The sequence below is a fragment of the Pseudomonas akapageensis genome (assembly GCF_011355085.1).
GTDB lineage: Bacteria > Pseudomonadota > Gammaproteobacteria > Pseudomonadales > Pseudomonadaceae > Aquipseudomonas > Aquipseudomonas akapageensis.
On the sequence record NZ_VXCP01000016.1, the window covers coordinates 1 to 55,635 of the forward strand.

At 59.7% G+C, this 55,635-nt stretch carries 54 protein-coding genes and 3 pseudogenes (1 of these 57 only partly in view); 25 read left to right on the forward strand and 32 right to left on the reverse strand.

The window, feature by feature from the left end; genetic code table 11:
• Positions 1 to 139 precede the first annotated feature (139 nt).
• The 3 genes from F2S13_RS11895 to F2S13_RS11905 all read right to left on the reverse strand — a co-directional run bounded on the left by F2S13_RS11895 (position 140) and on the right by F2S13_RS11905 (position 1,503).
• Positions 140 to 427: a DUF6124 family protein gene (locus F2S13_RS11895; RefSeq protein WP_166360914.1), complete on the reverse strand. Its 288-nt coding sequence runs from the start codon at positions 425 to 427 to the stop codon at positions 140 to 142.
• Positions 428 to 852: 425 nt separating this feature from the next.
• A complete protein-coding gene (locus F2S13_RS11900; RefSeq protein WP_166360916.1) occupies positions 853 to 1,056 on the reverse strand; it encodes a hypothetical protein in 204 nt (67 codons plus the stop codon).
• 84 nt (positions 1,057 to 1,140) lie between these two features.
• A complete protein-coding gene (locus F2S13_RS11905; protein WP_166360918.1) occupies positions 1,141 to 1,503 on the reverse strand; it encodes a cupin domain-containing protein in 363 nt (120 codons plus the stop codon).
• A 201-nt stretch (positions 1,504 to 1,704) separates the two neighbouring features.
• On the opposite strand from F2S13_RS11905, the gene F2S13_RS11910 reads away from it, so the two are divergent.
• Both F2S13_RS11910 and F2S13_RS11915 read left to right on the forward strand, forming a co-directional pair.
• Entirely contained in the window at positions 1,705 to 3,198 is a 1,494-nt protein-coding gene (locus F2S13_RS11910) for an aldehyde dehydrogenase (RefSeq protein WP_166360920.1), read from the forward strand.
• Between the two features lie 119 nt (positions 3,199 to 3,317).
• Complete coding sequence (locus F2S13_RS11915; protein ID WP_166360922.1) at positions 3,318 to 4,460, forward strand: MFS transporter; 1,143 nt, start codon at positions 3,318 to 3,320, stop codon at positions 4,458 to 4,460.
• On the opposite strand, the gene F2S13_RS11920 is transcribed toward F2S13_RS11915, so the two are convergent.
• The gene (locus F2S13_RS11920) at positions 4,457 to 6,019 is read right to left on the reverse strand and encodes a phospholipase D family protein (RefSeq protein ID WP_178119005.1); all 1,563 of its coding nucleotides are present in this window, start codon (positions 6,017 to 6,019) and stop codon (positions 4,457 to 4,459) included. The genes F2S13_RS11915 and F2S13_RS11920 overlap by 4 nt on opposite strands.
• 66 nt (positions 6,020 to 6,085) lie before the next feature.
• Complete coding sequence (locus F2S13_RS11925; protein ID WP_166360924.1) at positions 6,086 to 7,510, reverse strand: aminotransferase-like domain-containing protein; 1,425 nt, start codon at positions 7,508 to 7,510, stop codon at positions 6,086 to 6,088.
• Positions 7,511 to 7,685: 175 nt separating this feature from the next.
• Between F2S13_RS11925 and F2S13_RS11930 the strand changes: the two genes are divergently transcribed.
• The gene (locus F2S13_RS11930) at positions 7,686 to 7,916 is read left to right on the forward strand and encodes a DUF1127 domain-containing protein (RefSeq protein ID WP_166360926.1); all 231 of its coding nucleotides are present in this window, start codon (positions 7,686 to 7,688) and stop codon (positions 7,914 to 7,916) included.
• Here F2S13_RS11930 and F2S13_RS11935 read toward each other — a convergent pair.
• Entirely contained in the window at positions 7,913 to 9,214 is a 1,302-nt protein-coding gene (locus tag F2S13_RS11935; protein WP_166360928.1) for an NAD(P)/FAD-dependent oxidoreductase, read from the reverse strand. The genes F2S13_RS11930 and F2S13_RS11935 overlap by 4 nt on opposite strands.
• Before the next feature lie 145 nt (positions 9,215 to 9,359).
• Here F2S13_RS11935 and F2S13_RS11940 point away from each other — a divergent pair, with 145 nt between their 5' ends.
• Positions 9,360 to 9,713, forward strand: a complete 354-nt coding sequence (locus F2S13_RS11940) for a YkgJ family cysteine cluster protein (RefSeq protein ID WP_166360930.1) — start codon at positions 9,360 to 9,362, stop codon at positions 9,711 to 9,713.
• Positions 9,714 to 9,716: 3 nt separating this feature from the next.
• Here the strand turns inward: F2S13_RS11940 and dadR are convergent, their stop codons facing one another.
• Complete coding sequence (gene dadR / locus F2S13_RS11945) at positions 9,717 to 10,205, reverse strand: transcriptional regulator DadR (RefSeq protein ID WP_027980766.1); 489 nt, start codon at positions 10,203 to 10,205, stop codon at positions 9,717 to 9,719.
• Between the two features lie 155 nt (positions 10,206 to 10,360).
• Here dadR and dadA point away from each other — a divergent pair, with 155 nt between their 5' ends.
• The 6 genes from dadA (at position 10,361) to F2S13_RS11975 (ending at position 16,477) form a co-directional block, all read left to right on the forward strand.
• A complete protein-coding gene (gene dadA, locus F2S13_RS11950; protein ID WP_166360932.1) occupies positions 10,361 to 11,659 on the forward strand; it encodes a D-amino acid dehydrogenase in 1,299 nt (432 codons plus the stop codon).
• Positions 11,634 to 11,987 carry a RidA family protein gene (locus tag F2S13_RS11955; protein ID WP_166360934.1) on the forward strand — a complete coding sequence of 118 codons (354 nt, stop codon included), beginning with the start codon at positions 11,634 to 11,636 and terminating at the stop codon, positions 11,985 to 11,987. Before dadA ends, F2S13_RS11955 begins: the two co-directional genes overlap by 26 nt.
• Before the next feature lie 95 nt (positions 11,988 to 12,082).
• The gene (alr, locus tag F2S13_RS11960; RefSeq protein ID WP_166360936.1) at positions 12,083 to 13,156 is read left to right on the forward strand and encodes an alanine racemase; all 1,074 of its coding nucleotides are present in this window, start codon (positions 12,083 to 12,085) and stop codon (positions 13,154 to 13,156) included.
• A 128-nt stretch (positions 13,157 to 13,284) separates the two neighbouring features.
• Positions 13,285 to 13,833, forward strand: a complete 549-nt coding sequence (locus F2S13_RS11965) for a cupin domain-containing protein (RefSeq protein WP_166360938.1) — start codon at positions 13,285 to 13,287, stop codon at positions 13,831 to 13,833.
• A 171-nt stretch (positions 13,834 to 14,004) separates the two neighbouring features.
• Complete coding sequence (locus F2S13_RS11970; RefSeq protein ID WP_178119006.1) at positions 14,005 to 14,433, forward strand: c-type cytochrome; 429 nt, start codon at positions 14,005 to 14,007, stop codon at positions 14,431 to 14,433.
• 124 nt (positions 14,434 to 14,557) lie between these two features.
• A complete protein-coding gene (locus F2S13_RS11975) occupies positions 14,558 to 16,477 on the forward strand; it encodes an acetyl-CoA hydrolase/transferase family protein (protein ID WP_166360940.1) in 1,920 nt (639 codons plus the stop codon).
• An 81-nt stretch (positions 16,478 to 16,558) separates the two neighbouring features.
• Here F2S13_RS11975 and xpt read toward each other — a convergent pair whose 3' ends face one another.
• Both xpt and rep read right to left on the reverse strand, forming a co-directional pair.
• A complete protein-coding gene (gene xpt / locus F2S13_RS11980) occupies positions 16,559 to 17,131 on the reverse strand; it encodes a xanthine phosphoribosyltransferase (RefSeq protein WP_166360942.1) in 573 nt (190 codons plus the stop codon).
• A gap of 59 nt (positions 17,132 to 17,190) precedes the next feature.
• Positions 17,191 to 19,200 carry a DNA helicase Rep gene (gene rep / locus F2S13_RS11985; RefSeq protein WP_166360944.1) on the reverse strand — a complete coding sequence of 670 codons (2,010 nt, stop codon included), beginning with the start codon at positions 19,198 to 19,200 and terminating at the stop codon, positions 17,191 to 17,193.
• A 264-nt stretch (positions 19,201 to 19,464) separates the two neighbouring features.
• On the opposite strand from rep, the gene F2S13_RS11990 reads away from it, so the two are divergent.
• Complete coding sequence (locus tag F2S13_RS11990; RefSeq protein ID WP_166360946.1) at positions 19,465 to 21,135, forward strand: putative bifunctional diguanylate cyclase/phosphodiesterase; 1,671 nt, start codon at positions 19,465 to 19,467, stop codon at positions 21,133 to 21,135.
• A 103-nt stretch (positions 21,136 to 21,238) separates the two neighbouring features.
• On the opposite strand, the gene F2S13_RS11995 is transcribed toward F2S13_RS11990, so the two are convergent.
• Complete coding sequence (locus tag F2S13_RS11995) at positions 21,239 to 22,633, reverse strand: NorM family multidrug efflux MATE transporter (RefSeq protein ID WP_166360948.1); 1,395 nt, start codon at positions 22,631 to 22,633, stop codon at positions 21,239 to 21,241.
• 145 nt (positions 22,634 to 22,778) lie between these two features.
• On the opposite strand from F2S13_RS11995, the gene F2S13_RS12000 reads away from it, so the two are divergent.
• Positions 22,779 to 23,699 carry a LysR substrate-binding domain-containing protein gene (locus F2S13_RS12000; protein WP_166360950.1) on the forward strand — a complete coding sequence of 307 codons (921 nt, stop codon included), beginning with the start codon at positions 22,779 to 22,781 and terminating at the stop codon, positions 23,697 to 23,699.
• Positions 23,700 to 23,708: 9 nt separating this feature from the next.
• Here the strand turns inward: F2S13_RS12000 and hglS are convergent, their stop codons facing one another.
• Together hglS and F2S13_RS12010 are read right to left on the reverse strand one after the other, a co-directional pair.
• Entirely contained in the window at positions 23,709 to 25,109 is a 1,401-nt protein-coding gene (hglS, locus tag F2S13_RS12005) for a 2-oxoadipate dioxygenase/decarboxylase HglS (protein WP_166360952.1), read from the reverse strand.
• Positions 25,110 to 25,187: 78 nt separating this feature from the next.
• Positions 25,188 to 26,117 carry a LysR family transcriptional regulator gene (locus F2S13_RS12010; protein ID WP_166360954.1) on the reverse strand — a complete coding sequence of 310 codons (930 nt, stop codon included), beginning with the start codon at positions 26,115 to 26,117 and terminating at the stop codon, positions 25,188 to 25,190.
• 140 nt (positions 26,118 to 26,257) lie between these two features.
• Between F2S13_RS12010 and amaB the strand changes: the two genes are divergently transcribed.
• Both amaB and amaA read left to right on the forward strand, forming a co-directional pair.
• Positions 26,258 to 27,748: an L-piperidine-6-carboxylate dehydrogenase gene (gene amaB / locus F2S13_RS12015; RefSeq protein ID WP_166360956.1), complete on the forward strand. Its 1,491-nt coding sequence runs from the start codon at positions 26,258 to 26,260 to the stop codon at positions 27,746 to 27,748.
• Between the two features lie 83 nt (positions 27,749 to 27,831).
• A complete protein-coding gene (gene amaA / locus F2S13_RS12020) occupies positions 27,832 to 29,118 on the forward strand; it encodes an L-pipecolate oxidase (RefSeq protein WP_166360958.1) in 1,287 nt (428 codons plus the stop codon).
• Here amaA and F2S13_RS12025 read toward each other — a convergent pair.
• The 10 genes and pseudogenes from F2S13_RS12025 to F2S13_RS12070 all read right to left on the reverse strand — a co-directional run bounded on the left by F2S13_RS12025 (position 29,115) and on the right by F2S13_RS12070 (position 38,629).
• Positions 29,115 to 30,548, reverse strand: coding sequence for a mechanosensitive ion channel family protein (locus F2S13_RS12025; protein ID WP_166360960.1), 1,434 nt, complete (start codon positions 30,546 to 30,548; stop codon positions 29,115 to 29,117). The two genes, amaA and F2S13_RS12025, sit on opposite strands and share 4 nt — an antisense overlap.
• Before the next feature lie 101 nt (positions 30,549 to 30,649).
• Positions 30,650 to 31,405: a molybdate ABC transporter substrate-binding protein gene (gene modA, locus F2S13_RS12030; RefSeq protein WP_166360962.1), complete on the reverse strand. Its 756-nt coding sequence runs from the start codon at positions 31,403 to 31,405 to the stop codon at positions 30,650 to 30,652.
• 40 nt (positions 31,406 to 31,445) lie between these two features.
• Positions 31,446 to 32,807 carry an OprD family porin gene (locus F2S13_RS12035; protein WP_166360964.1) on the reverse strand — a complete coding sequence of 454 codons (1,362 nt, stop codon included), beginning with the start codon at positions 32,805 to 32,807 and terminating at the stop codon, positions 31,446 to 31,448.
• A gap of 194 nt (positions 32,808 to 33,001) precedes the next feature.
• Positions 33,002 to 34,495, reverse strand: coding sequence for a YifB family Mg chelatase-like AAA ATPase (locus tag F2S13_RS12040; RefSeq protein ID WP_166360966.1), 1,494 nt, complete (start codon positions 34,493 to 34,495; stop codon positions 33,002 to 33,004).
• Positions 34,496 to 34,602: 107 nt separating this feature from the next.
• Positions 34,603 to 34,716: pseudogene (locus F2S13_RS29405) on the reverse strand (LysR family transcriptional regulator); the annotation flags it as partial.
• Between the two features lie 105 nt (positions 34,717 to 34,821).
• Positions 34,822 to 35,775: a hypothetical protein gene (locus F2S13_RS12050; protein ID WP_166360968.1), complete on the reverse strand. Its 954-nt coding sequence runs from the start codon at positions 35,773 to 35,775 to the stop codon at positions 34,822 to 34,824.
• A gap of 177 nt (positions 35,776 to 35,952) precedes the next feature.
• Positions 35,953 to 36,306, reverse strand: a complete 354-nt coding sequence (locus F2S13_RS12055) for a hypothetical protein (RefSeq protein ID WP_218583903.1) — start codon at positions 36,304 to 36,306, stop codon at positions 35,953 to 35,955.
• A gap of 66 nt (positions 36,307 to 36,372) precedes the next feature.
• Complete coding sequence (locus tag F2S13_RS12060; RefSeq protein WP_166360971.1) at positions 36,373 to 36,816, reverse strand: TM2 domain-containing protein; 444 nt, start codon at positions 36,814 to 36,816, stop codon at positions 36,373 to 36,375.
• 550 nt (positions 36,817 to 37,366) lie between these two features.
• Entirely contained in the window at positions 37,367 to 38,278 is a 912-nt protein-coding gene (locus tag F2S13_RS12065; protein ID WP_166360973.1) for a LysR family transcriptional regulator, read from the reverse strand.
• 90 nt (positions 38,279 to 38,368) lie between these two features.
• Positions 38,369 to 38,629 carry an accessory factor UbiK family protein gene (locus F2S13_RS12070; protein ID WP_166360975.1) on the reverse strand — a complete coding sequence of 87 codons (261 nt, stop codon included), beginning with the start codon at positions 38,627 to 38,629 and terminating at the stop codon, positions 38,369 to 38,371.
• Positions 38,630 to 39,044: 415 nt separating this feature from the next.
• On the opposite strand from F2S13_RS12070, the gene glnK reads away from it, so the two are divergent.
• The 4 genes and pseudogenes from glnK to sutA all read left to right on the forward strand — a co-directional run bounded on the left by glnK (position 39,045) and on the right by sutA (position 41,547).
• Positions 39,045 to 39,383, forward strand: a complete 339-nt coding sequence (gene glnK, locus F2S13_RS12075) for a P-II family nitrogen regulator (RefSeq protein WP_002555808.1) — start codon at positions 39,045 to 39,047, stop codon at positions 39,381 to 39,383.
• 34 nt (positions 39,384 to 39,417) lie between these two features.
• Positions 39,418 to 40,752: an ammonium transporter gene (locus tag F2S13_RS12080; protein WP_166360977.1), complete on the forward strand. Its 1,335-nt coding sequence runs from the start codon at positions 39,418 to 39,420 to the stop codon at positions 40,750 to 40,752.
• 202 nt (positions 40,753 to 40,954) lie between these two features.
• Positions 40,955 to 41,146, forward strand: a pseudogene (locus tag F2S13_RS12085) (YjbQ family protein); the annotation flags it as partial.
• Between the two features lie 77 nt (positions 41,147 to 41,223).
• The gene (sutA, locus tag F2S13_RS12090; protein ID WP_166360981.1) at positions 41,224 to 41,547 is read left to right on the forward strand and encodes a transcriptional regulator SutA; all 324 of its coding nucleotides are present in this window, start codon (positions 41,224 to 41,226) and stop codon (positions 41,545 to 41,547) included.
• Between the two features lie 66 nt (positions 41,548 to 41,613).
• Here the strand turns inward: sutA and F2S13_RS12095 are convergent, their stop codons facing one another.
• From F2S13_RS12095 to lptM, 6 genes are read right to left on the reverse strand one after another with little or no spacing between them, the layout of a single operon-like run.
• Complete coding sequence (locus tag F2S13_RS12095) at positions 41,614 to 42,309, reverse strand: HAD family hydrolase (RefSeq protein WP_166360983.1); 696 nt, start codon at positions 42,307 to 42,309, stop codon at positions 41,614 to 41,616.
• Positions 42,306 to 43,205 carry a tyrosine recombinase XerC gene (xerC, locus tag F2S13_RS12100; protein WP_166360985.1) on the reverse strand — a complete coding sequence of 300 codons (900 nt, stop codon included), beginning with the start codon at positions 43,203 to 43,205 and terminating at the stop codon, positions 42,306 to 42,308. Before xerC ends, F2S13_RS12095 begins: the two co-directional genes overlap by 4 nt.
• A 2-nt stretch (positions 43,206 to 43,207) precedes the next feature.
• Positions 43,208 to 43,945, reverse strand: coding sequence for a DUF484 family protein (locus tag F2S13_RS12105; RefSeq protein WP_166360987.1), 738 nt, complete (start codon positions 43,943 to 43,945; stop codon positions 43,208 to 43,210).
• Positions 43,946 to 43,958: 13 nt separating this feature from the next.
• A complete protein-coding gene (gene dapF / locus F2S13_RS12110) occupies positions 43,959 to 44,789 on the reverse strand; it encodes a diaminopimelate epimerase (RefSeq protein ID WP_166360989.1) in 831 nt (276 codons plus the stop codon).
• A 4-nt stretch (positions 44,790 to 44,793) separates the two neighbouring features.
• The gene (lysA, locus tag F2S13_RS12115) at positions 44,794 to 46,041 is read right to left on the reverse strand and encodes a diaminopimelate decarboxylase (RefSeq protein ID WP_166360991.1); all 1,248 of its coding nucleotides are present in this window, start codon (positions 46,039 to 46,041) and stop codon (positions 44,794 to 44,796) included.
• Positions 46,042 to 46,050: 9 nt separating this feature from the next.
• Positions 46,051 to 46,197: an LPS translocon maturation chaperone LptM gene (gene lptM / locus F2S13_RS12120; RefSeq protein WP_166360993.1), complete on the reverse strand. Its 147-nt coding sequence runs from the start codon at positions 46,195 to 46,197 to the stop codon at positions 46,051 to 46,053.
• A 333-nt stretch (positions 46,198 to 46,530) separates the two neighbouring features.
• Here lptM and cyaY point away from each other — a divergent pair, with 333 nt between their 5' ends.
• From cyaY to rnk, 3 genes are all read left to right on the forward strand, one after another.
• The gene (cyaY, locus tag F2S13_RS12125; protein ID WP_166360995.1) at positions 46,531 to 46,863 is read left to right on the forward strand and encodes an iron donor protein CyaY; all 333 of its coding nucleotides are present in this window, start codon (positions 46,531 to 46,533) and stop codon (positions 46,861 to 46,863) included.
• Positions 46,860 to 47,096 (forward strand): DUF1289 domain-containing protein, encoded by a 237-nt coding sequence (locus F2S13_RS12130; RefSeq protein WP_178119007.1) that lies wholly within the window; start codon positions 46,860 to 46,862, stop codon positions 47,094 to 47,096. The genes cyaY and F2S13_RS12130 overlap by 4 nt, the downstream gene beginning before the upstream one ends.
• A gap of 144 nt (positions 47,097 to 47,240) precedes the next feature.
• The gene (rnk, locus tag F2S13_RS12135) at positions 47,241 to 47,651 is read left to right on the forward strand and encodes a nucleoside diphosphate kinase regulator (protein ID WP_166360999.1); all 411 of its coding nucleotides are present in this window, start codon (positions 47,241 to 47,243) and stop codon (positions 47,649 to 47,651) included.
• Positions 47,652 to 47,661: 10 nt separating this feature from the next.
• On the opposite strand, the gene F2S13_RS12140 is transcribed toward rnk, so the two are convergent.
• From F2S13_RS12140 to F2S13_RS12150, 3 genes are all read right to left on the reverse strand, one after another.
• A complete protein-coding gene (locus F2S13_RS12140) occupies positions 47,662 to 50,508 on the reverse strand; it encodes a class I adenylate cyclase (protein ID WP_166361001.1) in 2,847 nt (948 codons plus the stop codon).
• A gap of 171 nt (positions 50,509 to 50,679) precedes the next feature.
• The gene (locus F2S13_RS12145; RefSeq protein ID WP_166361003.1) at positions 50,680 to 50,925 is read right to left on the reverse strand and encodes a TIGR02647 family protein; all 246 of its coding nucleotides are present in this window, start codon (positions 50,923 to 50,925) and stop codon (positions 50,680 to 50,682) included.
• A 208-nt stretch (positions 50,926 to 51,133) separates the two neighbouring features.
• Entirely contained in the window at positions 51,134 to 51,418 is a 285-nt protein-coding gene (locus tag F2S13_RS12150) for a hypothetical protein (protein WP_166361005.1), read from the reverse strand.
• Positions 51,419 to 51,543: 125 nt separating this feature from the next.
• Between F2S13_RS12150 and F2S13_RS12155 the strand changes: the two genes are divergently transcribed.
• A complete protein-coding gene (locus F2S13_RS12155) occupies positions 51,544 to 52,203 on the forward strand; it encodes a glutathione S-transferase family protein (RefSeq protein WP_166361007.1) in 660 nt (219 codons plus the stop codon).
• A gap of 56 nt (positions 52,204 to 52,259) precedes the next feature.
• Here F2S13_RS12155 and argH read toward each other — a convergent pair whose 3' ends face one another.
• Positions 52,260 to 53,654 carry an argininosuccinate lyase gene (argH, locus tag F2S13_RS12160; RefSeq protein WP_166361008.1) on the reverse strand — a complete coding sequence of 465 codons (1,395 nt, stop codon included), beginning with the start codon at positions 53,652 to 53,654 and terminating at the stop codon, positions 52,260 to 52,262.
• 216 nt (positions 53,655 to 53,870) lie between these two features.
• Here argH and F2S13_RS12165 point away from each other — a divergent pair.
• From F2S13_RS12165 to hemC, 3 genes and pseudogenes are all read left to right on the forward strand, one after another.
• Positions 53,871 to 54,314 (forward strand): annotated as a pseudogene (locus F2S13_RS12165) (sensor histidine kinase); the annotation flags it as partial.
• Complete coding sequence (locus F2S13_RS12170) at positions 54,311 to 55,057, forward strand: LytR/AlgR family response regulator transcription factor (RefSeq protein ID WP_166361010.1); 747 nt, start codon at positions 54,311 to 54,313, stop codon at positions 55,055 to 55,057. The pseudogene F2S13_RS12165 and the gene F2S13_RS12170, both read left to right, overlap by 4 nt.
• A 116-nt stretch (positions 55,058 to 55,173) precedes the next feature.
• Positions 55,174 to 55,635: the beginning of a hydroxymethylbilane synthase gene (gene hemC, locus F2S13_RS12175; protein ID WP_166361012.1), read on the forward strand. Its footprint extends 480 nt past the window's final position; the window shows 462 of its 942 coding nt (coding positions 1-462); its start codon is at positions 55,174 to 55,176; its stop codon lies beyond the right edge, outside the window.

The window sequence follows — 55,635 nt, forward strand, 5'->3', positions numbered from 1 at the left end:
TACCGGACACTAGTGACGCTCCGCGTGGGAATGCAGGTCAAGACGCTCCAGCGTCGATGTGCCTGAGAGCGCGATGCGGAGCGTCGGTGGAGGCATTCCCACGCGGAGCGTGGGAACGAGGGTTAACGAGGGGCAGGGTTCAGCGCTGGTCCAGCACCGCACCAATCAACGCCTGCGCCGCATCGAGCTGTTGAATCAGTCCGAGAACCAGTGCTTTGTCATTCAGGTGCAGATGATCGACCACATCCCAGGCCGTGGCTTCGGCGCATTCGATCAGGGTCGTGGCATGGGCCAGGGCGTCTTCGACCGGAATGCCGCCGCGTACCGTGAGCATGGGCTGGCCGTTGCTGTCGACGGTGCCGAAGGGCTTTTCGGTGGTGAAACGTGAGGGAGTTGAAGCAGGCGGATCGGGGACGATTTTGATCATGGAGTAGCTCCTTCTGCTGTGGAGCTGCCACGTTCGTTTCCAGACGAGTGGGTGGCAGCTGTACGCAGGCTGGAAAACCGGGGCAAAAGGAACCCGGCAGGACCGAAGCCCTCCCGCGCACAGCCGCCATGATGCATTGCGGAACACTATGCGCCTTTTGCTATTGCTCGGATTTCCAGGCCCGGTCGTTGAATTGGCAACGACTGGGAAAGACTAGCCACCAGCAAACACAGGCGCAACAGCGTTCAAGGCGGGTTGATTATGCTTGGGAAATGTCTTTCAAGAAATAAAGAATTTGCCTACAGGCAGGCCGCCATCGCAGGCAAAAAAAGGCCCGCATTTCAGAATGCGGGCCGTTTTTGCGTATAGCTCTATCGTTTGGCAAAGGTTTCAAGGGAAGTCGATAGCCTCACTGACCTCCGCATTCAGCCGAAACTGAACGACGTTATGATGCCTTCATCATTCGCACTGATATGAATTCGATTGAGGTCCAGCTCTTTGGTCGAAATCTCATTGGGGCCAACCACGCGGGTACGGCCGGTCAATTCGGTGATGTAGGCTTTGACGCTGAATACGTAGGGGCTGCAGACCAGATGCTGGATTTTCTGGAGGACGTCTTCATTTGTCATGATAGGGATTCCTTTCATTGAGTGAAATGTCCGTTTGGACGCCCCCATGCTGCAATCTGCCAACTCGCCCCTGGCGGTAAATATTTATCGCTTCTGTTCGAACATCACGTAGATCTTGCGGCATGGCTCCAGCACTTCCCAGGTGCCCTTGAAGCCTGCCGGGATCACGAAGCGGTCGCCGGCGCGCAAGGTCTTGGCCTGGCCTTCGCTGTCGCGCAGCACCGATACGCCGTGGATGATTTCGCAGTACTCATGCTCGGTGTATTCCACCTTCCAATGGCCCTTGGTGCCTTCCCACACGCCTGCGCCAAACTGGCTGCATGGGCTTTCGTAGTGGTTGTAGAGGGTGCATTCGGGGTTACCTTCGATCAGGCGCTCCGGGGCGGGGCTGTAATGCTCGGCTTTGGTGGTGGCCAGGGCGAAGTCGACGATCTGTTTGATGCTCATAGGTGGGTCCCACGGTTTTTGTTGTTGAATAAAACGCACATGACTAGGCTTTTGTTGGCGTTGTGTCAAATATATTGAAAATTCGGGTGCCGGTGGTTTAGGGTGGTAATTGCCGCAGGCCCATGTGCGCCCGGCAGAATTTTCGACAATGCCCGCGAGCACTTCGTGCGGCCTTGTAAACCAACAAGAGGAGGATTCGTAATGACCACCCTGACTCGTGCTGACTGGGAACAACGTGCCCAGGACCTGAAGATCGAAGGCCGTGCCTTCATCAACGGCGAATACACCGCCGCAGTGTCGAATGCGACGTTCGAGTGCATCAGCCCGGTCGACGGACGCCTCCTGGCGCATATCGCCAGTTGCGATGCCGCCGACGCCGAACGTGCCGTGGAAAATGCCCGCAGTACCTTCAACTCCGGCGTCTGGTCGCGCCTGGCACCTACCAAGCGCAAATCGACCATGATCCGCTTTGCCGCCTTGCTCAAACAGCACGCCGAGGAACTGGCACTGCTGGAAACCCTGGACATGGGCAAGCCAATCACTGACTCCCTGGACATCGACGTTCCAGGCGCCGCCCAGGCCCTGAGCTGGAGCGGCGAGGCCATCGACAAGATCTACGACGAAGTCGCTGCCACCCCCCATGACCAACTCGGTCTGGTGACCCGCGAGCCGGTCGGCGTGGTCGCGGCCATCGTGCCGTGGAACTTCCCGCTGATGATGGCCTGCTGGAAACTGGGCCCTGCGCTGTCGACCGGCAACTCGGTGATCCTCAAGCCGTCGGAAAAATCGCCACTGACCGCCATCCGCATCGCCCAACTGGCCATCGAGGCCGGCATCCCGGCGGGCGTGCTGAACGTGCTACCAGGCTACGGCCACACCGTCGGCAAGGCCCTGGCCCTGCATATGGACGTCGACACCCTGGTGTTCACCGGATCGACCAAGATTGCCAAGCAGCTGATGATCTACTCCGGCGAGTCGAACATGAAGCGCGTCTGGCTGGAAGCCGGCGGCAAGAGCCCGAACATCGTCTTCGCCGATGCCGCGGACCTGCAGGCCGCCGCCGAATCGGCTGCCGGCGCCATCGCCTTCAACCAGGGCGAAGTCTGCACCGCCGGCTCGCGCCTGCTGGTGGAGCGTTCGATCAAGGACCAGTTCCTGCCACTGGTGCTCGAAGCCCTCAAGGGCTGGAAGCCGGGCAACCCGCTGGACCCGGCCACCAATGTCGGTGCCCTGGTCGATACCCAGCAGATGAACACCGTGCTGTCCTACATTGAAGCCGGCCACAACGATGGCGCCAAACTGCTGGTGGGCGGCAAGCGCACTCTGCAGGAAACCGGTGGCACCTACGTCGAACCGACCATCTTCGACGGCGTCAGCAACGCCATGAAGATCGCCCAGGAAGAGATCTTCGGCCCGGTGCTGTCGGTGATCACCTTCGACACCGTTGAAGAAGCCATCAATATCGCCAACGACACCCCGTACGGCCTGGCCGCGGCGGTGTGGACCGCCGACATCTCCAAGGCGCACCTGACCGCCAAGGCGCTGCGCGCCGGTAGCGTCTGGGTCAACCAGTACGATGGCGGCGACATGACCGCGCCCTTCGGTGGCTTCAAGCAATCGGGCAACGGTCGCGACAAGTCGCTGCATGCGTTCGACAAGTACACTGAACTGAAAGCTACCTGGATCAAGCTGTAAGCCACCCGGGCGTTGCCGCCAAGGCAACGTCCGGCATCGATCCTGACGCACAGCCGGACCTGCCTTGGCGCATGTCCGGCTGTGCTGCTTTGGGCAGGGTTTTCCACTGGAGTGTGGACATGCGTTGGGGTACCTATTTCGCTGTATTGGCGGCGGTGCTGAGTGTCGGCCTGGCGCTGGGTGTGAGCATGCCGCTGGTGTCATTGCGGCTGGAAGGCTGGGGCTATGGGTCGTTTGCCATTGGTGTGATGGCGGCCATGCCGGCCTTTGGTGTATTGGTTGGCGCACATATCTCCAGTCGCCTGGCCGCGTATTTCGGTACGCCCGGCTTGATGCGCCTTTGCCTGTGGGCCGGGGCGCTCTCCATCGGTCTGTTGGCGTTGCTGCCCAGTTACCCCCTGTGGCTGGTGCTGCGCTTGCTGATTGGCGTGGTCCTTACCATCGTATTCATCCTTGGCGAGAGCTGGATCAACCAACTGGTGGTCGAGCAGTGGCGTGGGCGGCTGGTGGCGCTGTATGGCAGCTCTTATGCCTTGAGCCAGTTGGCCGGGCCCTTGTTGCTCGGCGCGCTGGGCACTGTGAATGACTTCGGTTTCTGGGTGGGGGCAGGCTTGTTGGTGCTTTCGCCGTTGCTGCTGCTTGGGCGCGACGGGGCGCCAAGCACTGAAGCGTTTAGCGTGACACTGGGTGACCTGGTCGGCTTTTGCCGCAAGCTCCCGGTGATTGCCTGGGCCATTGCCCTGTTCGCCGCGTTCGAGGCCATGATCCTGACGTTGTTGCCGATCTATTGCCTGCGCCAGGGTTTCAGTACTGAAGTGGCTCTGTACATGGTCAGCACCGTGGTAATCGGCGATGCCTTGTTGCAGCTGCCGATTGGTGCGCTGGCCGATCGCATGTCCCGGCGCACGCTGTTCTTTGGCTGTGCACTGACATTGTTACTGTCCAGCCTGGCGATTCCCTTGCTGGTGCATAACCTGCTGATCTGGCCATTGTGGGTGCTGTTCGGGGCCAGTGCCGGTGGTTTGTTTACCTTGTCGTTGGTACTGATTGGCGAACGCTATCGCGATGACGCGTTGGTGCGGGCCAATGCCCATGTCGCTCAACTCTGGGGGATCGGTTGCCTGATCGGACCGCTTGCTGCAGGTGCGGGAAGTCAATGGGTCAGCGGTCATGCCTTGCCGCTGTTCATGGCTGCAGGTGCATTGGGCCTGGTATTGCTAGCGCGCCGACGCAATGCTTTTGAAGCGCCGGCCTCGGTCTAGAGCATCTTTTCCAGACCGATCGTGCGGCTCATCCAGGCATTAAAGCGACGCCACAGGCCGCCGGGCTCGGTACGCACGGTATGCAGGTGGCCGTTATCTTCGGTTACCCAGACGATCTGACCGTTTTCCAGCCGGGCTTCGTAGCTGATGGCCGGCGCCATACCCTCCAGGGCCAGCTTGCGTGTGTAGCCGGCCAGCTCCGGACTGTCGACCAGCACCCCGACCTCGGTGTTCCACAGCAGCGAGCGGGGGTCGAAATTGAACGATCCGATGAAAACCTTCTGCTTATCGAAGATGATCGCCTTGCTGTGCAGGCTGGATTCAGAGCCGGCGCCAGAACCTGGGCCAGAGGAGGAGCCGGCACTGGGATCGCCCGCTTGGCGCCGCATTTCATAGAGTTTCACGCCGTGTTCGAGCAGGGGCTTGCGGTAGGGCATGTAGCCGCCGTGCACTGCCGGGACGTCCGTCGCCTCCAGGGAATTTGTCAGCAGGAATATGGCCACGCCAGCGTCAGCGCGGCTAGTGAGATACTCCAGGCCAGTATCGCGCGGTACGAAGTAGGCTGAAATCAGCATCAACTCCTTACTCACGCCCTTGAGTTCGGGCTCCAATTGCGTGCTCATCAACAGCGAAGGGTCGGGTTCGCCGTCGGACAGCACCTTGCTCGGGGCATCCCACAGGGCCTGGCCATGGGCCCAGATCAATTCGCTGCGCCAATCATTGAGCTGAGGTTGAGTCTTGTAGGTCAGGAGATGGTCGTAAAGCGCCTTGCGTTTGATCTTTGCTTCATTGAGCGAGGCTTCAAGACGTTGTCGACTTTCCTGCAGTTCCTGAGGGCCGGGCTTGTCCAACTGAAAGTCGGCGATGGGACGGCTGAGCGCGCTGTTCCAGTATTGGTCGAAACTGTGTCCCAGTTGTTCTGCCACCGGGCCTGCGCAGAGCAGATCGATGTCGGTGAAATTGAGATTGGGTTCGGCATCGAAGTACGCGTCCCCCAGGTTGCGCCCGCCAACGATGGCCATGCTGTTATCGGCCAGCCACAGCTTGTTGTGCATGCGCCGATGCTGCTGCGAAAGGTTGAACAATCGCCCCATGGTTCGGGTAACACCTGTGCTGCGCCCCAGATGCAGGGGATTGAAGACGCGGATAGAAACATTCGGGTGAACGGCGAGCGTGGCAATGACGTCCTCCTGGCCGTCGCTGGCGGTGTCATCGAGCAGGATACGTACCCGAACCCCGCGATCGGCGGCCAGCAGCAATTCATGCACAAGCAGGCGTGTGCTGAGGCCGTCATGGACGATGTAGTACTGCAGATCGAGGCTTTTCTGTGCCTTGCGGATCAATTCGGCGCGGGCTCTGAAGGCTTCGTTGCTGCTTGCCAGCAGGCGAAAGCCCGAGAGACCTTGATGGCGGGCCACTTCGGCCTGCACCGATCGGCCGAAAGCCGATTCATTGGCCGGCAATGCCTCGCTGAGTTTGTGCGGTGGATTTGCTGTGGCGCAGCCACCCAGGGTAAGCCCCAGAAACAGAGGTAGCAGGAAGAACCGAAGAGGTCTCAAAGGGCTCGTCCTCAATCGCCAGGGGTGTAGCTGTTTTGACCTTGCCGATTGGTGAAAAGTTACGGCTCAGTCTTCCTCTTCGGCCAGCAAGCGAATGGCAGTGGCACCGACAATGCGCACAGCGGCTTCGATTTCATCCGTCGCCCTGGCGGCAAAGTTCATGCGCAAGCAATTACGGTACTTGCCCGATGCCGAGAAAATGCAGCCCACCGCGATTTGCACGCCTTGCTCCAGTAAAGCCCGGTTAAGGCGCAGTGTGTCGAAACTTTCCGGAAGCTCGACCCACAGCATGAAGCCACCCTGGGGGCGGCTGGCGCGGGTGCCGGCTGGAAAGTAGCGAGTTACCCAATCGATCATCAGGTCGCGGCTGCGTTGATACTGGCTGCGCATGCGGCGCAGGTGGGGTTCGTAATGGCCGCCCTTGATGAAGTCGGCGATTGCCAGTTGCGGCTGGGTCGCGGTGCAGCCGGTGCTGATGTACTTCATGTGCAGCACGCGCTCCAGATAGCGACCGGGGGCGACCCAGCCGACTCGCAGTCCTGGGGCGATGGTCTTGGAGAAGGAGCTGCAGAACAGGACCCGGCCATCCTCGTCGAACGACTTGATGGTGCGAGGTCTTGGATAGGTGTAGGCCAGTTCGCCATACACATCATCTTCGATGATTGCTACGTCGAAGCGTTGCGCCAGGGTCAGCAGGGCACGCTTGCGGGCCTCAGGCATGATGTAGCCCAAGGGGTTGTTGCAGTTGGGGGTCAGCTGGATGAGCTTGATCGGCCATTGCTCCAGCGCTAGCTCCAGGGCCTCCAGGCTGATACCGGTAATCGGGTCGGTCGGGATTTCCAGCGCCTTCATGCCCAGGCCCTTGAGGGTCTGCATGGCGCCGTGAAAACTGGGCGAGTCCACTGCGACGATATCGCCCGGTTCGCAGACCGCACGAATACTGGCGGACAAGGCTTCATGACAGCCCGTGGTGATCACCAGATCGCTGGCGCTCAATTGGCAGCCGGAATCCAGCATGAGCCTGGCGACTTGTTCACGCAGGGCCTGGGTGCCATAGATGGTGTCGTAATACAGCCCCGGCATGTCCTGGTGCCGGCTAAGCCGGGCCAGGCTGCGCAGCAAGGGCTTGAGCGTTGGACTTTCGATATCGGGCATGCCGCGCCCCAGCTGCACGACATCCTTGCGAGGCACGCTGCGTAGCAGTTCGACCACCTGATCCCACTGTGAAATCTCGACCGGCCGTTGCATGGGTCTTCCAACGGCTGGCAACGCCGGGAGCGTGCGGCCATTGCAGACGAAATACCCGGACTTTGGCCGAGGCATTGCCAGACCATTATCTTCAAGTACGCGATAGGCCTGCTGCACGGTGCTCAGGCTTACCCCATGCTCGGCACTCAGGGCGCGCACCGAAGGGAGGCGGTCGCCGGGGCGATAAAAGCCCTGCTCGATGCGAGAGCCAAGCAATTCGGCGAGATTGACGTAAAGGGTCATGGCGTACTCCCGATCCAGTGTGGGGTGGGGACCAGTACAGATTAGCCAAAAATACAGGATTCAGACCCGGCAACGGCCATTCTGTATGGAAATAATTCAAATTGTTTGGATCTGTAACGGCTTCGGCAGCGCGAGCATCATTTCTTCGAGGTTTTTCACTCGAAGGAGCAGAGAAATGAACGGTTTGAGCGATGTGCGTCTGAAAATGCATGCCGAGGAATTGCTGGAAGAGCAGCGTACCCACGTCGCCGCTCCGACACCTGGTATTTCCCGCTGGGCCCTGATGTGGCAGCGGTTGCATACACGCAAGGTGCTGCTGGAGCTCGACGACGATCAACTGCGCGATATCGGCTTGAGCCCCGAGCAGGCTCGCAAGGAAGGGCTCAAGCCGTTCTGGCGTACTTAAGTAAGTTCCTTGAGCCGATGCCAGAGCATGCCCAATGCCAGCAGCGGGGAACGCAGATATTTGCCGCCGGGAAAGGTGATATGCCCGACACTGGCAAACAGGTCGAAGCCGCTGCTGTGCTGGCCGCTGATGGCTTCGGCCAGCAACCGGCCGGCCAGGTGCGTGGCATTGAGCCCATGGCCGGAATAGGCCTGGGCGTAATAAACATTGGGTTGGTCCTTCAGTCGACCGATCTGCGGCAGGCGATTGGCACCGATGCCGATCATGCCTCCCCACTGGTAATCGATGCGCACGTCCGCCAGTTGCGGGAACACCTTGAGCATCTTGGGGCGCATGTAGGCGGCGATGTCCTGCGGGTCGCGCCCTGAATAGTGACAGGCGCCCCCGAACAGCAGGCGTCGATCGGCTGACAATCGATAGTAGTCCAGCGCTACGCGTTGATCGCAGACAGCCATGTTTTGTGGCAATAGCTGCCGCGCCCGGGCTTCGTCGAGCGGCTCGGTGGCGATGATATAGCTGCCGGCCGGCAAGACTTTTCCACTGAGTTCGGGATTGAGGTTGTTGATGTACGCATTGCATCCGAGTACCAGCGTCCCGGCCCTGACAGACCCCAGCGCAGTATGCACGCGCACCTGCGGGCCATAGTCGATGTGGGTCACGGCCGACTGCTCGAAAAGTTTCACCCCGAGCTGTGCGGCCAGTGCCGCTTCGCCAAGGGCAAGATTGAGCGGGTGCAGGTGCCCCGAGCCCATGTCGATCAAGCCGCCCACGTAGCAGTCCGAACCGACCACGCTGTGCATATCCCCGGGCTGGACCAGGCGCAGCTCATGACGATAGCCCAGGCTGCGCAGCTCTTCGGCATCTTCGGCAAACCCTTGCAGATCGGCCGGTTTGTTCGCCAGATCGCAATAACCCCAGGTCAGGTCGCAGTCGATGGCATGCCGTTCGATGCGTTGGCGGACAATCTCCACCGCTTCGAGGCCCATCAACTTGAGCGAACGTACGCCCTCTTCACCGATAACCGAGGCGAACTGCCCGACATCATGGCCCACCCCGCGGATCAACTGCCCGCCATTGCGTCCGCTGGCGCCCCAGCCGATCTTGCGCGCCTCCAGCAGGACCACGCTCAGGCCGCGTTCTGCCAGTTCGATGGCGGTGTTGAGCCCGGAAAAGCCGCCGCCAACCACGCACACATCGGCATTCAGTTCACCTTGCAACATCGGGTAGTCAGGTTGCGGGGCACTGCTGGCGGCGTAATAAGATGCGGGGTGCGAAGACTTCTGAACGCGAGCGTTCATGGGCAGAATCCTGATTGGGGCGTCTGAAAACCTACGCAGCATAGGCTGCGATTCCGCAGCCAGGCAACCGTTGGCCCGACGGTCCTGTCTGGGCGGGCACAATTGAGGCAAAATCGATACCCAGATCACTTCGATACAGGCCGACATGAGCTGCAATAGCCACAAGATCCGCTTCCTGCGCGAGCAGATCCCGTCCTTCGAATGTGTACCCGGCTGCCACGATTGCTGCGGCCCCGTCACCACCTCGTCGCAAGAGATGGCCCGCCTGCCACGCAAGACCGCCGCCGAGCAGGAGGCTGCGTTGGCTGAACTCAATTGCGTGCACCTGGGGCCCAACGGTTGCACGGTGTATGAAGAGCGCCCGCTGATCTGCCGGTTGTTCGGCACCACCCCGAGCCTGCCATGCCCGAACGGGCGAGGACCGGCTGAAATGATCGATCCGTTGGCCGAAAAGCAGATCCATCATTACATCGCTACCACTCGCCAGGTGCTGGTCTGAATCTCAGTCCGGAATCGGCAGGCTCAGGCTTTCCTTCACTTCTTCCATCACGATGTAGCTCTTCGATTCGCGAACATGGGGCAGCTTGAGCAGGATGTCGCCAAGCAGTTTGCGATAAGACGCCATCTCCGAGATCCGCGCCTTCACCAGGTAGTCGAAGTCACCTGAAACCAGGTGGCACTCCAGCACATGGGGCAGTTTCAGCACGGCACGGCGGAATTCTTCGAAGGTGTCGCCGGATTTGTAGTCGAGGCTGATCTCGACGAACACCAGCAGGCTGCCCTTGAGGTGCTGCGGGTTGAGCCGGGCGTTGTAGCCCATGATGATCCCTTCGCGTTCCAGCCGGCGAACCCGCTCGGTGCAGGGCGTGGTCGAAAGGCCGACCTTTTCTCCCAGTTCCGTGAACGAAATGCGCCCATCCGCCTGGAGGATCCTGAGGATGTTGCGATCGATCTTGTCCAGTTCGCGCTTGCTCTGATGTTGGGTGCGCATAGGGGATGCCCCTCCGTGAAAGGCGTTTTTGCCGAGAATTGTCGCCAATAATAGCTCTTTATATAGTGAAAAGCTCTGGAGAAAATTTTTTACACTGCGCGCATCTTTGCAATAAACAACAAATTTCAGCGGTTAACCGCGTTGAGGGATTGAACATGCGAGTTCTGGTGCTTGGTAGCGGTGTGATTGGTACCACCAGTGCCTATTATCTGGCGCGCGAAGGGTACGAAGTGGTCGTGGTCGACCGTCAGCCAGCTGTTGCCATGGAAACCAGTTTTGCCAACGCAGGCCAGGTCTCGCCAGGCTACGCGTCGCCGTGGGCCGCGCCGGGTGTACCGCTCAAGGCCATCAAGTGGCTGCTGCAGCGTCACGCGCCGCTGGCAATCAAGGCGACCGCCGACATCGATCAATACCTGTGGATGGCGCAGATGCTGCGTAACTGCACCGCCAGCCGCTATGCCGTGAACAAGGAGCGCATGGTCCGCCTGTCCGAGTACAGCCGTGACTGCCTCGACGAGCTGCGTGCCGAAACCGGTATCGCCTACGAAGGCCGTACCCTGGGTACTACGCAGCTGTTCCGTACCCAGGCGCAACTGGACAACGCAGCCAAGGACATCGCGGTCCTGGAGCAATCCGGCGTGCCGTACGAAGTGCTCGACCGCGCCGGTATCGCCCGGGTCGAACCGGCCCTGGGCCGCGTCACCGATATCCTCGCCGGTGCCCTGCGCCTGCCGAACGACCAGACTGGCGACTGCCAGATGTTCACCACTCGCCTGGCGGAAATGGCCACCAAGCTGGGTGTCGAGTTCCGTTTCGGTCAATCCATCGACAGCATCGATTTCGCTGGCGACCGCATCAATGGCGTGTGGATCAACGGCAAGCTGGAAACCGCGGACCGCTACGTGCTGGCGCTCGGCAGCTACTCGCCGCAACTGCTCAAGCCGCTGGGCATCAAGGCCCCGGTGTACCCGCTCAAGGGTTATTCCTTGACCGTGCCGATCACCAACCCGGCCATGGCCCCGACTTCGACCATTCTCGACGAAACCTACAAGGTTGCGATCACCCGTTTCGACAACCGCATCCGCGTCGGCGGCATGGCGGAAATCGCCGGTTTCGACCTGTCGCTCAATCCGCGTCGGCGCGAAACACTGGAGATGATCGTTGGCGATCTTTATCCTCAGGGCGGTGACCTGAGCCAGGCCAGCTTCTGGACGGGCTTGCGTCCGACCACCCCGGATGGCACGCCAATCGTGGGGGCCACGCCGTTCCGCAACCTGTTCCTCAATACGGGTCACGGCACGCTCGGCTGGACCATGGCCTGTGGCTCCGGTCGCTTGCTGGCCGACCTGATCGCGCGCAAAAAGCCGCAGATCAGCGCCGAAGGTCTCGATATCTATCGCTACGGTAAACACCAGGAGACTGCAACTAATGTCAATCCAGCGCCAGCTCACTAACGAGCGGATGAGTCAGATCGTTGTCCACAACGGCACTGTGTACCTTGCAGGCCAGGTGGGCGACGACATGAGCGCCGGGATTGAACAGCAGACCCGCGAGACGCTTGCCAATATCGAGCGTCTGCTGGACAAGGCCGGTACCGACAAGACGCGTTTGCTATCTGTGACCATTTACCTCAAGGACATCGATGCCGATTTCCAGGGCATGAACAGCGTCTGGGACACCTGGCTGCCGCAGGGTACTGCCTGCGCCCGCGCCACGGTAGAAGCCAAGCTGTGCGAGCCGGAAATTCTCGTCGAGCTGTCGGTTGTCGCCGCGCTGCCTTAAGTAATCTCCCTCACCCGGCGCGGTTCACGGCCGAACAGCTGTCTATCAGCGCCGGGTTTTTTATTCCTCACAAGACTGCCCAGAAGGCTGCCGTCATGCGTCCTGCCCGTGCCCTGATCGACCTCCAAGCGTTGCGCCACAACTATCAACTCGCCCGTGAACTCTCGGGGGCCAAGGCCCTTGCCGTGATCAAGGCCGATGCCTATGGCCATGGCGCGGTTCGCTGTGCCCAGGCGCTGGAAGCCGAGGCCGATGGTTTTGCCGTGGCCTGTATCGAGGAAGCGCTGGAATTGCGGGCAGCCGGCATTACGGCGCCAGTGTTGCTGCTCGAAGGTTTCTTCGAGGCGGATGAGTTGCCGCTGATCATCCAGCATGATTTCTGGTGCGTGGTGCATTCGCTGTGGCAACTGGAGGCCATCGAGCAGGCCAGCTTGAGCAAACCGCTTACAGTCTGGCTCAAGCTGGACTCGGGCATGCACCGGGTCGGCCTGCACCCCAAGGATTACCAGGGCGCTTATCAGCGTCTGCTGGCCAGCGGCAAGGTCGCCAAGATCGTACTCATGAGCCACTTCGCTCGCGCCGACGAGCTGGGTTGCTCGACCAGCGTCGATCAGGTCGCGGTATTCGAAGCTGCCCGCAAAGGCCTGTCGGCACAGGTGAGCCTGCGCAACTCGCCGGCTGTACTGGGTTGGCCGGACATTCCCAGTGACTGGGTTCGCCCGGGCATCATGCTGTATGGCGCGACGCCATTCGAAGAGGCGCAAAGCCAGGCGGCTCGCCTGCAACCTGTGATGACCCTTGAATCGAAAGTCATCAGCGTGCGCGAACTGCCGGCCGGCGAAGCCGTGGGTTATGGCGCCAAGTTCGTTACCCAGCGGCCGAGCCGGATCGGCGTGGTTGCCATGGGGTATGCCGACGGTTACCCGCGTCTGGCACCGACCGGCACGCCGGTATTGGTGGCGGGCCAGCGCAGCCAGTTGTTGGGGCGGGTTTCGATGGACATGTTGTGCATCGACTTGACCGATGTGCCGCAGGCAGGCCTGGGTAGCCCGGTCGAGCTCTGGGGCAAAAACATCCTGGCCAGCGACGTCGCGATTCAGGCCGGAACCATTCCCTATCAGATCTTTTGCAACCTGCGTCGCGTTCCAATGCTCTACACCGGGGCCTGACGCCGGCCTGGGGTTGCCATAAGTCGCCTGATTGTTCAGGTTGCGGTCGAAGTGTTGTAAATACTGAACGCTGTTGCGATGATAACGTTCAATTTCGACTTCACCTGAACATTCGGAGGACTGCCGCATTGGACGTCGGTGAACGACTGCAAGCCATTCGCAAACTCAAAGGTCTTTCCCAGCGTGAGCTCGCAAAACGTGCGGGCGTCACCAATAGCACCATTTCGATGATCGAGAAGAACAGCGTCAGCCCCTCGATCAGTTCGTTGCGCAAGGTGCTGGGTGGTATTCCGATGTCCATGGTCGAGTTCTTTTCCGAAGAGCTGCAACCCGAAAACACCACTCAAATTGTTTACAAGGCCAATGAGCTGATCGACATTTCGGACGGCGCCGTGACCATGAAACTGGTGGGCAAGGCACATCCGAGTCGGGCGATTGCCTTTCTCAACGAGATTTACCCACCGGGTGCCGATACCGGTGAAGAAATGCTCACCCATGAAGGCGAGGAGACCGGCATTCTGGTCGAAGGTCGTCTTGAACTGGTGGTTGGCCTGGAAACGTTCGTGCTCGAGGTTGGCGACAGCTACTATTTCGAAAGCACCAAGCCGCACCGGTTTCGCAATCCCTATGATGTACCGGCGCGCCTGATCAGCGCGGCGACGCCAGCGAACTTCTAAAACGGAACTGCCCAGCTACGCTGTGTTTGCAGGTACCCATGGAGCCACTCTGCCACTGCTAATACCCCTGCGACTTTAGGGTTGTTTCAGAGTGGCAGGGTTCTCGTTATACTTGCGCCCGCCCGCGAAACCGTGGCCGCGGGCGTGACTAGCCACGATGAGGGTGTACGCGTGAATCTAATTAAGAAAATGCTGGCCGCACCAGCTGTCGTATTGGCCCTTTGGGCAGTCAGCGCTCAGGCTGCGACCAACGATGACATTGCCAAGCGCCTGGAGCCGGTAGGCCAGGTGTGCGTGCAGGGTCAGGAGTGCAAGGGAATGGAAGTCGCTGCCTCGGCTGGCGGCGGTGGTGGCGCCAAGACCCCGGACGAAGTTATTGCAAAACATTGCAATGCTTGCCACGGCACAGGCCTGCTCGGCTCGCCGAAAATCGGTGACACGGCTGCATGGAAAGAACGTGCCGATCACCAGGGTGGTCTCGACGGCATTCTGGCCAAGGCCATCACCGGCATCAACTCCATGCCACCAAAAGGCACCTGCGCCGATTGCTCGGACGCCGAGCTCAAAGGTGCAATCCAGAAGATGTCCGGTCTGAAGTAACTGACACTTCCCGCAAAAAGCCGCCCACGGGCGGCTTTTTTGTTTTTGTTCGAGACTGGTCAATACAGCGAAGACGCGGCAAGCTCAAACCAACTGGAATTCATGGATGTTCCTGGAGGGGCTGATGCCGCAATATTGTTCGATCGAACATGCCGTGGACCAGGTGCTGGCGCGCTTGCCCGCACACATCCACATGGGTTTGCCGCTGGGCCTGGGCAAGCCGAATCGCTTCGTCAATGCGCTTTACACGCGAATAAAACAGCTGCCCGAGCGCCGCCTGACCATCTACACAGCGTTGAGCCTGGGGCGCCCGCCGCTGGGCGACGGCTTGCAACGGCGTTTTCTCGAACCTTTCATCGAGCGGGTCTTCGCTGACTATGAAGAGCTCGACTATCTGGCGGACCTGCATCGCGACAGCCTGCCGGAGAATATCCATGTCGAGCAGTTTTTCCTGCAACCGGGCAGTCTGCTCAACAGCCAGTGCACTCAGCAGGATTATGTCAGCAGCAATTACAGTCACGCTGCCCGCGATATCAATGCCAATGGCCTGAATCTGGTGGCGCAACTGGTCGCGAAGGCACCGGGGCAGGCCGACCGCCTCAGTTTGAGTTGCAATCCCGACATTACCCTTGACCTGCTGCCCATGATTGCCAAGCGGCGCGCCGCCGGCGAAACCATCCTGATGCTGGGTCAGGTGCATGCCGAACTGCCGGTGATGCCTGGCGATGCCGAGGTCGACAGCGGCCTGTTCGACCTGCTCATCGACGAGGTGGAGCACCGGCGTCTGTTTTCCACACCGAACATGCCGGTGAGTTTCCAGGATCACTTCATTGGCTTGCATGCCAGCACCCTGGTGCGCGATGGCGGTACTTTGCAGATCGGTATTGGTGCGATGGGTGATGCCCTGACTGCGGCGTTGCTTGCCCGGGAAAGCGAAAACCCTGCTTATCGCGCGCTTTTGGCCGATCTCGACCTGACACCCTGGCAGCAACTCATCGAACGGGAAGGCGGGCAATTGCCTTTTGCCCAAGGTCTTTACGGCTGCAGCGAGATGTTCGTCAACGGCTTGTTGGCTTTGGTCGACGCAGGAGTAGTGCGGCGCAAGGTTTATCCCGATGAGGCCCGTCAAAGGCTTGCCAATTCCGGTTTACTCGACGAAGCGGCACAAACGGATGGGGTGTTGGTTCACGGTGGTTTCTTCCTCGGTCCACAAAGCTTCTACCAGCGCTTGCGCGAACTGCCGAGCAGCACGCTCGACACCTTCAACATGACCGCCATCAGCTACATCAACGAGTTGTACGGGCAGGAAGCCCTCAAACGCCTGCAACGGCGCGATGCACGCTTTATCAACAGCGCATTCACCGTGACGTTGCTCGGTGCCGGGGTGGCGGACCAGCTGGAAGATGGCAGGGTGCTCAGCGGTGTTGGCGGGCAGTACAACTTTGTCGCACAGGGACATGCACTGGAGGGCGCGCGGTCGATCCTGATCCTGCGTAGCTGGCGCGAGTCTGCTGGCGTAGTCAGTTCCAATGTGGTGTGGGAATACGGCCATTGCACCATCCCACGGCACCTGCGCGACATAGTAGTCACCGAATACGGCATCGCTGATCTGCGCGGCAAGACCGACGCGAAAGTGATCGAGGCGTTGCTCAATATCAGTGACTCGCGCTTCCAGCAGGGCCTGATCGAGCAGGCGCAAAAAGTCGGCAAGTTACCCCAGGACTTCATCCTCGATCCGCGTTTTACCGAGAATACGCCGCAGCGCTTGCAAGCGATTCAGGCGCGGCATTCGCGATTGTTCTCGGAATACCCGCTGGGGTGTGATTTCAGTAGCGAGGAGCAGGACTTGTTGCGTGCGCTGAACTGGATCAAGAGCAAGTTCAAGCTCAGCGAGATTTTCGAGCTGGGCAAGGCGGCGCTCGATGCGCCGGAGCCTTCGGCGTTCCCGGCGCAGCTGGCGCGCATGCGGCTGGAGCAGCCGCAGGGGGTGAAGGAGGAGCTGTATCAGCGGTTGTTGCTGGCAGGTCTGCAAGCAACCGCGTGATGGCTATCGCTGGCAAGCCCACAGGGGGCACTGCGAACCTCTGTGGGAGCTGGCTTGCCAGCGATGAGGTCCTGAGGCCGATTACTCGATGAAGGTAACCACACCACCGGCCAATGACTTCACCCGAGCCAGAGATTCAACTCGATACCCCTGCGAATCCAGCTCGGCACGCCCACCCTGGAATGACTTCTCGATAACGATACCCAGGCCCGCGACGCTGGCGCCGGCTTGCTTGATGATCGAAATCAGGGCCTGGGACGCCTTGCCGTTGGCCAGGAAGTCATCGATGACCAATACGCGGTCGCTGCTGTTCAGGTGCCGTGGGGAAATCGCCACGGTGCTTTCGGTCTGCTTGGTGAAGGAGTAGACCGACGCGGTCAGCAGGTTTTCAGTCAGGGTCAGGGACTGGTGCTTGCGGGCGAAGATCACCGGAACACCCAGTTTCAGACCGGTCATGATCGCCGGAGCGATTCCTGAGGCTTCGATGGTGACGATCTTGGTAACACCAGAGTCGGCGAACAGACGGGCGAACTCGTCACCAATCAGTTGCATCAGCGCAGGGTCGATCTGGTGGTTGAGAAAGGCGTCAACCTTCAGGACTTGATCGGAAAGCACGATGCCTTCTTCGCGAATCTTCTTGTGCAGTGCTTCCACGGCGGTTCCTCAATGTAGCCAAAGGGCCCCGACACAGGGGTCGAGGCCGGGTTGAATTATTAGCGTTTGAGCATGGCGCGTATGTCCGCCAGTGCATTGTTGCCGCGTACGGCCTTAACTTCCGTCGGTGTGTCGTCGTTACCTTCCCAGGCCAGATCGTCCGGCGGCAACTCATCGAGGAAGCGGCTCGGTGCGCACTCGATGATTTCGCCGTATTGCTTGCGCTTGGCGGCGAAGGTGAATGCCAGGGTCTGGCGCGCCCGGGTGATCCCGACATAGGCCAACCGGCGTTCCTCTTCGATGGTATCGGCCTCGATACTGGAACGGTGCGGGAGAATCTCTTCCTCCATGCCCATGATGAACACATAGGGGAACTCCAGGCCCTTGGAGGCATGCAAGGTCATCATTTGCACGCCTTCGGCACCATCTTCCTCTTCCTGCTGACGTTCAAGCATATCGCGCAATACCAGCTTGCCGATGGCTTCTTCGATGGTCATGTTGCCATCTTCGTCTTTTTCCAGGGTGTTCTTCAGCGCCTCGATCAGGAACCAGACGTTGCCCATGCGGTAATCGGCAGCCTTGTCGCTGGAACTGTTGGTGCGAATCCAGTTCTCGTAGTCGATGTCCATGACCATGCTGCGCAGGGCGCCGATCGGATCGTCCTGGGCGACCTGTTGGCGCACCCCGTCCATCCAGCGCTTGAAACGCTGCAGGCGGTCGGTGAAGCGGCTGTCCAGATGCTCGCCCAGGCCCAGCTCGTCGGTGGCGGCGTACATCGAGACCTTGCGCTCGGTGGCGTAATTGCCCAGTTTCTCCAGCGTGGTCGAGCCGATTTCCCGGCGCGGCACGTTGATGACCCGCAGGAAGGCGTTATCGTCATCCGGGTTCACCAGCAGGCGGAAGTAGGCCATCAGGTCCTTGACCTCCTGGCGGCCGAAGAAACTGTTGCCGCCGGAGAGTCGGTACGGCACCTGGTGGTGCTGCAGCTTCAACTCGATCAGCTTGGCCTGGTAGTTGCCGCGATAGAGGATGGCAAAATCGCTGTAGGGGCGGTCGGTACGCAGGTGCAGGCTGAGGATTTCCATCGCCACGCGCTCGGCCTCGGCATCTTCATTGCGGCAGCGAATCACGCGGATTTCGTCGCCGTGACCCATCTCGCTCCAGAGTTGCTTCTCGAATGCGTGCGGGTTGTTCGAAATCAGCACGTTGGCGCAGCGCAGGATGCGGCTGGTGGAGCGGTAGTTCTGCTCGAGCATCACCACTTTCAAGGAGGGGTAGTCTTCCTTGAGCAGCATCAGGTTTTCCGGACGGGCGCCCCGCCAGGCGTAGATCGACTGGTCATCGTCGCCTACCACGGTGAACTGGTTGCGTGTGCCGATCAGCAATTTCACCAACAGGTACTGGCTGGCGTTGGTGTCCTGGTATTCGTCCACCAGCAGGTAGCGAACCTTGTTCTGCCATTTTTCAAGGATGTCGCCGTGTTCCTGGAACAGCTTCACCGGCAACAGGATCAGGTCGTCGAAGTCCACCGCGTTGAACGCCTTGAGCGTGCGCTGGTAGTGGGTATAGACGATCGCGGCGGTCTGTTCCTTGGGGTTGCGGGCGTTTTCCAGGGCTTCGGCCGGCAGGACCAGGTCATTCTTCCAGGCGCCGATCATGTTCTTGATCTCGTCGACGCCGTCGTCGCCCGAGTATTCCTTCTGCATGATGTCAGTCATCAGGGCTTTGACATCGGTTTCGTCGAAAATCGAAAAGCCCGGCTTGTAGCCCAATCGCACGTGTTCCTTGCGAATGATGTTCAGGCCCAGGTTGTGGAAAGTCGACACCGTCAGGCCGCGCCCCTCGCCACCGCGCAGCAGCGTGCCAACCCGCTCTTTCATCTCCCGCGCCGCCTTGTTGGTAAAGGTCATGGCGACGATGTACTGCGCACGAATGCCGCAGTTCTGGATCAGATGGGCGATTTTACGGGTGATTACGCTGGTCTTGCCGGAGCCAGCACCGGCGAGCACCAAAAGTGGGCCGCCGACGTAGTTCACGGCTTCTTGTTGCCGGGGATTGAGTCGGGACATGACGGAAAAGGGTCGCTTGAAAAATGGCCGGGCATTTTAGCAGGGTCCGAAGAATATGCCGCGACCGTCTGACACTGTGACGTGTCCCTCTATCTAAATTTGCCGGTTTTGTTACTTTCACGCAGGATGCGCAGCGAAATCGCATTTGCTGACCGGGATTTGAGCGGTATGGGTATTATTGAAAATCATTCGTCTCGATGATTTTTCATGGGCCATCCCGATGCCAAACCGCCACTGACTATGAAGATGTCCTAAGGAGCAAGCTTGTCCACGCCTGTTGAACCCTTGCGTTTGCTGCTTCTGGCCGATGAGCCCGAGTGGACGGCGGTATTGCGCGAGTGCCTGGTTCCATTGGCGGGAGCGGCGGTGCTGATCAGTGCCCCGAACTGGGAAGCGGTCAGCAATCTGTTCGCAGCGGACCGCTCGGCTGTTCTGCTGACCACCCCTGAGCTGCAACCGGCGCCAGGTCGTTGTGATCTGCCGATGGTGATGCTGCTCGAGCAGGAGCCGGTCCAGGTTCCGCTTGGCGTCAGCGACTGGCTGGTGCGCGAATCCCTGAACGTCGATACCTTGCGCCGCTGCCTGCGGCATGTGCGTGAGCGTGGGGTGCTGGAGACGACCTTGCAGCGCCTGGCCGAACAGGACCCTCTGACCGGCATTGCCAACAGGCAGGGCTTCCAGACCTTGCTGACCGCGCGCCTGGCCGAGCACGAAGGGCGCGGCGTGGCGCTCGGTCACCTCGACCTGGACAACTTTCGCCATGCCAATGACGCATTGGGCCACCAGGCCGGAGATCGGCTGATTCTGCAAGTGGTGGGGCGTTTGAAGGGTGAGCTCGAGGCCGGGGACCAGTTGGCGCGCCTGGGCAGCGACGAGTTTGCCCTGCTGATCGACACCCTGCGTGATTCGCAACGGGCCGAGCGATTGGCCGAGCGAATTACCGAGGCCATGGCCGAACCCTATTGGATCGATGGCGAAAGCCTGCTGATCGGCTGCAGCCTGGGCGTGGCCCATGCACGGACTCAGGGCGGCGCCGATCCCTTGATGTGGCACGCACACATCGCCATGCAACAGGCCAAGAGCACTCAGGGCTGCACCTTTCACATCTTCAATGAGCGCATCAATCGTCATGCGCGCAGCCTCGCCGACCTCGAAAGCGAGCTGCGCCGGGCCCTGCGCCGCGATGAGCTGGAGCTGCATTATCAGCCCCGGATGAACCTGAAAGACGGCCAGATCGTCGGCCTCGAGGCGTTGGTGCGCTGGCGACACAACGAGCGCGGCTTGCTGCCGCCAAGTGAGTTCGTGCCGCTGGCCGAGCAGAGCGGCCTGATCGTGCCGCTGGGCTATTGGGTGATCTCCCGCGCCTTGCGCGATATGCAGGCGCTGCGCGAGCAGGGGCTGCCGGCGCTGCACATGGCGGTCAATCTGTCGTTCCGGCAGTTTCAGGACAGCCAGTTGCTGACGACCTTGAGCCGATTGATCGTCGAGCATGGTGTCGATGCCCAGTGGCTGGAGTTCGAACTGACCGAAACCGCAGTGATGCGCCGCAATGACCTGGTCAAACAGACCATGGACGCTCTCGGGCGCCTGGGCGTGCGTTTTTCCCTCGACGATTTCGGCACCGGGTTCTCTTCGTTCGTGCACCTCAACAGCCTGCCGATCACCTTGCTCAAGGTCGACCGCAGCTTTGTCGGTGGCATGGAGCCACGCGACGAAAATCGCAAGCTGGTGCATGCCATGATCAACCTGGCGCACAACCTCAACCTGGAGGTGGTCGCCGAAGGGGTGGAAACGCCGGAGCAGTTGGCCTTGTTGCGCAGTTTCGGGTGTGATCAGGTGCAGGGGTATCTGATCAGCAAGCCGCTGCCGTTGGCGCAGCTGGTGGATTTTTTGATGCTCGGGATGTCGCAGCAGGCTGTGCAGACTGCGGGTTGATTTTGAAGGGCCTTTGGCCCTTATCGCTGGCAAGCCAGCTCCCACAGGGGGGTTGCGGCGCACACCAATTCTCTGTGGGAGCGGGCTTGCCCGCGATCAGCCGTTACGCGGACTCCGGTGTAACACGGAGAGCTCCGACCAACGTTCCCCCAATCATCCGCCTCATCCGCCATTCAAACGCCAGCGTCAACCCGACCGCCGCGCAAGCCAGCCCCAGTGCCAATCCCCACCAAATCCCGACCGCACCGCCCTCGAGGTTGAACGCCATGAACCAGGCCGCGGGTGCGCCGATCAGCCAGTAGCAGCCCAACCCGACCAGGAAGGTGGTCTTGGCATCCTTGAGCCCGCGTATGGCGCCCATGGCGATGGTCTGGGTGCCATCGAACAGCTCGAACCAGGCCGCCACTGCCAACAGCTTTACAGCCAGTTGAATGACGTCGTGGAATTTCGGATCGTGCTGGTTCAGGAACAGGCCGACCAATTCGTTTGGAGCGAACCAGAACAACACGGCAAACGCCAGCATGGTCGCGGCCCCGAAGCCGATGCCTATCCGTCCGGCCCGTCGCGCGGCGATCAGATGACCGCCGCCGTAGTGCTGGCCAATGCGCATGGTCACTGCATAGGACAGCCCGGCAGGGATCATGAAGGCCACCGAGACGATCTGCAGGGCAATTTGATGCGCACCCAGCTGGGTGCTGCCCATGTTGCCCATGCACAGCGCGGCGAAGGCGAACAGGCCGACCTCCACGGCATAGGTGCCGCCAATGGGCAGGCCGAGGCGCCACAGTTCACGCAAAGCCGGCATGCAGGGGCGGGACAAGCCCCGACGAATAGGGTAGGCCGCGTAGGCGTGATGGCGGCGGATGTGCCAGGCCAACAGCAGCGCCATGCAGTTGGCGACAATGGCCGTCACCAGGCCGATGCCCACCAGGCCCAGTTTGGGCAGGCCGAACAGGCCTTCGATCAGCGCATAGTTGAGCAAGAAGTTGGCAACGGTCCCGCCCAGGCTGATGACCATGATCGGGCTGGTACGTCCCAATGCGCTGGTAAAGCCACGCAAGGCCATGAAGCTCAGGTAGCCGGGCAGGGCCAATGGCAGCAGCAACAGGAACTGACCGGCAGCTTCGACGTTGCCGGGTGTCTGCCCCAGCATGAGCAAGAGGGGGGAGAGGTTCCACAATGTCAGGGCGGCGACCCCGGCCATGATCCAGGACAGCCACAAACCTGCCTGGGTCAAACGCGTGGCGCCGACGACATCGCCTGCGCCCTTGCGAATGGACACCAGCGTGCCGACCGCAGCGATCACGCCAAGACAAAAGATCGATACAAACGAGTAACTGGCCGCGCCCAAACCGCCACCGGCCAGGGCCTCGGGACTGATGCGAGCCATCATCATGGTGTCGGTCAGTACCATCAGCATGTGCGCCAGCTGGGAGGCAATCAGCGGCCCGGCCAACCGCAGAAGGGCCCAGAGTTCGCTACGTGCTGCAGAGTGCATGAGATTTAGGCTCGCTTGGAAACCGTTGTTGGAGCGTGGATTTTCGGGGTTTGCGGGCATTTGCACAAAAGGATAAAAACGATTGCTCGCATGAGTAAAACTCATGGTAGTAAAATTTCCCTCATCAAAAGAGGAAAGGTCCCTCATGTCCCGTCGACTACCGCCCCTGTATGCCCTCAGAGCATTCGAGGCTGCTGCCAGGCACAGCTCGTTTACCCGCGCTGCCGAAGAGCTATCGATTACCCAAAGTGCGGTCAGTCGGCATATCCGTACGCTCGAAGAGCACTTTGCCTGTCGACTGTTTCAGCGCAATGGCCGCAATCTGCAGTTGAGCGAGGCCGCGCGCCTGTTGTTGCCGGGCGTGCGCGAAGGCTTTGCCGCGCTGGAGCGGGCTTGCAGTACCCTGCGCAGCGACGATGACATCCTACGCATGAAAGCGCCTTCGACACTGACCATGCGCTGGCTGTTGGCGCGCCTGAGCCGCTTTCGTCATCTGCAGGCCGGCAACGAGGTGCAGCTCACCAGTGCCTGGATGGATGTCGATAATGTCGATTTCAATCACGAGCCCTTCGACTGTGCGGTTTTGCTCAGCGATGGCCACTTCCCGCCGGACTGGGAGGCGACATTGCTGTTTCCTGAGCTGCTGATACCGGTGGGCGCCCCCAATCTGCTCAACGACCAGCCCTGGGATGTGGAAAGGCTCGCCAGCACCGAATTGTTGCACCCGACGCCGGACCGGCGCGACTGGCGCAGTTGGCTGGAACGCATGAATCTCTCGGAGCAGGTCTCGCTCAAGGGCGGGCAGGTTTTCGATACGCTGGAGCTGGGCATGATCGCGGCTGCGCGAGGCTACGGGGTATCGATGGGCGATTTGTTGATGGTGGCCGAGGATGTGGCCAGTGGGCGCCTGAGCCTGCCTTGGCCCACCGCCGTGGCCAGCGGCCTGGACTACTACCTGGTCTGGCCGCGGACGCGCCCGGGCGGTGAGCGCCTGCGGCGATTGAGTGTTTTTCTGCAGGGTGAGGTTCAGGCCATGCAGTTGCCGCAGGTTACGACGCTACGCTGAGCCGGTGAGTTACGCCAGGTCGGGCAGGCCCAGCGCGGCCGCACAGATTTGCAAGGAGCGCCGTTGCGTCTCGGCATACAGCGCCAGCTCATCCAGCACCGGGCGCCCGAGTGCCTGTTGGAACGCCGCCTGATTGGCGTTGTTGCCATAGTGGCTTTGCGCATCATCGCCCAGGTTCGACTGGAAGATCCCGGCAGCGCTGACCGGCAGGAAATCCTCGTAAACCAGTGCCTCAAAACGCACATGGCCTGCCTCGATCAATGCCGGCAGTGATGCAGGCCGGGTTTCGTCACCGCGGGCGGCCAGGCCTTTGTCGGTAGCGAAATAGCGAAAGTAGGCCAGGCCTTGCTCACGCATCTGGGCAAGGTCGTCGGGAAAGGCTTCGAACCGCTCCGCCAGCAGTGCCATGTAGCGCGTAGCGTTGGCCTCGGCAGGTACGCCGCCGAGTGCATCGCGGGCCTCGTTGAGGAGTTGGTCATACAGCGCCCGGCCCTTGGCTGTCAGCGCGGCGCCGCGCTGCTCGATCTCACCGAAACGCGCGGTGTGGCTGCCGTCGGCGTCGTTGCGCTGATCGGTGAAGGCGACCTTTTCCTGAAGCGCCTTGAAGCTGGTCTGGCGCAGCAGTATGGGGTTTTTGCGCGGTGGCGGCCCTTCGATTACGGCCTTGGGCGGGATGCCCTTGGCCGGCATGCTGGCCTGGATCGCGTCGATGTCCAGGGTGCGCGGGGTCAAGTGATTGATATGGGGGCCCTTGAAGGCCACGACATCGGCGATCAGTCGATGCTGGTCATGCAGTTGTCGATATTCATCGCGGGTGACCGTCGCCTGGCCGTGCCAGCGGAAGGTTTCCAGGGCTTGTTCGACGAAGTCGGCGGCATCCCGTTCGTTCAGGCCGCCTTGTTGTTCGCATTGTTCGATCAGTTGCATGGCGCGCGGGGTAAAGATCTGCCGCTTGGCCAGAATCGTCCGGGCCAGTTCTCGCAATGCCGGGTTGTCGATCAGCTCCAGGCGCAGCAACGAGGTGAACACGCGAAACGGACTGACTTGCAGGGCCTGCTCATGGATGGCGCGAAATGCTGTGGAGTGCACCGGTACACCGGCGGGCGTCAGGTCGTAATAGCCCACTGGTTGCATGCCCATGACCGCAAACAGGCGGCCGATGGTGGCCAGCTCTGCGGCGGTGCCTACGCGAATGGCGCCATGGCGTTCCTGGTCCAGGCGCTGGATCTCGCCGGTCCGGTGCAGGGTTTCAGCAATCGCGGGGTACTGGTCCATGACACCCTGGTTGATCTCGCCGACCAGCTCCAGCAGGGTTCCGTACAACGGCACTTCCAGTTTGTACATCGTCGACATGGCTGCCGAGAACTGGGCGCGAATGCTGTCGGGGCTGACGAACTCTTGAGCGGGCATCGAGAAACTCCTGGCGGATGAACACCATTATGAAAGCGAGGAATGCCGGGGGCTTGCAAGCGAAAAAAAGTCGACGGGTTATTCCATATTTTCTGAATGTACCGCATGGGTCTGGGAGGAATCTGCGACTTCCTTCCGTATCCAGTCGACCAGGCTGCGAACCTTGGGGACTTCCGCCGAGTGCTCGGAAAAGGCCAGGAAGTGCGAGCCCGCGCTGCGCATGGCGTGATTCCAGGGAATGATCAACTTGCCTTCGGCCAGTTCGTTCTCGACCAGGTAACGCGGCACCAGGGCCACGCCGCAGCCGGCCTGGGCCGCGCTCAGGCACATGTAAAAGGTATCGAAGCGCGGGCCGTGGTAGCTGTGTTGCGAGTGCAGGCCCTGCTCGAGAAACCATTCATGCCAGGCTTCGGGCCGGGAGGTGCTTTGCAGCAATACTTTCTCGGCCAGGTCTTCCGCGCTCTTCAGTGGCTGACCTTGCAGCAGCTCAGGGGCGCAGACGGGAATCACATCTTCACCGAACAGCTCGATGCAGGTTGCTCCCGGCCACGTGCCCTGGCCGAAGAAGAACACCACGTCTGCCTTGGCTTGCAGCAAGGCGAACGGCTCCAGCTCATTGCGGATGTCGAGGTGGATATTCGGGTGTTTCTTGCCGAAGCCCTTGAGGTGGGGAATCAGCCAGCGCACGCCAAAGCTTGGCTGGGTGGCGACCTTGAGCACCTCGGTTTCTTCGCCATAGGACATGATGTAACGACTCGACATATCCACTTGGGTGAGAATCTTGTTCACCTCGGTGAGATACAGCGAGCCCGCCGGCGTCAATTGCAAGCGCCGCCGGATGCGCAAGAACAGATGATGGCGAAGCATCTCTTCCAGTTGCGCGACCTGCTTGCTCACCGCGCTCTGTGTCAGGTGCAGCTCTTCGGCGGCACGGGTGAAGCTCAAATGCCGGGCGGCGGCTTCGAAGCACTGCAGGGCGGCCATCGATGGCACCAGGCGTTTGGACATATTGATCTCGGTGTGCGGGGCTAAATCATTACCTGACGGAATGATGTGCTGAATAAAGGTCGTTTGTTGCGCCAGTGTGATCGGATTAATACTGATCCTTATCACTGATTTCAACCACTCATCAGATGCAGGAGAAGAAAATGGTTGATGGACTGCTTCAAAGCCTGGGTGTTCCGGCCAGCGCCTATACCCACGGCAACCATCCCGTTCACACCCCCATCGATGGCAGCGCGATTGCCGCGGTCACCCTCGAAGGCAAGGCTGAAGTACTGGGCAAGATCGACGTAGCCGAGAATGCCTTTCAGGCCTGGCGCAACGTGCCGGCGCCGCGTCGCGGTGAGTTGATTCGCTTGTTTGGCGAAGTCCTGCGCCAGCACAAGGCCCAGCTGGGTGAGCTGGTTTCCATCGAAGCCGGCAAGATCACCCAGGAAGGCCTGGGTGAAGTGCAGGAAATGATCGATATCTGCGACTTCGCGGTCGGTCTGTCACGCCAGCTCTATGGTTTGACCATCGCCTCGGAACGTCCGGGCCACCACATGCGTGAAACCTGGCACCCGCTGGGTGTCGTCGGGGTGATCAGTGCTTTCAACTTCCCGGTCGCGGTCTGGGCCTGGAACACGACTCTGGCCCTCGTTTGCGGCAACGCCGTGATCTGGAAGCCTTCGGAAAAAACACCGCTGACCGCCCTGGCCTGCCAGGCACTGTTCGAGAAAGCCTTGCAAGCTTTTGGCGATGCGCCACAAGGGCTGAGCCAATTGATCATCGGCGACCGTGACGCCGGCCAGGCCCTGGTTGATGACCCGCGCGTGCCCTTGATCAGCGCCACCGGCAGCACCCGCATGGGCCGCGAAGTAGGCCCTCGGGTAGCCGCGCGATTCGGTCGCAGCATTCTGGAACTGGGTGGCAACAACGCCATGATCCTGGCCCCGAGCGCCGATCTGGACCTGGCTGTGCGCGGCATTCTGTTCAGCGCCGTCGGTACGGCTGGCCAGCGTTGCACCACCCTGCGCCGTTTGATCGTGCATCGCTCGGTCAAGGATGAAGTGGTCGCTCGTGTCAAAGCCGCTTACGCCAAGGTGCGTATTGGTGATCCGCGTCAGGACAACCTGGTCGGGCCGCTGATCGACAAGCAGGCGTTCCAGGCCATGCAGGACGCCCTGGCCCGTGCCCGCGACGAAGGCGGCAGCGTGTTCGGCGGTGAGCGCCAGTTGCAGGACAAATATCCGAATGCCTACTACGTGGCCCCGGCCATTGTGGAAATGCCTGCCCAGAGCGCTGTGGTTTGCCATGAAACCTTCGCGCCGATCCTGTACGTGCTGACCTACGATTCGTTCGAGGAGGCCCTGCGCCTGAACAACGAAGTGCCGCAAGGTCTGTCTTCGTGCATCTTCACCACCGACCTGCGCGAAGCCGAGCGCTTCCAGAGTGCAGCGGGCAGTGACTGCGGCATCGCCAACGTCAACATCGGCACCAGCGGTGCGGAAATCGGTGGTGCTTTCGGTGGCGAAAAAGAAACGGGTGGTGGTCGCGAGTCGGGTTCCGATTCGTGGAAGGCTTACATGCGTCGGCAGACCAACACTGTGAACTATTCCCGTGAGTTGCCGTTGGCGCAGGGGATTGTGTTCGACTGAGGATCGGGTTGGCTTCATCGCGGGCTTGCCCGCGATGAAGGCGCCACCGTCGAAGCAGGCATACATACGGAGCCATCTGGGTCATGACTGAACTGCGTCAAGAATGTCTGTGGGAATACGTGACACCACAAGCGCCAACCGCCGTCGCGCTGGCCAGTGATGTCAAGGCGGATGTCTGCGTCATCGGTGGTGGTATCACCGGTTTGTCTGCCGCGATCCATCTGCTGGAACAGGGCAAACGCGTTGTCCTGCTCGAGGCCTGGCAATTGGGGCACGGCGGTTCAGGGCGTAACGTCGGGCTGGTCAACGCCGGCACCTGGATTCGCCCCGACGATGTCGAGGCTACCCTTGGCCAGCAGCGGGGCGGTCGCCTGAACAAGGTGCTGGGCGAGGCACCTGCCGAAGTCTTCGCCATGATCAAGAAGTACGACATCGACTGTCAGGCCCGCAACGAAGGCACGCTGCACATGGCGCACAACGCCACGGGCGTCGCCGACCTGCAAGCGCGCCACGAGCAATGGACCCGGCGCGGTGCCGATGTCGAAATGCTCAGCGGTGCACTCTGCCAGGAGTACTGCGGTACCGACAAAATTTCTACAGCCTTGCTCGACCGCCGTGCCGGGACCATCAACCCGATGGGCTATACCCTGGGTCTTGCGGCAGCCGTTACGCGGCTGGGTGGGCAAATCTATCAGCATTCTGCCGTACAAGGGCTGGAGCGCCAGGGCAGTGGCTGGCGGGTGAACACCGCCAAGGGATCGGTGAGTGCCGACAAGGTGGTGATTTCCACCGGTGCCTACACCGAAGGCGACTGGACCGACCTGCAGAAGCATTTCTTCCGTGGTTACTACTACCAGGTCGCATCGGCGCCCTTGACGGGGGCCGCAGCCGATAGCGTCCTCAAGCACGGCCAGGGCTCCTGGGACACGCGCACTGTCTTGAGCAGCATTCGTCGTGACAACCAGGGCCGTCTGCTGTTGGGCAGCATGGGGCGGGTGGATAACAAGCCGAGCTGGTTCATCCGTAGTTGGGCGGACCGGATCCAGAGCCACTATTTTCCGCAACTGGGGAAAGTCGACTGGGAAATGCACTGGACCGGTTGCATCGACTTCACACCTGATCACCTCATGCGTTTGTTCGAACCGGCGCCTGGCATTGTCGCCGTGACCGGCTATAACGGGCGCGGCAACACGACCGGCACGGTCATTGGCAAAGCCTTTGCCCAGTACCTGATCGAAGACAACCCCGATGGGCTGCCGATTCCGTTCTCCCCGATGAAACCGGTGGCGGCAGCGGCGTTGCGCGCCGGGCTCTACGAAACCGGCTTTTCCCTGTATCACGCAGGGCAGTGCCTGCGGGTAGTTCTCTAGCTCTTCTTGTGCAGCCAGTTCAGAAAGCCGCCTTTCTTGATTTCGACCGGCTTTCGCAACAACAGGGACTGGCTGGCTTGTTGGCGGAAGTGCTGTAGTTTGCTCAGTGCACTTTTCACTTCCGTGCGTTGCTCCAGGCAGTTGCGCACGGCATCCTTTTCGATGCGGAAGAGGATGCAGGCGGTCAGGGTGCGGAATTCGGCATTTGCGCTGTCGCCCTCGATGATGCCTTCTACGCCAAGAATTTCGCCCGGCCCCATGCGTCCGGCCTCGATCAGCCCGGTTCCGTCGGGAATGTTCGCGGAAACCACCCCCGTCCCGATCACCAGCAGGTAGTCCGAAACCTCGCCGACTTTCAGGATGACCTGGTCGGCAGGGTACTCGACCGATGTCATGCTTTGGCTAAGCGCATCTTTTTCTTCACGAGTCAGGGAACGAAAAATTTTCACGTCTTCGAGCAGGGCACGCGGGCGGGTCCAGGGCGCTTGCGACGCATCGGCGTTCCAGACTACTCCAGCGGCTTCGAGGTGGCGGTGGGCGAGGTCGAACATCAGGTTGCGCACTTCGGTCTTGCTGTCCATCGAGGCAATGAAACCGCTGGCCTCGTACTCCACGAATTCCTCGTTCGAGCTTTTCACCGACGCCCGGGACTGGGGTTGCGACAGCAGGGCAGTGCTGCCTTGCAGAGTTTTCTCCAGGGCATCGAGGACCCGCCGAGGCCGGACCTTTGCCGGTACTACAACACTGATCGACACGCCATGGACATTGCTTGGCCGGCTGAAATTGAGAATCTTGGCCTTGGCCGCCACCGAGTTGGGAATCACCGCCATGCTGCCCTGACCGGTCAGCAAATGCGTCGAACGCCAGTCGATATCGACCACCTTACCCTCGGTGCCGTCGATGGAGATTACATCGTCGACCTGGTAAGGCTTGGTGGTATTGAGCACGATGCCGGAAAACACATCGCTCAGAGTGCTTTGCAGGGCCAGACCGACAATGATCGCCATGGCCCCCGACGTCGCCAGCAGGCCCTTGACCGGCAGCTGCATGACATAGGCTGCCGCCGCGACGATGGCGATCAAGAAAATCACCGCGCCCATCACATCCTGCAACAAGCGCCCGGCATGCCCGGTGCGCGGGATCAATATCAGCCCCAGCACCACCGTCAGCGTGCGCGCCGCAAACAACCACCAGAAGATTTCCAGCACCGTGGCCAGCAGATTGTTCGAGACATCTTCGGGCCAGGGGGCGGGCTGCAGTGGACTCATGCCGGCATCGATCAAAACCCAGCTGAACAGCAGGAATGCGCCAAGCCTGGCAAAAATACGCCAGGACTTGCGTTCGGTCGGGATCGCCCGCCACACCAGCAGGTCGAGCACCAGTAAGGCTGCGCCGATCACTAAGGGGTGATTTTGAATAAATGTGAGCATGCCGTCCTCTGGTCCCGATCTGACGTCGAATCTGCTCAGAATCCCTGCAAATGTAGCCGGTTACAAGGAGGGATGCAGTGCATCCCTCCAGAGTTTGTCGCTTACAGCTTGTAGCCGTAGGACTTGATCACCGCAGCCGCTTTCGGGCCGCGCAGATACTCGACCAGGGCAGTGGCCGCAGGGTTGTCCTTGCCCTTGTTTAGTATCACGGCATCCTGCTTGATCGGGTCATGTAGCTGCTCGGGCACGATCCAGGCCGAGCCGCTGGTGATCTTGCCGTCCTTGTAGACCTGTGACAGCGCCACGAAACCGAGCTCGGCGTTGCCTGTGGAGACGAACTGCAAGGCTTGGGTGATGCTCTGCCCTTCGACCAATTTAGGCGCCAGTGCCGTGCTCAACTTGAGTTTGTCCATGACCTGAGTTGCAGCCAGGCCGTAGGGCGCAGCTTTCGGGTTGGCGATGGCGAGGTGCTTGAACTGGTTTTGCTTCAGCACATCACCTTTGGCATCGACATAGCCATCCTGTGCAGACCACAGCACAAGGGCGCCAGTGGCGTAGGTGAAGCGCGAGCCGACGACGCTGTCGCCTTCGCTCTCCAATTTTGCCGGCGTTGAATCATCGGCAGCGAGGAAAACCTCGAAGGGCGCGCCGTTCTTGATCTGGGTATAGAACTGCCCCGTGGCACCATAGGCGGCAACCAGCTTGTGGCCGGTGTCCTTTTCAAAGTCTGCGGCGATGGCCTGGATCGGCGCAGTGAAATTGGCGGCAACGGCCACTTGCACTTCGTTGGCCAGCGCGCTGGTGACCAATGCGAAACTGGCGAGCAGTGCGGCGAATAGTTTGGATGAGTGACGCATGGGCTGATTCCTTATTGTTGGTTTGAACAGGAGTGCGGATTTAAAGCAGCGGCAAGGTGTAGCTCAGGATCAGACGGTTCTCGTCCTGGTCACGCTGGGTCGGGGTGCCTGAACCGGAGGCTGGCAATTCACTGCGCAGCGAGGCGTTCTTCCAGGCCAGGCCCAGCCCCTTGAACGTGCCCGATTGGACGGTGTAGGCCAGGGAGATGTCGCGCTCCCATTCACTCTTGCCGCCGGCAGGCGTCTTGATGTCGTCGCCGCTCAGATAGACCGTGTTGAAGGTCAGGCCCGGGGCGCCGATGCTGGCGAAGTCAAAACCGTAGCGAAGCTGCCAGGTGTGTTCGCCGGCACGCTGGAACTTGCCGATCTGCGCATCGGTGATCAGATAGGCAGTCGAACCTTCGCCATCGCCGCGATTGAGGAAGGGGAAGTCACTGTCGCCATTGAGTACTTGATAGCCGGCGCCGAAGCTGTGACCGCTGACGACATAGGTGAACAGGCCGCTGTACGCGCGGTTGTCGACTTCGCCCTTGGTCACCCCGTTGCCGTAGTAGCCACTGCTGACAAAGCCCTCGGCGCGTCCGGCACTGTTGCCGTTCTTGCCGTCGGGACTGCTGTCGAAAGCGCGCAGGTCGGTTTTCAGGACGCCAGGGCCGATCGCCCAGTTGTGTAGCAGACCGAAGAAGTGCTGTTGGTAAAAGTTGTCGAGGTTGCCGTAGTAGTACTGCAGGGTCAGGTCTTTGGAGAGTTTGTAGTCGCCGCCGGCAAAGTAGAACTTGTTGCTGTCACGTGAACTGGCGCTGCTGCCATTGGCTCCGGCGATGGAAAGGCTGCGCTCGTCCGTGGAGTTACGCCCTCTCGAATGTTCCAACTGGCCGGCAACCAGGGAAAAATCCTTCAGGTCGGTGGAAGCAACCTGGCCGCCCTGAAACGTGACCGGCAGCAGGCGACCGTCGTTGCTGACCACCACGGGTAATTTTGGCTGCAGGGTGCCATAGCGAAATTCGGTGTTGGAGACCTTGGCCTTGGCTGTCAGGCCAAGGCTGCTGAACTCATTCACCGCAGAGCCGTCGCTGTCCAGCGGGAACACCGTACCTGGGGTACGCTCGACGCCCGGCTTGCCGACTTTGCCGCCGCTGTCCAGGCGTACGCCGAGCAGGCCTAGCGCGTCCACACCGAAGCCGACGGGGCCCTGGGTGAACCCTGAGGCGTAGTTGAAGATGAAACCCTGGCCCCATTCTTCTTGCTTGCTCGGTGAAGCGGTGCCATTACGGTTGTCGGTGTTGATGTAGAAGTTGCGCAAGGTCAGATTGGCCTTGCTGTCTTCGATAAAGCCTTGCGCGCCGGCCTGCTGGGCGATTGCGGTCAAGGCAATTGCCAAGTGCAGAGGGTGCTTTTTCATTGTCTTACTCCATGGTGTTTCTTCTTTTTTGTCCTGGCGACGGGCTCCCATTTCTGCTGGCGGACCTTTCGCTATGTACTTTTGTATATAGCGATAGGCGTAAGAAGCGGCAGAAATGGTTGGACGGCGTGCATCCTTAAAGAAGCTGACTTTAAAGTCAAGTATTCCATGGTGTCTTTGTCGTGCCGCGAGGGTTATTGGCTTGAAGGCCGATACTGCAATGCCTCCGCCAAGTGACCCCGCCCAATCGCCTCGACCCGTTCCAGATCCGCCAGCGTTCGGGCCACTTTCAATAAGCGATGCGCTGCACGCAGTGACAAGGTCAAGCGCTCGCAGGCTATCTCGAGCCATTTCTCGTCTTCTGTGGATAACCGGCAGTGCTGGCGCAGGCCGGGCAGGTCGAGAAAGGCATTGGCACAACCCTGCCGCTTGAGTTGTCGCTCCCGTGCTTCGGCGACGCGAGCGGCTGCATCGGTGCTGTTATCACCTCCGGGTTTGCCTGGATTCAATGCGGTGGCTTCACGGGCGACGGTCAAATGCAGGTCGATGCGATCGAGCAAGGGGCCGGAGAGTTTGTTGCGATAGCGTTGGATCTGGTCGCTGCTGCAGCGACAACGACCGCTGGGTTCGCCGAGATATCCACAGGGGCAGGGGTTCATCGCTGCGACCAATTGGAAGCGCGCCGGAAAACGCACCTTGTCGCGGGCACGGGCGATGACGATCTCGCCGGACTCCAGCGGTTCGCGCAAGACTTCCAGTACTCTGCGATCGAACTCGGGTAATTCATCGAGGAAAAGCACGCCGTGATGGGCCAGGGTGATTTCGCCTGGCTGCGGACGGCTGCCGCCACCCACCAGCGCGGCACCGGAAGCGGAATGGTGGGGATGGCGAAACGGACGCTGAGGCCAGCTGTTCAAAGGCACATGGCTGGCAACCGACTGAATGGCGGCGACTTCCAGGGCTTCACGTTCGTCCAATGGTGGCAGCAGGCCGGGCAGGCGGCTGGCGAGGAGGGTTTTGCCGGTGCCCGGCGGGCCGCTGAAAAGCAGGTTGTGCGCCCCCGCGGCGGCGACGAGCAAGGCTCGCTTGGCGGCGAGTTGCCCCTGGACTTCACTGAGGTCCGGGTAGGGTTTGCTGATCAGCATAAGGCCCTCTGACTTGTACGGGCCGAGCGGCTCCTGACCGTTTAAATGTGCGACCAGTTGCAGCAGATGTTCGACCGCAAATACTTTCAGCCCTGAGGCCAGGCAGGCTTCTTCGGCATTCTCGCGAGGCACCACCAGTGCGCGGCCGGCATCGCGGGCGGCAAGGGCGGCAGGCAAGACGCCCTGGACCGGTCGCAGGGCACCGGAGAGCGCCAGTTCGCCCAGGCATTCGACGTCTTGCAGCGCCACCGCTGGAATCTGCCCACTGGCTGCGAGTATGCCCAGGGCGATGGCCAGGTCGAAGCGGCCACCGTCCTTGGGCAGGTCGGCGGGGGCGAGGTTGAGGGTGATGCGCCGGGCGGGGAAGTCCAGGCGCGAGTTCAGGATCGCGCTACGGACCCGGTCCTTGCTTTCCTTGACCGTGGCTTCGGGCAAGCCGACCAGCGTGAGCGCTGGCAAGCCATTGGCCAGGTGAGCCTCGACCGTGACGGCCGGGGCCACCACGCCGACCTGGGCGCGGCTGTGGACGATGGCAAGGGACATGATCGCTCCATGATGACATGAGGGCCGCATCCTGCGGCCTTGCAAGCATAGTGGAGCGTGAATGACGGGGAGTCGGGTTTTGTGCGTCCTGGTGTTGCGCGCCAGGTCTACTGGCTGCTCATATGCGCTCCGAGCCGCGAGCGCAGCCAGCGTTCGGCGGGGTCGGTATCCATGACGCTGAGCCAGACCATGGACAGGTCCATGGTTGGTGTCTCAAAAGGCGTGGAGTACATCAGCCTCGAAGATCGTAAACGCAGAATAACCATGGAAAGTGACCAACTAATATTGGCTCTTTCCATGGAGAAGATACTTGTCGGGCTTGGTGGTTAAATTATTTTTGAAAACAAAATTTCGTTTGTTTTCCCATCTCGTATATCAATTCGTTGCGGCTGGATGTAAACGTAACGGTCTTTCTGGTCCGCTCCGTTTACGCGTTTACGCTGAATACTTTGGACAAAACCATAAACATCCACTTTGGCGGTATTGCGCGCCGCCTCTATTTTTCTTGCGACTTGCTCATCGTCGACCTTGATGAAAGTGTTATTTGTGGTGTTGAATAAACCAACATAGTAGTCTAGCGGCGTGAAAGAGAGAGCGGCGTCTGACGGCGCGCCTTTTAAGTCATTGTCATCAGGCGTGTTTTGTTTGTCGTCCTTGGACAAACTAACTTTGTCACTGAAAAATGCCTCGCTAACCTTAAACCCTTTTAGGGTGAAGTCGTATGGTCTAAGTTTAATAGTATCGCTATCAAAAGATATTTTCACAAGCTGTACATTTTTGTAAGGCTCAGAAATAGAGTTCACAACGGCTGCCATTTCTTTAGCGATGTCGGCTTTTTTAAAGCTGTCAGAGGTTTGATCTCTCTTTTGTTCTAAGGCGAAAAGTTTGCGGTCGATACCGTCGTAATTAAGTCTCACCGCGCTGCTGTCCGCGATGTCGTCTGGGGTTTCCTCCCAGTTGCGTCGGGCGTTATAAATTTTGAACGCGACCATTATTTTGCCGATGTCAGTATAATTGCTATCTTCGCTGATGCCCGGATTAGTAAACTCAACACTGCGTGGTTTATTAGCATCTATTCGAGCCTGACGCTCCGCTTCTTGCTTGGCTTTTTGCTCAGGCGTCGGGTTGTATACTTCATCCGCCTTTTTCTGCGCTGCAGTTCTTGTATCAGGCTTAGCCGCGCTTTTCTCATCGCCACAACCTGAAAGCAGCACGGTGCTAAACGCCACGGTAAGTGCGAGCGTTATGCTGCACAAAGAACTTGAATTTCGGATTTTCATTTTTCGGCTAGATCCAGGGTGGTAATAGTATTGTTAGTGCTTTGATAAAGACGGCTCAGATGCTATGAGCACTCAGTATTTTTGTCAGGGTGCTAATGCAGAGCATTGGATGTCAACTGGCGGGTCTATCAGTGATTTGACATTAACTCAGAGCAGTTAATGTCATTGAGGATCTATCTATTTCATGCGGGTATAGATTATTCGGCCCATTGGTATTTCTTGCACAAGGCGGTCGCCATTTTCTTCTATTTTTAATTGCGCTAGCGCCATGCCTTTTTCGTCTCTGGCGATAACTACGTCATTTTCTTTGGCCCATTCGCTGACCGCAATTTTGTTTCCGTTGGCTATAATATGGCTGCTGCTAAATACAGCTTTTCCGCTGGCTACTTTCACACCCATCATCATTGTATCTGATTTAAACTCGCCCTTGATGGCGTTACTGTCTCCGCATCCGGATATAGCTAAAATAACAGTGATGGCTAATAGTGCTCGAAATTTCATTGTCGCGATTGCCTTTTTTTTAGCTGTCATACGGGGGTGATGTTCGCCTACCCCCGTGCCGAAGTAACTATCGGTGTGGTTTAATGAATTAAGCGATTAGAACCATGGCTTTGCAGAGTTGACATAGATTTTTTCAAAGTCTTCGTCGGACTTTGTTAAATAAATAATGAACTCTACAAAAGCAATAATTCCTATGATCATTGACGGAACACCGAGAAGTATGAAGCCGAAAATGAACAGCAGAAACATTATTATGCCTTGCTTGTTGTAACCAAGGAAAAACTTATGCGCCCCAAATGCGCCAAGAAATAGTGCGAGTAATGCGGCAGTTATTTTTTTTGAACTGCTTCCTGATGTGCCGGGCTCTTGGTAGATCGTTTCCGCAACTCCGTTGTTTGCCGAAAAGTCTACTTTTATACCATTTTTTGGCAGGGTGCTGCTCTTCCATTGCGCAACATCAAAAGTGTAGCGTTGTCCGTCATCTGCGGTAATGATGCCAGTGCGGCTTACACCATTGAAGTCCAGGATTGTTCCTTTCATGCAGTACTTCCTTCTACTGTTGTATATTGACGCGGGGGTGTTTAATTAGATCGACAATTGGATTTGGCGAGCAAGCACTAGAAATCTGAAGCTATATCTTCTTGCGCGAACTATTGGTCGCCGCTGAAGAGTTGTGGCTTTTGTCTTTATTAAGTCCGAGGTGCCATGCAGCTGGCGTTGCGCGTAAGCGCAAGTGGGGGCGTTTACGGGGAAGTGTTCGTCGGATAGCGTCTGATGCTTACGATCTAACAAGGGTAGGTCGGCCGCATGGGGCTGGGTATCTATGAGACTCATCCTTTGATTTGATAGTGGCAAAATGCCGCAAAACTTCCTGTTTTGCTGATTTCACCACAGAGATAGTGGCACTTCAATAGCGCCCGCAAAAAATCACTTTTTGAAGGCAGTCCTGCTCTGGCATCTCGCTGAGTCGGGATGAAGTCCATTGCTTAGGAGTGCTGAGTTGGTAATGAGCAGGTTTTGCGCCCCTGCGGCGGCCGCGAGCTGACCTTGGACTTCGCTGAGGTCCGGGTAGGGTTTGCTGAGTTGCTAGCTAAGTTGTCCGGTCACTCATGTGCGCTTCGAGCCGCGAGCGCAACCAGCGTTCGGCGGGGTCGGTATCCATGACGCTGAGCCAGACCATGGACAGGTCCATGGTCGGGGTCTCGAATGGCAAGGGCTCGGCGAACAGATGCCCGGATGCGGCCATGGCATCGGCGGTGTAATCGGGCAGAGCCACCAGCAGATCAGTGCCGGCAAGCAGGGCGGGCAGGGCACTGAACTGCGGGACCGAGAGCACCACATGGCGCTTGCGGCCCATTTCGTTCAGCCATTCATCGAGCACCCCGATGGTGTTGGCTGAATGCGACACCTGTACGTGCGGTCGTGAACAGAGTTCATCCAGGGTCAGAGGGCTGTCAGAAACGTCGGCGCGTAAAACCCGAGGGTAGATGTGCCGCAACAGCTTGCGCTTGGCGTTGGCCGGCAGGCCACGGGTCTGGCTGATGCCGACGGTGATGTCGCCGGCGGCGAGCAAATCCGGGATGCGCCAGTGATCCACATGCTGGACCACGAACACAACGTGCGGCGCTTCTTCGCGCAGGACGCGGAGCAAGGGCGGCAATAAACCAAATTCGACGTCATCGGACAGGCCTATGCGAAACGTCATGGTGCTGATTTTCGGGTCGAAATCGTGGGTGAGGCTCAGTGCAACGGACATGGCGTCCAGTGCCGGCGAGAGATGCCGGATCAGCTCTTCGGCCCTGGCGGTGGGCTCCATGCGGTGGCCGACACGGATCAACAATGGGTCGTTGAACATGGATCGCAGGCGATTGAGTGCCGAGCTGATGGTCGGTTGGCCGAGAAACAGCTTTTCCGCCGCCCGAGTTACGTTGCGTTCCTGCATCAGGGTTTCGAAGACCACCATCAGGTTGATGTCGGCCTTGCGCAATTCATTGCGATTCATCGGTAGATGCCCCACGCCATCAGTGGCTTGTATAAGGCAGTTTAGGAAGGCGCGTGGAGCGCCGTCCAGAGGATGTTGCGATGAGTCGGTTTATTCGGTGGGCGGCGTCAGGCGCGCTTCAAGTTCGGCGACTTTGGCTTCCAGGCTTTCCAGGCGGGCACGTGTGCGGGCCAGAACGACCATCTGGCTGTCGAATTCTTCACGGCTGACCAGGTCAAGTTTGCTGAAACCGCTTTGCAGGAGGGCCTTGAACTGGCTTTCCAGTTCAGCCCGAGGCTGTGCGGTGTCGCCGCTGAACAAGCGCGAGGCGTGGTCGCTCAGGGCATCGAGAAAGGCTTTGGGCGCGAGCATGATGAAGTATCCAGTATCAGGTGGGCGCCAGTGTACCACGCGCTTTCCGGGGGCTTGAGGCTATGCTGCATTGCACGCTTTTCGCGCATCTGGACGAGCGGTAGCGCACCGTTGTTGTGCGCAATGGCACGGCTGGCGCGCCGGCCCTGTAGCCATCAATAGCCAAGTCTCTGTAATCACTGAATTTATTGGATATGGCAAGGTTTCTGCTAAGACTCATGTGACACATGCACTGTTGTAGTCGTTGCGACTGACACTGTGTGCAGGAGGAGCGGGAAGCGATTAGACAGGAGCAGTGTCTGGCGTCGGTCGGGGGATGCAAGATCGACGAGGCGTTACAAAGCCAGGCGCTGCGCTTAGACTTGGGCTGGGTTTGTTTTCCTGGGGCAAGTCCACCAATTCGGGAGAGAGTTTCATGAAGCTAGTCACTGCCATCATCAAGCCGTTCAAGCTGGACGACGTGCGCGAGTCACTGTCCGAAATCGGCGTGCAGGGCATTACCGTTACCGAAGTCAAAGGCTTCGGTCGGCAGAAGGGCCATACCGAGCTGTACCGTGGCGCAGAGTACGTGGTCGATTTCCTGCCAAAGGTGAAAATCGACGTCGCCATCGACGACAAGGATCTGGATCGGGTCATCGAGGCGATCACCAAGGCGGCCAATACCGGCAAGATCGGTGACGGCAAGATTTTTGTAGTCAATCTGGAACAGGCTATTCGCATCCGTACCGGCGAAACCGATACCGACGCAATCTAAGCCGCCAAACCCAACGCCCCAGGAGAAAACAATTATGACTCTGCGTCGTTTCGCAGGGCTAGGAGCCCTTTTGTCCCTGATAATGCCTGGCCTGGCCATGGCAGAAGAGGCGGCAGCCCCAGTTCTCAACTCCGGCGACACCGCCTGGATGATGACTTCGACAGCCCTGGTGCTGTTCATGACCATTCCCGGACTCGCCTTGTTCTACGGCGGCATGGTGCGTTCCAAGAACGTGCTGTCGGTGATGATGCAGTGTTTCGCAATCACCGGTCTGATCAGCCTGCTGTGGGTTATCTACGGCTACAGCATGGCGTTCGATACCACTGGCATGGAACAGGGTGTCGTCAATTTCAATTCCTTCGTCGGCGGTCTCTCGAAAGCCTTCCTCCACGGTGTGACCCCTGCCAGCATGACCTCGGCAACCGCACTGTTCCCGGAAGCGGTGTTCGTCACTTTCCAGATGACCTTCGCGATCATTACCCCGGCACTCATCGTCGGTGCCTTCGCAGAACGCATGAAGTTCTCCGCGATGCTGATTTTCATGGGCATCTGGTTCACCGTGGTCTATGCGCCGATTGCACATATGGTCTGGTCCGGCAACGGTGGCCTGCTGTGGGATTGGGGCGTTCTCGACTTCGCCGGCGGCACCGTGGTGCACATCAACGCTGGTGTGGCCGGCCTGGTTTCCTGCCTGGTACTGGGTAAGCGTAAAGGTTACCCGAACACGCCAATGGCGCCGCACAACCTGGGTTACACCCTGATGGGCGCGGCCATGCTCTGGATCGGCTGGTTCGGCTTCAATGCCGGTTCCGCCGCCGCTGCCAACGGCACTGCCGGCATGGCCATGCTGGTGACGCAGATCGCCACTGCCGCGGCTGCCATGGGCTGGATGCTCGCCGAGTGGCTGACCCACGGCAAACCCAGTGCCCTGGGCATCGCTTCGGGTGTCGTCGCCGGTCTGGTTGCCATTACCCCGGCAGCAGGTACCGTGGGCCCGATGGGGGCTGTGGTGATCGGTCTGTTGGCCGGCGTGATCTGCTACTTCTGCGCCACCAGCCTCAAGCGCAAGCTTGGCTATGACGATTCCCTGGATGCCTTCGGCGTACACGGTATCGGCGGTATCGTGGGTGCGATTCTCACGGGTGTGTTCGCCGCGCCTGCCTTGGGCGGATTTGGCACCGTCACCGACATCGCGGCACAAGTCTGGATTCAGGTCAAAGGTGTCGGCTTCACCGTGATTTATACGGCGATCGCTACCTTCGTCATCCTCAAGGTTCTGGATGCAATCATGGGCCTGCGGATCAATGAAGAAGAGGAGGCTGTTGGCCTCGACCTGGCGCAACACAATGAGCGTGGTTACAACATGTAATCGCGGCGAAAAAAATGCCCGGCTTGCCGGGCATTTTTTTGTCTGGCGTTTGTCATTTGTGTACTACGCAAACGGTTTCTTCGAGCCGTTCGCGGGAGTGTCGGTTCTGTAGGAAAATGTGGGACGAACACTTACAGCCTACAGAGAAACTTAGCCCCTTTGCTTTTTCCCTCAGCGCGCTAGAATGCGCCCGTCAGCTGCTGACGACCTGCCTGCACACTTGGAGTCCAGTTTGCTAGGCTGTCAATTGAGCTTGCCGAAAACGAGCGGACGATTGGCGTTGAGTAGCTGGCAGGATGTTTATTTGGGCGAGCACCACGATCATGGTGCTCGCAAGGCCCTCGCCCTGTGTAAGGCGAAGGTACTCAAGCCGCTGGTTACCAGTGGATGTTGAATTTTCCCTGGCGGCCTTCGACAGATGGCGTAGCTGGGCTATAACTAATCTGCTTTTCGCAAGTCATGAGGTAGAACATGAGCGACGATGATCTGGAAAACGATGACCTCGAAGTAGGTGATGACGACGAAACCGAAGAAGGTCTTGAAGCGGCCGCTGAAGATGTCGCGGAAGATGATGGCGGTGATGCACCTGTCCCTACTGCCAAGGGCAAGGCCAAAGCTGCGGTCTCGGTCGACGAACTGCCCAGCATAGAAGCCAAGAACAAAGAGCGTGACGCCCTGGCCAAGGCGATGGAAGAGTTCCTCGCACGTGGTGGCAAAGTGCAGGAGGTCGAGGCGAATGTGGTGGCCGATCCACCCAAGAAGCCTGACAACAAATACGGCAGTCGCCCTATTTGACTGTCCGCATGCCATGAAAAAGCCCGCCGTCGCTGCGGGCTTTTTCATGGGCGTTTCAATGTGGTATCAAGCCCAGCGCGAAAGAATCCCGGGCAGCTGCTTCAGGCTCTGAATCTCCGCATCCGGGGCGCGCTCGGCTTGCCAGGGCTTGCCCTGCGGGTTGAACCAGATCGCCCGCATGCCCGCCTGCTGGGCGCCGGCGATATCGTCGCCAGGGTGATCACCGATATGTACTGCAGTGCTGGCGTCCGCCTGGCCGCGGCTGAGGGCTTCATGGAACAGTTCGGGGGCGGGTTTGCCGACGCCGAGGTCCTCGGCGCAAAGGGTGAATTTGAAGTAATCGGCCAGGCCCAGGCGGCGCACATCGGCATTGCCATTGGTGAGCACACCCAGGGTGTAGTGCTGGCACAGGATTTCCAGCATCGGCTGGACCTCGGGGAAAATCTCGATTTGATGGCGGGCGTGGAGGAACACCTCGAAGCCCTTGTCGGCCAGCGCTTGCGCCTTGACCTGGGCGTACCCGGCATCTTCCAGGGCATGGAACAGCACCTTGCGGCGTAGTGCACTGATCCGGTGTTTCAAGCCCGGCTCGGCCTGCACCAGTCGCTCGCGAATCGCATAAAGATGCTCGACCGGCACCGGCCCAAGGTTGGGGGCGTTTTCAGCCAGCCAGTCACGCAGGACGGCTTCGGCACTGACGATGACCGGGGCGGTATCCCACAGCGTGTCATCGAGGTCGAAGGTGATCAGCTTGATGGTCATGTATCACTGCCCTTGCTGCGTTTGGCTCGAGGATGAGCACTATCGTATACCGTTGCCAGGTGCTGGAAGTCCAGGTGGGTATAAATCTGGGTAGTGGCGATGTCGGCATGGCCGAGCATTTCCTGAACTGCACGCAGGTCCTGTGACGACTCCAGCATGTGACTGGCGAATGAGTGCCGCAGCATGTGCGGATGCAGGTTCTGCCCCAGCTCGCGCTCGCCGGCGGCGCGTACCCGCAGCTGGATCGCACGTGGCCCGAGGCGACGGCCCTTCTGGCTGACGAAGACGGCATCATCCGGGGGATTGCTCATGGCCCTCAGCGGTAGCCACAGCTCCAGGGCTTCACGGGCCTTGCGGCCGATCGGCAATACGCGAGTCTTGCTGCCTTTGCCGTGCACTTGAACCAGGCCGTCGGCCAGGTCGAGTTGCTCCAGGTTGAGCCCGGTCAGCTCGCTCAGGCGCAGGCCGGATGAATAGAACAGTTCGAGGATGGCCTGATCGCGGTGCGCCAGAAAGTCATCTTCGACAGCACCGTCGAGCAACTGCAACGCTCGATCGGTATCCAGGGTTTTCGGCAGGCGCCGCTCGCCCTTGGGTGGGCTCAGGCCATTGGCTGGGTCGTGACTGCAAAGGCCTTCGCGATTGAGATAACGATAGAAGCCGCGAACGGCCGACAGCAGGCGGGCCAGGCTGCGCGAGGATTGGCCCTGCTGATGCAGGCGAGCGACCAGGCGCCGCAGGTGCTGGATATCCAGAGCGTTCCAGCTGTCCACCCGCTCCTTGGCGCAGAAGGCGAGTACTTTGTTCAGGTCGCGCCGATAGGCTTCCAGAGTGTGCGCCGAGACTTGACGCTCACTGCGCAGGTGAGCGCAGAAAGCCTCCAGATGCGCCTCCACGACTAGCGAACCGAGCGCAGGGTATTGGTGAAACGTGGCACGATACGCCCGAGGACTTCGGCAATGTAAGTGAGGAACAAGGTGCCGACCGAGCTCTTGTAGTGCTGCGGGTCGCGGCTGCCGATTGCCAATACGCCATGCAGGCCTTGATGAGTCAGGGCGACCACGGCGCTGGAGCCGACTTCCTTGCGCTGTTCTTCGCCGAAGAGAAAGTCCAGTTCATGGTCGCGCAGGGTGCCACTGACGGTCTTGCCGCCCGAGAGCAGTCCGCCGATGGCTTGCTGGGCTTCGCTGCTGTTGACCCAGCGGCCCACCGGGGTGGCGGTTTCGCTGAACAGGATCAGGCTCACGAAGGGTACCTGGAATTCCTGGCGCAGGCTGTCTTCGACGGCGATCACCACTTCATCCAGGCTGGTGGCATCGAGCAGGTCGAGGATCAGGCGGCGAGTTTTGTCGAACAGGCGATCGTTGTCCCGTGCCACATCCATCAGTTGCGAGAGCCGATGGCGCATCTCGATGTTGCGCTCGCGCAGCAGTTTCAGCTGGCGTTCGACCAGCGAGATGGTGTCGCCACGCTGGTGTGGAATGCGCAGTTCGACGAGCACGTCTTCATGCTCGACGAAGAACTCGGGGTGAGCGCGCAAATATTCGGCAACCGCTTGGGCCTCAAGTGCAGGCGTCAAGCTTTCTGAGGGTTGCTCGCTGGGCTTATCGGCTGGAGCCTGAGGCTTGTCAGTCATTGGTTTTGCTCACTCATAGACGAACTTGTCCTTCGTAGACCCGCACTGCCGGGCCGGTCATCAATACGGGTTGGCCAGGGCCTGCCCATTCGATGGACAGGCGCCCGCCTGGCAGGTCGATCAACAGCGGTGAATCCATCCAACCCTGGCTGATGGCGGACACGGCTGCGGCGCAGGCACCGGTACCACAGGCCTGGGTTTCCCCGGCACCGCGCTCCCAGACCCGCAGCTGTGCACGCTGACGATCCACCACATGCAGAAAACCGACGTTGACCCGCTGTGGGAAGCGCGGGTGGTTTTCGATCTTCGGCCCCAGGTCATGCACCGGTGCATTGTTGATGTCGTCGACACGCAACACCGCATGTGGGTTGCCCATGGACACGGCCGCCAGCTCAACCGTCTGGCCGGCAACGTCCAGCGAATAGCTGAGCGCCTGGGCTTCGGCCTGGAAGGGAATATCGGCCGGAACCAGGCGTGGCGGACCCATGTCGACGCTGATCTGACCATCGCTGCGCACATCGAGCTCGATGATGCCGCTTTTGGTTTCGACGCGGATACGCTTTTTCGCCGTCAGGCGCTTGTCCAGCACGAAGCGGGCGAAGCAGCGGGCACCATTGCCGCACTGTTCCACTTCCGAGCCGTCGGCATTGAAAATCCGATAGCGGAAGTCCACGTCCGGGTTGCTCGGTGCCTCGACAATCAGCAGCTGATCGAACCCGACACCGGTGTGTCGATCGCCCCATTGCTTGGCGTGCTTGGGCAGGATGTGTGCATGCTGGCTGACCAGGTCAAGGACCATGAAGTCGTTGCCCAGCCCATGCATCTTGGTAAAACGCAGCAGCATGGGGTTACTCCGGCAGCAGGCTTTCGCCAGCATACAACTCGGCCACGGTTTCACGACGGCGCACTTCGAATGCCTGTCCGGCATCGACCAGCACTTCGGCGCAACGGCCACGTGTGTTGTAGTTGGAACTCATCACAAAGCCATAAGCGCCGGACGAGTGCACCGTCAGCAGATCGCCTTCGGCCAGCGCCAGTTGACGGCCCTTGGCCAGGAAGTCCCCGGTTTCGCAGATCGGGCCGACCACATCATAGGTGCGAGGTGCTGCATCGCGAGGCTGGACCGCCTTGACGTCCATCCAGGCCTGGTACAGTGCCGGGCGAATCAAGTCGTTCATGGCCGCATCGACGATGGCGAAGTCCTTGTGCTCGGTGTGCTTGAGGTACTCGACCCGAGTCAGCAGCACGCCGGCGTTGGCCACGATGTAACGGCCCGGCTCGAAGACCAGTGCCAGGTCTCGATCGCCCAGGCGCTCGCGCACGGCCTTGATGTAGTCGGCAGCGAGCGGCGGCTCTTCATCGCGGTAGCGCACGCCAACGCCGCCGCCCAGGTCCAGGTGGCGCAGGTGAATGCCGCAATCGCCCAGGCGATCGATCAAGCCCAGCAGGCGATCGAGCGCGTCCAGGAAGGGTTCGAGGGTGGTCAGCTGCGAGCCGATATGGCAATCGACGCCGACAAGTTCCAGATTGGGCAGTTGTGCGGCACGCACGTACACATCTTCGGCATCGGCAATGGCGATACCGAACTTGTTTTCCTTGAGCCCGGTGGAAATGTACGGGTGGGTGCCGGCGTCCACGTCCGGGTTTACTCGTAGCGAGACCGGTGCGCGAACGCCCATCTCGGCGGCGACGACCTGCAGGCGCTCGAGCTCATCGGTGGATTCGACGTTGAAGCAGTGCACGCCGACTTCCAGGGCACGACGCATGTCTTCGCGGGTCTTGCCGACGCCGGAGAAAACGACCTTGTCAGCGCGGCCGCCGGCCGCCAGAACGCGCTCCAGCTCACCACCGGAAACGATGTCGAAGCCTGCGCCCAGGCGTGCCAGGACGTTCAGCACGCCCAGGTTGGAGTTGGCCTTGACGGCAAAGCAGACCAGGCTGGAAACGCCCTCCAGGGCATCGGCATAGGACCGGTACTGGGCTTCGATATGCGCGCGCGAGTACACATAGGTCGGGGTGCCGAAACGCTCGGCGATGGTCGACAAAGCGACACCTTCCGCGAACAGTTCACCGTCGCGGTAGTTGAAAGCGTCCATGGATTTCCCTTAGTAGTGCTTGTGCGATTGCGATTTGGCTTGTTCTTCAGGGGTTTTGCTGTCATCAGGCAGGTACAGCGGACCCTTTTGACCGCAGGCTGAAACAAGGCAGGCAACCGCGACGAGCGCAGCAAGGGAGGAGATCAGGCGCTTCATGGCGAAATCCTTTGAATAAGCAGTAATTGCGCCCGAGTATACCCAGCCCCCGACGGCTTGCCTATGCGGCCTGCTGCCCGTCTGGCGGGGCTTACGGGTATTCTGCGAGCGCTTTGCGCTCGATCGCGGGCAAGCCCGCTCCCACAGGTAGTGCTGCGATCTCGAGCCCGCATCCATCCTGTGGGAGCTGGCTTGCCAGCGATGAGGCCATGACAGGCAGTATCAAATTTCCTGACATGACCCAGCCTGTGGTCGTTATTCTTTGCATTCGGCATGGCACACTCGTATGGTGCCCCGCTGCAGCGTGAACAGACATTTTTCGAGGTTCTTGCAATGAGTTTGACCGAAGCCCGTTTTCACGATCTGGTCGATGCCACCCAGCAGGCATTGGAAGATATCTTCGACGAAAGCGACCTGGATCTGGACCTGGAGAATTCGGCCGGCGTCCTGACCGTGAAATTCGAAAATGGCACCCAGCTGATCATCAGCCGTCAGGAACCGCTGCGTCAGCTATGGCTAGCAGCACGTTCCGGCGGTTTTCACTTCGACTACGACGAAGAAAGCAAAAAGTGGATGTGCGACACCACCGATGAGCTGCTCGGCGAGATGCTGGCGCGTATCACCCAGGAACAGGCGGGCGTGGAGCTCGACTTCGAAGAGATCTGAGTTTGACAGCTCCTGTGGATAAACCGCCCAAGCCGTTGTACAGCAACGTCAGCCCGGCCGTGCCGTCGCCTTGCATCAGCTTGTGTCGACTGGACGAAGAAAAGATTTGCCGTGGCTGTTTTCGCCATGTCGAGGACATTCGCCAGTGGCGCTCGGCCGACGACGAGCAGCGTCGGGAGATTTGTCGCAATGCTCGGCAACGGCGTCAGGCCGCGGGTAACAGCGTGCGGTGATTCGCTGTAACAACCGGCGGCTTGTGTATTTATCCGTCTGTGTTAGTGTCCAGATTACTTCGTACCGCGAAGCTTGTAGAAAACCCCGCCTTCTGGGCGGGGTTTTTCTTTATGCCGCCCAGAAAAAAGGAGTCTGCCTGGATCATGAGCACCGCACCTTCACTTACCCTTACCCGATTGGACGTACAGCGTCTCGAGCGCCTGATCGACAGCCTCGATGATTCGCTGCCGGGCGTCATCGCCCTGCAGGCCGAGCTGGACCGCGCCGAAAAGGTAGTCGGTCACGATGAAGTTCCACCCGGTGTCGTGACCATGAATTCGCGTGTGCACTGCCGCGAAGAAAGCAGCGGAAAGGATTACCACCTGACCCTGGTCTACCCGCAGGACGCTGGTGGCGAAGGCAAGGTTTCGGTTCTCGCACCGATCGGCTGTGCCTTGCTCGGGCTCTCGGTGGGGGAGCAGATCGATTGGCCGGCGCCGGGTGGCAAGACCCTCAAGCTGACCTTGATTGAAGTCGAGTACCAGCCTGAAGCCGCCGGTGTATACAGCCGCTGAGCCGTCACGATCAGGCCAGCTCCAGGGCGCGGTTAAGCGCGTTTTCCAGGTCGCTCTTGTAACGTAGATACAGGTTGCTCGAGCCGTGGCCGTCGCCCGGCAGGCCGCACAGGTCGATGTCGGTGATGTAGCAGCGATAACGCGCAACTTCCAGGCGCTGGCCGATGATCTCCCGGGCGACCACGCGATAAAGCTGGTCGCCATATTCGAGCTCGGAAAATTCTTTCTGATTGCAGAACAAGGTCACGCGCATCTGCGCGACAGTCCTTTCGACAATGGCCTGAACTTCATAGAAAGGCTTGTCGATCGGGATCTGCGGCGCCTGGCGGGGCTCGATCCGTCGAGCCCGCCCGGGGCCGGAAGGCAACAACTGATAGTAGAGCGTCTTGAACATCTCGGGCGGCTGCAGGCAGTCGAGCGGACGCTGGGCATCGCGGCGATGGATGATCGATGCAAGGAAGCGCTGCAGCGGGGCCAGCAGGCTTTGTTCGTCATGAAACGGCAGGCGTTGTTGCCACAGCGCATTGAACTCATCGAGTACATAAACCTGAGCCTGCCCGTCGTTCAGGCGATAGAACACCTGGACGCACTCCGGTTGCCCCAGAGGCAGAACCAGCGCCAGGTCATGCTCTTCCAATGCATTGTCGTCCAGATGCACTGGGCTGTAGCTCACCCGCTCTTCGCTCAGGTAGTCGAGCAACGCGGCCTGGCTGGTCATGACAGCATGCTTGACCTGGCCCGGTACCAGCTCCAGCACGCAATAACCGTGTTGCACTTGAATCAGGTAGCGGTGATCGAGCCCCTGGGCCAGTAATGCCTGGGCTGTGCCGATCACTTCCTCGACCCGCAAGGTGATGGCCTGCGCACGGCTGCGGCAGAAGCAGCGGACCCGCAGCTGTGGTGGTGCAACCTGGTTGGCCAGGCTGTTGAGATAGTCGCGCAGGCAGTCGAGCAAGGCATTCTCGCTCTCATACCGGTGGACTTGCAGTTCGTTCCAGCTATTGAGTGTCACCTGATCGAGGCTCAGCACCAGGTTTGCCCGCACGCCGGCGAAGCTCAGCGAATCCGTGCGCTCGGTTGTCATCGAGACATTCAAGTCGCGATGATGTTTGAGTGGGTCGATCCCGACATTGACCAGCAACAGCACTTCCTTCGGTTCGCTGGGGCGCATCAACTGCTCTTCGGCGACCATGGACAACGGCAGCGGCACAGCCTGTTGCAAACTGCCAAGCAGATTGAACAGCTCAAACTCGCTCAAGTCACTGCTGCCAGGGTGCAAGGCCAGTCGGGTGCTGCTGTCGATCACGCCATTGCGATGGCTCCAGGCAAGCAGTTCCAACAGTCCGCGGCTGCGTTTGATCGGGGTGAAGTGCTCCCATTCATTTGTGTTGAGATTACCGCTATAAAAGCTCCAGTGAGCGTGACCCGGCTCCTTGCGATTGGGCGACTGGACCAGGGTCAGCGTGTCTTCGGCCAAGTCCGGGGCGATGCCGGGATTGATGAACTCGACTTTGCCGGACTTGCGTTCGAACGCTGCATACAGGCGTCGTCCCAGCACGCTGAGGTCACGCCGGGTAATGAGGCTGGCCCCATCCTGAGCGCGTGCGAACTGGTTCAGGAACCGATAGCTGTAATTGAGCGCATTGACCAGTGAGCGACGTTCGGCCTCCACCTGATGGACTTTCCACTGGCTGCGACTGTCGAGCAACGCCAGTTGGCGCTCATCCCAACCCCACTCGCGTGCCAGTCGCTCGAGCAACTGGCGTTGCCAGTTGGTGTTGCGCTGGCGGGACAGGCCGCTGAGCTTCTTGTTGACCTTCAGGTAGAGGCAGCGGCGCACCAGCTCCAGGCGCTCGGGTTCGGCGCGGGCCAGCAGATACTCCTCGAGCCGGCGGTACACGACCATATAGGGGTCGAGTTCGTCCAGATCGAGCCGATTGGCAAACACTGCCTGCTTGAAGCGCAGGCTCAGGCATTGAACTCGAGGGTGTTCACTGGCGTAGACCTCCGTCAGCAGCAGTTTGATGACGGACTTGTAAGGCGATTCGATGCCCTTGAACAATTGCCAGAGGCCCGCGCCAATGAATTCCCCGGGCGGAATGTGCGCCAGGTTCCCGAGATCAAGGGTTTCGTCTGTGCGGATGAAGCGCTTGGAAATTAATGCGTGGACGTACTCGTTGTATCGGGCTTCTTCGTAGACCGGCACCAGCCACCACAAGGGCGTGCGTCCGGCGAGCCAGATTGCGGTCCGGTAGAACTCATCCAGCAGCAAGTAGTGCTGGCTGGATCCACAGTCTTCGGAACTGAGCTGGCCATCACGCTCGCCTTGTACGAAGCGGCTCGGCTCAACCAGGAAGAAATGCGCCTCGGCCCCCTGGCTGGCTGCCCAGGCTTCCAGCAGCTCGCATTTGCGCTGCAACGCAGTCAGCTCGGCAGTGGTCAGATCCGCGGCATGGCAAACCCAGACATCCATGTCGCTTTGCTCGGTCTGGGCCAGGGTGCCCAGGCTGCCCATCAGGAAAAGCCCATGGATCGGTCGCGATGCATGATCTCGGCGTGACTTGCAGGAGAACGAGCGGGCCAGGCGTTGAGCGCTGGCCAGGACCTCGGCATCAGGTTCGAAGCAAGATACACCGGCGGGGATCGCACCCGAGATATAGCCGGGCAACAATGGGTGGTTGACGTGGAAAAGCAGCGGCAACAGATTGAGGACCAGTTGCTGTCGGGTGGAAAGCCTCTCCAGAGCGCGGTCCAGGCGCCCCTGGTTGACCTTCAGGAAGCGCGCGCGCAGTTGGCCGAGGACCTTGCGGTCGATGCCTTCTTCCAGGTCTGGGCGTATTTCGTGTGTGCGCGTCATCTCAAACAGGCCATCCGGGTCCGCAGTGACAAGTTCTCGTGCGGGACGCAGTCTACAACCGAAGATTGGACGGCTTTAAGCTGAATTTGATTTTTGACGTCAGTTTTTTATCGCGCGGCGGCGTGCTCTCGGAATCCTGTACATAGGATCCCGGGAGCGAAAGGGCAGTGCTTATGCGGGTTCTTTGACGGCCAGAATGGTCAGCAATCCTTGGGCGTACTCGGCAGCGTCGCGTCCCAGGCTGGTCAGATAGCCGCCATCGGGTTGGGTGATCAGTTCTTTTTCGAACAGGCGCTGTGCAGCGGCGATGGCGGTTGGGGCAGCGGTCTGATGAATTTTCAGGCCTTCCTGGGAGCTCCCCAGGTTGAAGAGTGCAAGGATTTCCAGTTCGGCAACCAACTCAGGGGTATACGACATAAGGACTCCAGACTTTCTAGGAATTAGGCGACAGCGCCCCTAAGGTGACCGCACTTTGTCAGCCTGTCCAGTGCTCTCTGAACGCTTTTGCTGTCTTGGGTGGCGGTTTGTCGTGTGGCCCCGTAAAGCGTGCGGCAGCGGGGGTGCTTCCAGTGTAGATAGGCCCTGGAAGATTTGCCGCAGAATGTTTCCCGCGCCGCGTCAGATCTTATGACTTCTCTGGAGGTAGCTCCGGCAGGGCACGCAGCGCCGCTTCGTACCACTCGGTATTGAATGCGCGGTCTTCTTCGAGGATCGCATCGATCTCGACGGCCAGCACATGGGCCATCATTTGCAGGATGTCTTCGCGCTCATAGCCGACCAACGTCAATTTGTTGAAGGTCGCCTTGGCCGCTGGCGGGTTGTCGCTCTCGATCTGGTTTTCGATCGCTTCGATCAGCGTGGTTTCGGCGAATTCTTCTTCGTCGTTGTCGATATCGGTTGGCTCGCTCATGGCAGGCTCCTCAAGGAAAGGCGGCCAGTTTACCTTTATTCAGGCCACTGATGCTGCTGGTCAGATGCCGGCCGGCATTCTATAAATGGCTCCTGCCAACCCCTGCACGGCCTGGAGGCTATGTGATGCTCAAGCTATACGGATTTGCGGTCAGCAATTACTACAACATGGTCAAGCTGGCGCTACTGGAGAAGGGATTGCCCTTTGAAGAGGTACCGTTTTTTGCAGGCTTTAGCCCGGAGGCGCTTGCCATCAGCCCGCGTGGAAAAGTTCCGGTCCTGGGTGTCGAGCAAGGGTATGTCAACGAAACCAGCGTGATCCTCGAATACCTCGAGCAGACCCAGTCAGGTCCAGCCCTATTGCCCAGCGAGCCGTTTCAACGCGCGCAGGTATTGGCACTGGCCAGAGAGATCGAGTTGTATATCGAATTGCCTGCTCGCAGTTGCTATGCAGAGGCATTCTTCGGCACCCCGGTGCCTGAAGCGATCAAGGAAAAAGCCAAGGCAGAGTTGTTGCTGGGATTCGCTTCGCTGGGGCGTCACGGCAAATTCGCACCCTATGTAGCCGGCCCGAGCCTGAGCGTGGCGGACCTGTACTTCCTTTACAGCGTCGGCCTGGCTTGCGCGGTCGGCAAGAAGCTCTTCGATATGGATTTCCTTGCCGAGTTGCCTGCAGCCAAGTCGCTGTTCGCGCGTCTGGAGCAGAACCCGAACGTGCAGCGCGTGGCTGCGGACAAGGATGCGGCAATGCCGGCTTTCCTTGCGATGGTCAGCGCCAAGAAGTAGGCGCCAGGTGAAAAACCAAAGCCCGATGGCAAACCTGCCATCGGGCTTTGGTGTTTTTAGCGGCTAGCCAGCAGTGCCTGGCCGCGGGCTACCGCTGCCTTGACCTGGGCCGGGGCGGTTCCGCCGATGTGGTTGCGCGCATTGACCGAACCTTCCAGGGTCAACACGGCGAACACGTCCTGCTCGATCTGATCGCTGAACTGGCGCAACTCGTCCAGGCTCATCTCGGCCAGATCCTTGCCCGATTCCACGCCGTACTTCACGGCATGGCCAACGATTTCGTGGCAATCACGGAATGGCAGGCCGCGACGTACCAGGTAATCGGCAAGGTCGGTGGCGGTCGAGAACCCGCGCAGCGCCGCTTCTCGCATGATGGCGTGTTTTGGCTTGATCGCCGGGATCATGTCGGCGAACGCCCGCAGCGAGTCGCGCAGGGTGTCGGCGGCATCGAACAGCGGTTCCTTGTCTTCCTGATTGTCCTTGTTGTAGGCCAGCGGTTGGCCCTTCATCAAGGTCAGCAGGCCCATCAGCGAGCCGAACACGCGGCCGCTCTTGCCACGCACCAGTTCGGGAACGTCCGGGTTTTTCTTTTGCGGCATGATCGAGCTGCCGGTGCAGAAACGATCCGGCAGATCGATGAACTGGAATTGCGCGCTGGTCCACAGCACCAGCTCTTCGGAGAAGCGCGACAAGTGCATCATTGCCAGGCTCGCGGCAGCGCAGAACTCGATGGCGAAATCGCGATCGGAAACGCCGTCGAGCGAGTTGCCGCCCACGGCCTCGAAGCCCAGCAGCTGGCAAGTCAGCTCGCGGTCGATCGGGTAAGTTGTCCCCGCCAGCGCCGCACTGCCCAGCGGCATGCGGTTGGTGCGCTTGCGGCAGTCGACCAGGCGTTCGTAGTCACGGCTGAGCATTTCGAACCAGGCCAGCAAGTGGTGCCCGAAGGTCACCGGCTGGGCCGTCTGCAGGTGAGTGAAGCCGGGCATGATGGTTTCGGCTTCGCGCTCGGCTTGCTCCAGCAGGCCTTTCTGCAGGCGGGTGATTTCGCCCAGGATCAGGTCGATCTCGTCGCGCAGCCACAGGCGGATATCGGTGGCGACCTGGTCGTTGCGGCTACGCCCGGTGTGCAGCTTCTTGCCGGTGATGCCGATGCGGTCGGTCAGGCGCGCTTCGATATTCATGTGCACGTCTTCGAGATCGACGCGCCAGTCGAAAGTGCCGGCCTCGATCTCGGATTCGATGGTCTTGAGGCCATCGATGATGGTATCGCGCTCGGCATCGGTGAGGACGCCGACCTTGGCCAGCATCGTGGCGTGGGCAATCGACCCCATGATGTCGTGGCGATACAGGCGCTGGTCAAAGTTGACGGAGGCGGTGAAGCGGGCGACAAAGGCGTCGACGGGCTCACTGAAGCGGCCGCCCCAGGACTGGTTGGTCTTGTCAGTGCTCATGGATTCGCTCGTTGAAGGCGTGAACGGGAAATTGGTACAGATGATAACAGGGTTGCCAATGACGTCGGAGTACAGTGGTCGGTGGTTTTTTGTTGCTTGCGGTGCATCCTGATCGTTGCATTGACCCTGGCCGGATCATCACCGCGCCGTTATTGCGCTACTTTTATCTTCAAAGCCGGTGGTGACAGCAAGCGCAGGCCGCGTTGCGCGTCCGATACCCTGGTTTTATGGAAGGAAGAGGTTGCGCTTGCCAAACGATATTTATCAATTGAGCAATATCGTCTCGGCAAGCGTCTACAGTTGGACTTGAGGATCAACACAATTCCCGATGATCTACCCATTCCACAGCTAACCTTACAACCGTTATTGGAGAATGCCCTGATCCATGGAATATCGCCACGAGTCGACGGTGGTGTGGTCAGGGTCGAAGCAGACTATAAAAAGGGAGAGTTCATATTGTGTCTCAGCAATCCCTACGACGAAGCTGCGGTGCTGCAGGCTTCGAGCGGTACCCAGCAGGCACTGCTAAATATTGGTGCTCGGCTTGCGGCACTTTTTGGCCCTCGTGCGAGTCTGAGCGTGGATCGCCGTGACGGTCGTCACTTCACCTGTCTACGCTATCCTTGTGCGAGACCCACGCAGGAATCCAGCGCAATATGAATGTCCTGATCGTTGATGACGAACCCCTGGCCCGCGAGCGCTTGAGCCGATTGGTCAGCGACCTCGAGGGCTACACTGTCCTGGAGCCCAGTGCCAGTAATGGCGAAGAGGCCCTGGCCTTGATAGAAAGCCTCAAGCCGGATGTGGTGTTGCTCGACATTCGCATGCCCGGCCTCGATGGCCTGCAGGTAGCCGCGAAGCTGTGCGAGCGCGAAGCGCCCCCAGCTATCGTGTTTTGTACCGCCCATGACGAGTTCGCCGTGGACGCCTTCAAGGTCAGTGCCGTCGGCTTTCTGGTCAAGCCGGTGCGGCCCGAGGATCTGCTTGTGGCCCTGAAAAAGGCCGAGCGCCCCAATCGCGTGCAATTGGCGGCCCTGACACGTCCGGCGGCAGAAAGCGGCAACGGGCCACGCAGCCATATCAGTGCGCGTACCCGCAAAGGCATCGAACTGATTCCGTTGGATCAAGTGATCTATTTCATCGCCGACCACAAATACGTCACCTTGCGCCATGAGGGCGGCGAGGTTCTGCTGGACGAGCCATTGAAGGCGCTGGAAGACGAGTTTGGCGACCGTTTCGTGCGTATCCACCGCAATGCACTGGTGGCGCGAGACCGTATCGAGCGGCTGCAGCGCACGCCTCTTGGGCACTTCCAGCTGTATCTCAAAGGGCTCAATGGCGATGCCTTGATCGTCAGCCGTCGTCATGTGGCGGGTGTACGCAAAATGATGCAACAGCTTTAGGGCGGGGCGTGGAGGCAACGTAGGCCAGGGATGGCCACCCCCATTCATAGAGAAATCAAAGCTGCTTTCGCTGAGCTGTTATTATCCGTCTTAATCTATTTAATACGGATTGATCCATGTCCTCTCGCGAAATCCGCATTGCTACCCGCAAAAGTGCCCTGGCCTTGTGGCAGGCCGAATACGTCAAGTCTTGCCTGGAGCAGGCCCACCCTGGTCTTGTCGTGACGCTGGTGCCGATGGTGAGTCGCGGCGACAAGCTGCTCGACTCGCCATTGTCGAAAATCGGCGGCAAGGGCCTGTTCGTCAAGGAGCTGGAGACGGCACTGCTCGAGCAGGAAGCCGACATTGCCGTGCACTCGATGAAAGATGTGCCGATGGACTTTCCCGAAGGCCTGGGACTGTTCTGCATCTGCGAGCGCGAAGACCCGCGCGACGCCTTCGTTTCCAATACCTATGAAAGCCTCGACGCCTTGCCCAAAGGCAGTATCGTCGGGACTTCCAGTCTGCGTCGTCAGACACAATTGCTGGCACGGCGCCCGGACCTGGAAATCCGTTTCCTGCGTGGCAACGTCAATACC

Excerpts from the sequence above, each read along its gene's own strand:
- F2S13_RS12140 (WP_166361001.1), bottom strand. The coding sequence starts at position 50,508 with ATGACGCGCACACACGAAATACGCCCAGACCTGGAAGAAGGCATCGAC.
- F2S13_RS11930 (WP_166360926.1), top strand. The coding sequence starts at position 7,686 with ATGAACGGTTTGAGCGATGTGCGTCTGAAAATGCATGCCGAGGAATTG.
- F2S13_RS11895 (WP_166360914.1), bottom strand. The coding sequence starts at position 427 with ATGATCAAAATCGTCCCCGATCCGCCTGCTTCAACTCCCTCACGTTTC.
- sutA (WP_166360981.1), top strand. The coding sequence starts at position 41,224 with ATGAGCGACGATGATCTGGAAAACGATGACCTCGAAGTAGGTGATGAC.
- F2S13_RS11905 (WP_166360918.1), bottom strand. The coding sequence starts at position 1,503 with ATGAGCATCAAACAGATCGTCGACTTCGCCCTGGCCACCACCAAAGCC.
- alr (WP_166360936.1), top strand. The coding sequence starts at position 12,083 with ATGCGTCCTGCCCGTGCCCTGATCGACCTCCAAGCGTTGCGCCACAAC.
- F2S13_RS12080 (WP_166360977.1), top strand. The coding sequence starts at position 39,418 with ATGACTCTGCGTCGTTTCGCAGGGCTAGGAGCCCTTTTGTCCCTGATA.
- dadA (WP_166360932.1), top strand. The coding sequence starts at position 10,361 with ATGCGAGTTCTGGTGCTTGGTAGCGGTGTGATTGGTACCACCAGTGCC.
- F2S13_RS12055 (WP_218583903.1), bottom strand. The coding sequence starts at position 36,306 with ATGACAGCTAAAAAAAAGGCAATCGCGACAATGAAATTTCGAGCACTA.
- lysA (WP_166360991.1), bottom strand. The coding sequence starts at position 46,041 with ATGGACGCTTTCAACTACCGCGACGGTGAACTGTTCGCGGAAGGTGTC.
- F2S13_RS12000 (WP_166360950.1), top strand. The coding sequence starts at position 22,779 with ATGTCCCGTCGACTACCGCCCCTGTATGCCCTCAGAGCATTCGAGGCT.
- cyaY (WP_166360995.1), top strand. The coding sequence starts at position 46,531 with ATGAGTTTGACCGAAGCCCGTTTTCACGATCTGGTCGATGCCACCCAG.
- F2S13_RS12170 (WP_166361010.1), top strand. The coding sequence starts at position 54,311 with ATGAATGTCCTGATCGTTGATGACGAACCCCTGGCCCGCGAGCGCTTG.
- dapF (WP_166360989.1), bottom strand. The coding sequence starts at position 44,789 with ATGCTGCTGCGTTTTACCAAGATGCATGGGCTGGGCAACGACTTCATG.
- F2S13_RS12065 (WP_166360973.1), bottom strand. The coding sequence starts at position 38,278 with ATGAATCGCAATGAATTGCGCAAGGCCGACATCAACCTGATGGTGGTC.
- F2S13_RS12040 (WP_166360966.1), bottom strand. The coding sequence starts at position 34,495 with ATGTCCCTTGCCATCGTCCACAGCCGCGCCCAGGTCGGCGTGGTGGCC.
- F2S13_RS12155 (WP_166361007.1), top strand. The coding sequence starts at position 51,544 with ATGCTCAAGCTATACGGATTTGCGGTCAGCAATTACTACAACATGGTC.
- F2S13_RS11975 (WP_166360940.1), top strand. The coding sequence starts at position 14,558 with ATGCCGCAATATTGTTCGATCGAACATGCCGTGGACCAGGTGCTGGCG.
- F2S13_RS12010 (WP_166360954.1), bottom strand. The coding sequence starts at position 26,117 with ATGTCCAAACGCCTGGTGCCATCGATGGCCGCCCTGCAGTGCTTCGAA.
- rep (WP_166360944.1), bottom strand. The coding sequence starts at position 19,200 with ATGTCCCGACTCAATCCCCGGCAACAAGAAGCCGTGAACTACGTCGGC.
- F2S13_RS11900 (WP_166360916.1), bottom strand. The coding sequence starts at position 1,056 with ATGACAAATGAAGACGTCCTCCAGAAAATCCAGCATCTGGTCTGCAGC.
- F2S13_RS12145 (WP_166361003.1), bottom strand. The coding sequence starts at position 50,925 with ATGTCGTATACCCCTGAGTTGGTTGCCGAACTGGAAATCCTTGCACTC.
- F2S13_RS12060 (WP_166360971.1), bottom strand. The coding sequence starts at position 36,816 with ATGAAAGGAACAATCCTGGACTTCAATGGTGTAAGCCGCACTGGCATC.
- F2S13_RS12050 (WP_166360968.1), bottom strand. The coding sequence starts at position 35,775 with ATGAAAATCCGAAATTCAAGTTCTTTGTGCAGCATAACGCTCGCACTT.
- F2S13_RS11910 (WP_166360920.1), top strand. The coding sequence starts at position 1,705 with ATGACCACCCTGACTCGTGCTGACTGGGAACAACGTGCCCAGGACCTG.
- glnK (WP_002555808.1), top strand. The coding sequence starts at position 39,045 with ATGAAGCTAGTCACTGCCATCATCAAGCCGTTCAAGCTGGACGACGTG.
- F2S13_RS11935 (WP_166360928.1), bottom strand. The coding sequence starts at position 9,214 with ATGAACGCTCGCGTTCAGAAGTCTTCGCACCCCGCATCTTATTACGCC.
- rnk (WP_166360999.1), top strand. The coding sequence starts at position 47,241 with ATGAGCACCGCACCTTCACTTACCCTTACCCGATTGGACGTACAGCGT.
- F2S13_RS12095 (WP_166360983.1), bottom strand. The coding sequence starts at position 42,309 with ATGACCATCAAGCTGATCACCTTCGACCTCGATGACACGCTGTGGGAT.
- F2S13_RS12025 (WP_166360960.1), bottom strand. The coding sequence starts at position 30,548 with ATGCTCACATTTATTCAAAATCACCCCTTAGTGATCGGCGCAGCCTTA.
- F2S13_RS11940 (WP_166360930.1), top strand. The coding sequence starts at position 9,360 with ATGAGCTGCAATAGCCACAAGATCCGCTTCCTGCGCGAGCAGATCCCG.
- F2S13_RS12150 (WP_166361005.1), bottom strand. The coding sequence starts at position 51,418 with ATGAGCGAGCCAACCGATATCGACAACGACGAAGAAGAATTCGCCGAA.
- F2S13_RS11995 (WP_166360948.1), bottom strand. The coding sequence starts at position 22,633 with ATGCACTCTGCAGCACGTAGCGAACTCTGGGCCCTTCTGCGGTTGGCC.
- F2S13_RS12035 (WP_166360964.1), bottom strand. The coding sequence starts at position 32,807 with ATGAAAAAGCACCCTCTGCACTTGGCAATTGCCTTGACCGCAATCGCC.
- F2S13_RS12105 (WP_166360987.1), bottom strand. The coding sequence starts at position 43,945 with ATGACTGACAAGCCTCAGGCTCCAGCCGATAAGCCCAGCGAGCAACCC.
- amaB (WP_166360956.1), top strand. The coding sequence starts at position 26,258 with ATGGTTGATGGACTGCTTCAAAGCCTGGGTGTTCCGGCCAGCGCCTAT.
- modA (WP_166360962.1), bottom strand. The coding sequence starts at position 31,405 with ATGCGTCACTCATCCAAACTATTCGCCGCACTGCTCGCCAGTTTCGCA.
- F2S13_RS12070 (WP_166360975.1), bottom strand. The coding sequence starts at position 38,629 with ATGCTCGCGCCCAAAGCCTTTCTCGATGCCCTGAGCGACCACGCCTCG.
- lptM (WP_166360993.1), bottom strand. The coding sequence starts at position 46,197 with ATGAAGCGCCTGATCTCCTCCCTTGCTGCGCTCGTCGCGGTTGCCTGC.
- F2S13_RS11955 (WP_166360934.1), top strand. The coding sequence starts at position 11,634 with ATGTCAATCCAGCGCCAGCTCACTAACGAGCGGATGAGTCAGATCGTT.
- F2S13_RS11925 (WP_166360924.1), bottom strand. The coding sequence starts at position 7,510 with ATGACCCTTTACGTCAATCTCGCCGAATTGCTTGGCTCTCGCATCGAG.
- F2S13_RS11915 (WP_166360922.1), top strand. The coding sequence starts at position 3,318 with ATGCGTTGGGGTACCTATTTCGCTGTATTGGCGGCGGTGCTGAGTGTC.
- dadR (WP_027980766.1), bottom strand. The coding sequence starts at position 10,205 with ATGCGCACCCAACATCAGAGCAAGCGCGAACTGGACAAGATCGATCGC.
- argH (WP_166361008.1), bottom strand. The coding sequence starts at position 53,654 with ATGAGCACTGACAAGACCAACCAGTCCTGGGGCGGCCGCTTCAGTGAG.
- hglS (WP_166360952.1), bottom strand. The coding sequence starts at position 25,109 with ATGCCCGCTCAAGAGTTCGTCAGCCCCGACAGCATTCGCGCCCAGTTC.
- amaA (WP_166360958.1), top strand. The coding sequence starts at position 27,832 with ATGACTGAACTGCGTCAAGAATGTCTGTGGGAATACGTGACACCACAA.